Source organism: Acinetobacter calcoaceticus, assembly GCF_900520355.1.
Taxonomy (GTDB): domain Bacteria; phylum Pseudomonadota; class Gammaproteobacteria; order Pseudomonadales; family Moraxellaceae; genus Acinetobacter; species Acinetobacter calcoaceticus_C.
The window spans coordinates 57,672-115,342 of sequence record NZ_LS999521.1; the positions used below are offsets into that span (position 1 = coordinate 57,672).

The 57,671-nt window shown below is 39.3% G+C and carries 53 protein-coding genes and 2 pseudogenes (2 of these 55 cut by a window edge); 28 read left to right on the forward strand and 27 right to left on the reverse strand.

Going from position 1 to position 57,671, the window contains the following annotated elements:
• From mutY to AC2117_RS00275, 4 genes are all read right to left on the reverse strand, one after another.
• On the reverse strand, positions 1–823 hold the 5' portion of the coding sequence (gene mutY, locus AC2117_RS00260; protein WP_133971093.1) for an A/G-specific adenine glycosylase. It extends 212 nt beyond the left edge of the window; 823 of the gene's 1,035 nt are visible here — the first part of the coding sequence; the start codon lies at positions 821–823; its stop codon lies off the left edge, out of view.
• A gap of 130 nt (positions 824–953) precedes the next feature.
• Positions 954–1,316 carry an HIT family protein gene (locus AC2117_RS00265; RefSeq protein ID WP_042895935.1) on the reverse strand — a complete coding sequence of 121 codons (363 nt, stop codon included), beginning with the start codon at positions 1,314–1,316 and terminating at the stop codon, positions 954–956.
• Between the two features lie 183 nt (positions 1,317–1,499).
• Positions 1,500–2,237, reverse strand: a complete 738-nt coding sequence (locus tag AC2117_RS00270) for a dienelactone hydrolase family protein (RefSeq protein ID WP_042895933.1) — start codon at positions 2,235–2,237, stop codon at positions 1,500–1,502.
• 172 nt (positions 2,238–2,409) lie between these two features.
• On the reverse strand, positions 2,410–2,568 hold the full coding sequence (locus tag AC2117_RS00275; RefSeq protein WP_002053759.1) for a DUF1328 domain-containing protein: 159 nt from the start codon (positions 2,566–2,568) through the stop codon (positions 2,410–2,412).
• Positions 2,569–2,761: 193 nt separating this feature from the next.
• Here AC2117_RS00275 and AC2117_RS00280 point away from each other — a divergent pair, with 193 nt between their 5' ends.
• The 3 genes from AC2117_RS00280 (at position 2,762) to AC2117_RS00290 (ending at position 5,874) form a co-directional block, all read left to right on the forward strand.
• On the forward strand, positions 2,762–3,220 hold the full coding sequence (locus tag AC2117_RS00280; protein WP_133971095.1) for a YcgN family cysteine cluster protein: 459 nt from the start codon (positions 2,762–2,764) through the stop codon (positions 3,218–3,220).
• A gap of 110 nt (positions 3,221–3,330) precedes the next feature.
• The gene (locus tag AC2117_RS00285; RefSeq protein ID WP_197730958.1) at positions 3,331–4,503 is read left to right on the forward strand and encodes a PQQ-dependent sugar dehydrogenase; all 1,173 of its coding nucleotides are present in this window, start codon (positions 3,331–3,333) and stop codon (positions 4,501–4,503) included.
• Between the two features lie 105 nt (positions 4,504–4,608).
• Complete coding sequence (locus AC2117_RS00290; RefSeq protein WP_133971097.1) at positions 4,609–5,874, forward strand: replication-associated recombination protein A; 1,266 nt, start codon at positions 4,609–4,611, stop codon at positions 5,872–5,874.
• Between the two features lie 27 nt (positions 5,875–5,901).
• Here the strand turns inward: AC2117_RS00290 and AC2117_RS00295 are convergent, their stop codons facing one another.
• The 4 genes from AC2117_RS00295 to dapA form a co-directional block, all read right to left on the reverse strand.
• Positions 5,902–6,753: a formate/nitrite transporter family protein gene (locus AC2117_RS00295; protein WP_133971099.1), complete on the reverse strand. Its 852-nt coding sequence runs from the start codon at positions 6,751–6,753 to the stop codon at positions 5,902–5,904.
• A 316-nt stretch (positions 6,754–7,069) separates the two neighbouring features.
• Positions 7,070–7,789: a phosphoribosylaminoimidazolesuccinocarboxamide synthase gene (gene purC / locus AC2117_RS00300; RefSeq protein ID WP_133971101.1), complete on the reverse strand. Its 720-nt coding sequence runs from the start codon at positions 7,787–7,789 to the stop codon at positions 7,070–7,072.
• Between the two features lie 36 nt (positions 7,790–7,825).
• Entirely contained in the window at positions 7,826–8,431 is a 606-nt protein-coding gene (locus AC2117_RS00305) for a lipoprotein-34 precursor (NlpB) (protein ID WP_133976107.1), read from the reverse strand.
• Between the two features lie 15 nt (positions 8,432–8,446).
• Positions 8,447–9,340 carry a 4-hydroxy-tetrahydrodipicolinate synthase gene (gene dapA / locus AC2117_RS00310; RefSeq protein ID WP_133971103.1) on the reverse strand — a complete coding sequence of 298 codons (894 nt, stop codon included), beginning with the start codon at positions 9,338–9,340 and terminating at the stop codon, positions 8,447–8,449.
• Positions 9,341–9,669: 329 nt separating this feature from the next.
• Here dapA and pncA point away from each other — a divergent pair, with 329 nt between their 5' ends.
• Positions 9,670–10,314: a bifunctional nicotinamidase/pyrazinamidase gene (pncA, locus tag AC2117_RS00315; protein ID WP_133971105.1), complete on the forward strand. Its 645-nt coding sequence runs from the start codon at positions 9,670–9,672 to the stop codon at positions 10,312–10,314.
• A gap of 54 nt (positions 10,315–10,368) precedes the next feature.
• The gene (locus AC2117_RS00320; protein WP_133971107.1) at positions 10,369–11,331 is read left to right on the forward strand and encodes a bile acid:sodium symporter family protein; all 963 of its coding nucleotides are present in this window, start codon (positions 10,369–10,371) and stop codon (positions 11,329–11,331) included.
• 6 nt (positions 11,332–11,337) lie between these two features.
• On the opposite strand, the pseudogene AC2117_RS00325 reads toward AC2117_RS00320, so the two are convergent.
• Positions 11,338–11,809, reverse strand: a pseudogene (locus AC2117_RS00325) (DUF523 domain-containing protein).
• 528 nt (positions 11,810–12,337) lie between these two features.
• Here AC2117_RS00325 and hppD point away from each other — a divergent pair.
• Entirely contained in the window at positions 12,338–13,393 is a 1,056-nt protein-coding gene (gene hppD / locus AC2117_RS00330; RefSeq protein WP_042895913.1) for a 4-hydroxyphenylpyruvate dioxygenase, read from the forward strand.
• 66 nt (positions 13,394–13,459) lie between these two features.
• On the opposite strand, the gene AC2117_RS00335 is transcribed toward hppD, so the two are convergent.
• The 4 genes from AC2117_RS00335 to fahA form a co-directional block, all read right to left on the reverse strand.
• Positions 13,460–14,239: an IclR family transcriptional regulator gene (locus tag AC2117_RS00335; RefSeq protein WP_133971111.1), complete on the reverse strand. Its 780-nt coding sequence runs from the start codon at positions 14,237–14,239 to the stop codon at positions 13,460–13,462.
• 294 nt (positions 14,240–14,533) lie between these two features.
• Positions 14,534–15,082 carry a VOC family protein gene (locus AC2117_RS00340; RefSeq protein ID WP_133971113.1) on the reverse strand — a complete coding sequence of 183 codons (549 nt, stop codon included), beginning with the start codon at positions 15,080–15,082 and terminating at the stop codon, positions 14,534–14,536.
• A gap of 17 nt (positions 15,083–15,099) precedes the next feature.
• The gene (gene maiA, locus AC2117_RS00345; RefSeq protein WP_133971115.1) at positions 15,100–15,732 is read right to left on the reverse strand and encodes a maleylacetoacetate isomerase; all 633 of its coding nucleotides are present in this window, start codon (positions 15,730–15,732) and stop codon (positions 15,100–15,102) included.
• The gene (gene fahA, locus AC2117_RS00350; RefSeq protein ID WP_133971117.1) at positions 15,719–17,026 is read right to left on the reverse strand and encodes a fumarylacetoacetase; all 1,308 of its coding nucleotides are present in this window, start codon (positions 17,024–17,026) and stop codon (positions 15,719–15,721) included. The genes maiA and fahA overlap by 14 nt, the downstream gene beginning before the upstream one ends.
• Before the next feature lie 358 nt (positions 17,027–17,384).
• Between fahA and AC2117_RS00355 the strand changes: the two genes are divergently transcribed.
• From AC2117_RS00355 to zigA, 3 genes are all read left to right on the forward strand, one after another.
• Positions 17,385–18,773 (forward strand): amino acid permease, encoded by a 1,389-nt coding sequence (locus tag AC2117_RS00355; RefSeq protein WP_042895903.1) that lies wholly within the window; start codon positions 17,385–17,387, stop codon positions 18,771–18,773.
• A 164-nt stretch (positions 18,774–18,937) separates the two neighbouring features.
• Positions 18,938–19,621 carry a D-Ala-D-Ala carboxypeptidase family metallohydrolase gene (locus tag AC2117_RS00360; RefSeq protein WP_133971119.1) on the forward strand — a complete coding sequence of 228 codons (684 nt, stop codon included), beginning with the start codon at positions 18,938–18,940 and terminating at the stop codon, positions 19,619–19,621.
• Between the two features lie 176 nt (positions 19,622–19,797).
• Positions 19,798–21,027 (forward strand): zinc metallochaperone GTPase ZigA, encoded by a 1,230-nt coding sequence (gene zigA, locus AC2117_RS00365; protein ID WP_133971121.1) that lies wholly within the window; start codon positions 19,798–19,800, stop codon positions 21,025–21,027.
• A 34-nt stretch (positions 21,028–21,061) separates the two neighbouring features.
• Here zigA and AC2117_RS00370 read toward each other — a convergent pair whose 3' ends face one another.
• On the reverse strand, positions 21,062–22,174 hold the full coding sequence (locus AC2117_RS00370; RefSeq protein WP_133971123.1) for an acyltransferase family protein: 1,113 nt from the start codon (positions 22,172–22,174) through the stop codon (positions 21,062–21,064).
• Positions 22,175–22,524: 350 nt separating this feature from the next.
• Here AC2117_RS00370 and hutC point away from each other — a divergent pair, with 350 nt between their 5' ends.
• The 9 genes from hutC to murI all read left to right on the forward strand — a co-directional run bounded on the left by hutC (position 22,525) and on the right by murI (position 34,060).
• On the forward strand, positions 22,525–23,277 hold the full coding sequence (hutC, locus tag AC2117_RS00375) for a histidine utilization repressor (RefSeq protein ID WP_017391094.1): 753 nt from the start codon (positions 22,525–22,527) through the stop codon (positions 23,275–23,277).
• Entirely contained in the window at positions 23,274–23,849 is a 576-nt protein-coding gene (locus AC2117_RS00380; protein ID WP_133971125.1) for a HutD family protein, read from the forward strand. Before hutC ends, AC2117_RS00380 begins: the two co-directional genes overlap by 4 nt.
• 249 nt (positions 23,850–24,098) lie before the next feature.
• Entirely contained in the window at positions 24,099–25,775 is a 1,677-nt protein-coding gene (gene hutU / locus AC2117_RS00385) for a urocanate hydratase (protein WP_133971127.1), read from the forward strand.
• Between the two features lie 87 nt (positions 25,776–25,862).
• A complete protein-coding gene (gene hutH / locus AC2117_RS00390; protein WP_133971128.1) occupies positions 25,863–27,401 on the forward strand; it encodes a histidine ammonia-lyase in 1,539 nt (512 codons plus the stop codon).
• 64 nt (positions 27,402–27,465) lie between these two features.
• Positions 27,466–28,878 (forward strand): amino acid permease, encoded by a 1,413-nt coding sequence (locus AC2117_RS00395; protein ID WP_133971130.1) that lies wholly within the window; start codon positions 27,466–27,468, stop codon positions 28,876–28,878.
• 51 nt (positions 28,879–28,929) lie between these two features.
• On the forward strand, positions 28,930–30,135 hold the full coding sequence (gene hutI / locus AC2117_RS00400) for an imidazolonepropionase (RefSeq protein WP_133971132.1): 1,206 nt from the start codon (positions 28,930–28,932) through the stop codon (positions 30,133–30,135).
• A gap of 10 nt (positions 30,136–30,145) precedes the next feature.
• Positions 30,146–31,066 carry a formimidoylglutamase gene (gene hutG / locus AC2117_RS00405; RefSeq protein ID WP_133971134.1) on the forward strand — a complete coding sequence of 307 codons (921 nt, stop codon included), beginning with the start codon at positions 30,146–30,148 and terminating at the stop codon, positions 31,064–31,066.
• A gap of 252 nt (positions 31,067–31,318) precedes the next feature.
• Entirely contained in the window at positions 31,319–33,145 is a 1,827-nt protein-coding gene (locus tag AC2117_RS00410; RefSeq protein WP_133971136.1) for a DUF885 domain-containing protein, read from the forward strand.
• A gap of 114 nt (positions 33,146–33,259) precedes the next feature.
• Positions 33,260–34,060, forward strand: a complete 801-nt coding sequence (murI, locus tag AC2117_RS00415; RefSeq protein ID WP_133971139.1) for a glutamate racemase — start codon at positions 33,260–33,262, stop codon at positions 34,058–34,060.
• A gap of 61 nt (positions 34,061–34,121) precedes the next feature.
• Here the strand turns inward: murI and AC2117_RS00420 are convergent, their stop codons facing one another.
• A complete protein-coding gene (locus AC2117_RS00420; protein ID WP_133971141.1) occupies positions 34,122–35,336 on the reverse strand; it encodes a hypothetical protein in 1,215 nt (404 codons plus the stop codon).
• A 1,074-nt stretch (positions 35,337–36,410) separates the two neighbouring features.
• Between AC2117_RS00420 and AC2117_RS00425 the strand changes: the two are divergent.
• A pseudogene (locus AC2117_RS00425) lies at positions 36,411–36,705 on the forward strand (hypothetical protein).
• A gap of 236 nt (positions 36,706–36,941) precedes the next feature.
• Here the strand turns inward: AC2117_RS00425 and glmS are convergent.
• The 8 genes from glmS to AC2117_RS00465 all read right to left on the reverse strand — a co-directional run bounded on the left by glmS (position 36,942) and on the right by AC2117_RS00465 (position 45,204).
• Positions 36,942–38,780 carry a glutamine--fructose-6-phosphate transaminase (isomerizing) gene (gene glmS / locus AC2117_RS00430; RefSeq protein ID WP_133971143.1) on the reverse strand — a complete coding sequence of 613 codons (1,839 nt, stop codon included), beginning with the start codon at positions 38,778–38,780 and terminating at the stop codon, positions 36,942–36,944.
• Positions 38,781–38,792: 12 nt separating this feature from the next.
• Positions 38,793–40,157, reverse strand: a complete 1,365-nt coding sequence (glmU, locus tag AC2117_RS00435; protein WP_133971145.1) for a bifunctional UDP-N-acetylglucosamine diphosphorylase/glucosamine-1-phosphate N-acetyltransferase GlmU — start codon at positions 40,155–40,157, stop codon at positions 38,793–38,795.
• Positions 40,158–40,172: 15 nt separating this feature from the next.
• The gene (locus AC2117_RS00440; protein WP_133971147.1) at positions 40,173–40,688 is read right to left on the reverse strand and encodes a phosphatidylglycerophosphatase A; all 516 of its coding nucleotides are present in this window, start codon (positions 40,686–40,688) and stop codon (positions 40,173–40,175) included.
• Positions 40,666–41,583 carry a thiamine-phosphate kinase gene (thiL, locus tag AC2117_RS00445; protein ID WP_133971149.1) on the reverse strand — a complete coding sequence of 306 codons (918 nt, stop codon included), beginning with the start codon at positions 41,581–41,583 and terminating at the stop codon, positions 40,666–40,668. Before thiL ends, AC2117_RS00440 begins: the two co-directional genes overlap by 23 nt.
• Positions 41,584–41,599: 16 nt before the next feature.
• Positions 41,600–42,049 carry a transcription antitermination factor NusB gene (gene nusB, locus AC2117_RS00450; protein WP_042895867.1) on the reverse strand — a complete coding sequence of 150 codons (450 nt, stop codon included), beginning with the start codon at positions 42,047–42,049 and terminating at the stop codon, positions 41,600–41,602.
• Positions 42,050–42,052: 3 nt separating this feature from the next.
• Entirely contained in the window at positions 42,053–42,523 is a 471-nt protein-coding gene (gene ribE, locus AC2117_RS00455; protein ID WP_002119264.1) for a 6,7-dimethyl-8-ribityllumazine synthase, read from the reverse strand.
• A gap of 11 nt (positions 42,524–42,534) precedes the next feature.
• Complete coding sequence (gene ribBA / locus AC2117_RS00460) at positions 42,535–43,656, reverse strand: bifunctional 3,4-dihydroxy-2-butanone-4-phosphate synthase/GTP cyclohydrolase II (RefSeq protein WP_003654193.1); 1,122 nt, start codon at positions 43,654–43,656, stop codon at positions 42,535–42,537.
• A gap of 240 nt (positions 43,657–43,896) precedes the next feature.
• The gene (locus AC2117_RS00465; RefSeq protein ID WP_133971151.1) at positions 43,897–45,204 is read right to left on the reverse strand and encodes a hypothetical protein; all 1,308 of its coding nucleotides are present in this window, start codon (positions 45,202–45,204) and stop codon (positions 43,897–43,899) included.
• A 59-nt stretch (positions 45,205–45,263) separates the two neighbouring features.
• On the opposite strand from AC2117_RS00465, the gene serB reads away from it, so the two are divergent.
• From serB to AC2117_RS00485, 3 genes are all read left to right on the forward strand, one after another.
• Positions 45,264–46,487 carry a phosphoserine phosphatase SerB gene (serB, locus tag AC2117_RS00470; RefSeq protein WP_042895863.1) on the forward strand — a complete coding sequence of 408 codons (1,224 nt, stop codon included), beginning with the start codon at positions 45,264–45,266 and terminating at the stop codon, positions 46,485–46,487.
• A gap of 409 nt (positions 46,488–46,896) precedes the next feature.
• Positions 46,897–47,232, forward strand: a complete 336-nt coding sequence (gene aciT, locus AC2117_RS00480) for a ciprofloxacin tolerance protein AciT (protein ID WP_042896020.1) — start codon at positions 46,897–46,899, stop codon at positions 47,230–47,232.
• Between the two features lie 251 nt (positions 47,233–47,483).
• Positions 47,484–47,963: a hypothetical protein gene (locus AC2117_RS00485; RefSeq protein ID WP_003654185.1), complete on the forward strand. Its 480-nt coding sequence runs from the start codon at positions 47,484–47,486 to the stop codon at positions 47,961–47,963.
• Positions 47,964–48,006: 43 nt separating this feature from the next.
• Here the strand turns inward: AC2117_RS00485 and dtd are convergent, their stop codons facing one another.
• Positions 48,007–48,450 (reverse strand): D-aminoacyl-tRNA deacylase, encoded by a 444-nt coding sequence (gene dtd / locus AC2117_RS00490; protein ID WP_133971155.1) that lies wholly within the window; start codon positions 48,448–48,450, stop codon positions 48,007–48,009.
• A gap of 168 nt (positions 48,451–48,618) precedes the next feature.
• Between dtd and pncB the strand changes: the two genes are divergently transcribed.
• The 5 genes from pncB to AC2117_RS00515 all read left to right on the forward strand — a co-directional run bounded on the left by pncB (position 48,619) and on the right by AC2117_RS00515 (position 53,877).
• Positions 48,619–49,833 carry a nicotinate phosphoribosyltransferase gene (pncB, locus tag AC2117_RS00495; RefSeq protein WP_133971157.1) on the forward strand — a complete coding sequence of 405 codons (1,215 nt, stop codon included), beginning with the start codon at positions 48,619–48,621 and terminating at the stop codon, positions 49,831–49,833.
• A gap of 147 nt (positions 49,834–49,980) precedes the next feature.
• Positions 49,981–50,829: a sulfurtransferase gene (locus tag AC2117_RS00500; RefSeq protein ID WP_133971159.1), complete on the forward strand. Its 849-nt coding sequence runs from the start codon at positions 49,981–49,983 to the stop codon at positions 50,827–50,829.
• On the forward strand, positions 50,826–51,677 hold the full coding sequence (gene asd / locus AC2117_RS00505; RefSeq protein ID WP_133971161.1) for an archaetidylserine decarboxylase: 852 nt from the start codon (positions 50,826–50,828) through the stop codon (positions 51,675–51,677). The genes AC2117_RS00500 and asd overlap by 4 nt, the downstream gene beginning before the upstream one ends.
• 430 nt (positions 51,678–52,107) lie before the next feature.
• Positions 52,108–53,328 carry an acetamidase/formamidase family protein gene (locus AC2117_RS00510; RefSeq protein ID WP_133971163.1) on the forward strand — a complete coding sequence of 407 codons (1,221 nt, stop codon included), beginning with the start codon at positions 52,108–52,110 and terminating at the stop codon, positions 53,326–53,328.
• Positions 53,329–53,457: 129 nt separating this feature from the next.
• Positions 53,458–53,877: a hypothetical protein gene (locus AC2117_RS00515; protein ID WP_133971165.1), complete on the forward strand. Its 420-nt coding sequence runs from the start codon at positions 53,458–53,460 to the stop codon at positions 53,875–53,877.
• 73 nt (positions 53,878–53,950) lie between these two features.
• Here AC2117_RS00515 and AC2117_RS00520 read toward each other — a convergent pair whose 3' ends face one another.
• On the reverse strand, positions 53,951–54,712 hold the full coding sequence (locus AC2117_RS00520; protein WP_133971167.1) for an AcfC family putative adhesin: 762 nt from the start codon (positions 54,710–54,712) through the stop codon (positions 53,951–53,953).
• A gap of 242 nt (positions 54,713–54,954) precedes the next feature.
• On the opposite strand from AC2117_RS00520, the gene AC2117_RS00525 reads away from it, so the two are divergent.
• On the forward strand, positions 54,955–56,151 hold the full coding sequence (locus tag AC2117_RS00525; protein WP_227549216.1) for an alpha/beta fold hydrolase: 1,197 nt from the start codon (positions 54,955–54,957) through the stop codon (positions 56,149–56,151).
• 66 nt (positions 56,152–56,217) lie between these two features.
• Here the strand turns inward: AC2117_RS00525 and phoR are convergent, their stop codons facing one another.
• Both phoR and phoB read right to left on the reverse strand, forming a co-directional pair.
• Positions 56,218–57,576 (reverse strand): phosphate regulon sensor histidine kinase PhoR, encoded by a 1,359-nt coding sequence (phoR, locus tag AC2117_RS00530; RefSeq protein WP_042895849.1) that lies wholly within the window; start codon positions 57,574–57,576, stop codon positions 56,218–56,220.
• 9 nt (positions 57,577–57,585) lie between these two features.
• A protein-coding gene (gene phoB, locus AC2117_RS00535; protein WP_042895848.1) for a phosphate regulon transcriptional regulator PhoB crosses the window boundary here: on the reverse strand, positions 57,586–57,671 show its final stretch. Its footprint extends 625 nt past the window's final position; only the last 86 of its 711 coding nucleotides appear in the window; the start codon falls outside the window, past its right edge — the gene reads right to left on this strand; the stop codon is at positions 57,586–57,588.

Sequence of the window (57,671 nt, forward strand, 5' to 3'; positions counted from 1 at the left end):
ATTGCTGACTTAAGCTAAGACGTTCGTGTTCAATTTCTAAAATCGGTAAACAGAATAGACCACCCCACAAACCATGAGATTGTCGTTGTTGCCAGAACCATTCATCTTCACACTGGATGATAAGAACATCTGCTGTTCTAACAGGCGGTGTTTTTTTCGGTTTCTTAAAAGGTAATTCTTGTTCTAAACCTTGCTGGTAAGCTTGGCAATGAGCTTGCATTGGGCAATATAAACAAAGAGGCTTTTTAGGCGTACAGATGGTTGCACCCAAGTCCATAATGGCTTGAGTGTAGTCATGGTTGCGCTGAGTTGGACAAAGTTGCCCAGCTAATTTCCACATTTCACGTTCATGTTGGGGCTTACTTAAATCATCTTCAATAGCAAAAAAACGGGCTAATACACGTTTTACATTACCATCCATAATGACGCCGTACTGACGTAATCCCAAAGACATCAGCGCGCCTGCGGTAGAGGGGCCAATACCAGGTAGGGCAATCCATTCTTCTAGTGTTTCAGGAAACTTACCTTGCTGAGTGACAAGGCCAGCCGCTTTATGCAAATTGCGTGCACGAGCGTAATAACCTAATCCAGCCCAGTAAGGAGCTACTTCATCCCAAGTTGCATGGCCTAGGGCTTCTACTGTTGGAAAACGCTCCATAAAGCGGTCAAAGTATTGCAGAACTGTTTTTACCTGAGTCTGCTGCAACATGATTTCAGAAACCCAGACTTTATATGGATCATCTACGACTTGCCACGGCAAATCATGACGACCATGTTGATCGAACCAGCTTAAAAGGGCATCAGAAAAAGAAAATTCAGGCATGAACAGCTAAAGAAGAAAAGAGAGGGCTAAATTATAGCTGAAATTTTGATTAAAGCAGACAATGAACAAGAGAGTGTTAAAACAGAGATTACCTGATAATGAGCAATCTCTGTTTCAATAATAAAAAGGATTAATCCTTTTGTATGCCCCAACGTTGGTCAAGTTTCAACGGTTGGTTTTTATAGTATGGAATGACATGAATGTGGAAATGATCTGAATTTTGTCCAAACACTTCACCATCATTGAAGCTAATATGGAAACCGGCTGGTTGATGGCGAAGCTGTGTTTCATGGCGCGCAATTTCAAGAAGTGTAAGCAGGCCTTGATGTTCTTTAGAAGTGATGTCAAAAAAAGAACGAACATGGCGCAGTGGTGTTACCACACAGTGGCCTTTAGATAACGGATTAGAATCAGGTAAAATTACAGCAAATTCATTCTTATCAATGATGTCATATTCATCAAATTCGCAATACGGACATTTCTTGTCAGTCATTGTTGTATCCTCTCATGTTATTCCATTAAACCCCGAGTGCGGGAAATAAGACTAGGCTTTGCTCTAGCTCAACGGGAGTATAGTTATTGAAGTATGGTTTAAAAAATACAGTAAAAATATTGCAAAGTCATAAACATTTAAGGGAGCAAATGCGAAAAAACATTTGCTCCAAATTTGCTTCTTTTATTTTAAAGTACGATCTAACAAAGCGTACATTTTAGCAAGGCCTTGTTTTTCCGCTTCGCTATTGTAGCCAAGATCTACACCGTTCGCTTTAGCTTTTTCATCTGCAAGCGGGTTACTAAAGCCATGTTTAGCACCTTCTAAAACCACTACTTCGTGTTTAACCTCAGCAGCTTGCATCTCTTTTTCAAAATTAGCAACATCTTCTAAGGTGACCATACTGTCTAATTCACCATGTAGTACTAAAACTTCACCTTGAATGTTGCCTTTTTGAGCAGGTGCTTTAGGCGTTAATGTGCCATGGAATGTTGCAACTGCTTTCAGTGGAGCACCTGAGCGAGCGAGGTCTAACACGACTTTACCGCCATAGCAAAAACCAATAGCGGCAAGTTTTTCACTATTTACTTCTGGCTGAGCAGCTAGAGTTTGAAGCGCTGCATTGGCACGATCAGTAACTGTGTCTAAATTTTCAAATGTCTGCATCATCCATTCATAGGCTTGAGCTGCAGTCGTGGTTACTTTTTTATCGCCGTACATATCAATTGCAAGCGCAGCATAACCATGTTCGGCAAGCTCACGTGCACGTTGTTCGGTATATTCGTTACGACCCCACCACTCAGGACCAACAATCACACCCGCAACAGGTGTTTCACTATCTGGAGCCGCAAAGTAGCCAATTAAATGGCTGCCATCTGGTGCAGTATATTGAATTTCACGGGTTTTAATTGCTGTACTCATGACCTTAATCCTGAAATTTAAAGAGATTTAAACACGCTTGATTAAAGCATAAAAAGATAAAAGTGATATAAATAACTATGTAAGAATCTACATCAAAAGAAAAAGAGAAATATTTCAGCGCAATAAAAAAGAAGGAAACCAGTTCCTTCTTTTTATGGGGTGATGCTTAAACTTAAGTCCGGCCTCGGGAAATGAACCCAATTACAGCTAGAATTACAGCCACAACTAATAAAATCACGGCAAAGTCTTTAGATAGTCCTGCAACACCACCAAACCCTAATAGACTGGCAATGAGTGCAATCACTGCAAAAATTATCGCCCAACGGAACATATGTTGTTCTCCTTATTTTTTCATTGTCGTTTTACTATATAGCGTGTTTTTTGCAGCGAATGTGTCGTTTATGTGGTTGAAATGTATATTAAACAATCATTTTGTGATTCTAAAAATTTATCTTGTTTTTAGGCACGGCATACTTCAATGCTATACTTACACATTGTTTCATCTATTCAGCCGTTGAAAACTTATGTCTACCGAGACCTCACTTCGCCCATTATTTTGGAAAAATTACACGCTTGAGCAACTGACTCAGGCTGAGTGGGAAGCTTTATGTGATGGTTGCGGTTTGTGTTGTCTAGTAAAGCTTGAAGATGAAGATACCCATGAGGTGGCTTATACCAAAGTGGCGTGTAAGTTACTTGATTGCAGTACAGGAGGTTGTTCGGACTATTCCAATCGTCAGCAACAAGTACCGGATTGCTTACAGTTAACGGTTGAGTCTTTAAAAACAATTCACTGGTTGCCATCAAGTTGTGCCTATAAGCGTTTGAATGAAGGTAAAAATTTACCTTCTTGGCATTACTTGAATACAGGCTCTAGACAAAGTGTGGTGAAAGCGAAAAAGTCAGTTGCAGGACGTTGTATTTCTGAAGTTAATGTCCATGAGGATGATCTTGAAGATTATGTGGTACGTTGGGTTCGTTAATTGAATCTTCAAAAGACAGGTCTAATTACAGCGTATAATAAAGTAACACTTTTATTGTAAATTTTTTGCTCATCTCCGTTATATAACAATAAAAGCAAAAGGAGATAAAAATGATGAGACGATTAGCAGCCCCTTTATTATGTAGTAGTTTCTTATTGTTGATGGCCTGTGGCTCAAATAATACCAATTCAAAAGATCTAGAACAAAAAACCTCGGCTAAAACAGAACAATCTACTTCAGTCAAACCATCTTATCAGGTTGAAACGGTTGCACATTTTGATGAACCTTGGGCAATAACAAGTTTGCCAGATCAGCGTTTATTGGTCACTGAACGCCAAGGAAAATTAAAACTTTTTAATCCTAAAAATAAACAAATGTTGGATGTCTCTGGTATTCCAGCAGTGAATTATGGCGGACAAGGTGGATTAGGTGATGTGGTTTTACATCCTGACTTTGCCAAAAACCATTGGATTTATCTGAGCTATGCAACAAAAGGGCAAGGAGGATCTGGTGCCGTTATTTCACGCGTGAAACTAGATTTATCTAACCCCAATCAGCCAAAACTTACAGATGTGAAGCAGATTTGGCAGCAAGTACCCAAAGTTTCAGGTCAAGGCCATTATGGGCACCGAATGCTTTTTGGGACGGATGGAAAACTTTGGGTGAGTTCAGGTGAGCGACAAAAGTTTGATCCCGCCCAAAACATGAAAAGCAATTTAGGTAAAATCTTGCGCTTAAATGAGGATGGTACAGCAGCCGTAGGTAACCCTTTTTATAAGCAAGGCGGGGTCACTGCTGAAATATGGTCACTGGGACACCGTAATCCGTTAGGAATGGCCTTTGATGCTCAAGGACAACTATGGGTGGTTGAGATGGGACCTAAAGGTGGTGATGAGCTTAATCTCATCGTAAAAGGTGAAAATTATGGTTATCCAATCGTTTCAAATGGAGACCACTATTCGGGTCAACCTATTCCAGATCATCACACCCATCCAGAGTTTAAAGCGCCTGAAATTGACTGGACTCCTGTAATTTCTCCATCGAGTCTTATTATCTATCGTGGTCAGCAATTTCCTGCTTGGCAAAATAAGGCTTTAATTGGAGGCTTATCTTCCGAAGCAATTATTGTTGTGGATTTACAGCATAAACCTGTGAAAGAAGTGCAAAGACTAGATATGAAGCAACGTATTCGTGGTTTGCATGAAGCACAAGACGGTTCGATTTGGGTCATTGAAGATGGTTCAAAGGCACGCTTACTTAAGCTGAGTAAGAAAGCATCTTAATGTGACAAAACAGCCTGCAAATAAAGGTCGTGTCTCATAGATACAAATTGTAGATTTCTGTGAGACACAATAGACTATAGATAAAAGACGATAAAGCTATTTGAAATGTCAGACACCCATATTCCACTTCCCGAACGCCTACGCCCGAGAGACTTGTCTGAAATTATTGGGCAAGATCATTTATTAGGTGAAAACGCGCCTCTGCGTCAAATGATTGATCAGGGACATTTACCTTCTATTATTTTTTGGGGGCCACCGGGCGTTGGTAAAACAACAATTGCTTTGCTGTTAGCTCAGGCGATAGACCGACCATTTGTGAGCTTATCTGCGCTGAATACGGGTGTGAAAGAATTACGTGAAATCATTGCGGAAAGTGGTGATTTACTGACCCCTGTAGTTTTTATTGATGAAATTCATCGATTTAATAAATCACAGCAAGATGCTTTATTGGGTGCAGTTGAAAAAGGAAAAATTACCTTAGTTGGAGCGACCACCGAAAACCCGTCTTTTGAGGTGAATAGTGCGCTTTTATCACGCTGTCAGGTTTATACCTTAAACAGTTTAGACAGTGAAGCGATCCAGACGCTCATTAATAATGCACTTCAAGCCGATAAATTCTTAAAAGAACGCTATATTCATATTGAAGAATATGATGCACTTATTCAATTCGCTGCAGGTGATGCCCGTAAGGCACTGAATTTACTTGACCTGATTGCCAGTACATTTGAACCAGAGATTGAAAACACGATTACCAATGCTGTGGTAGTGAAAGTAGCGCAGCAAAATATTGCACGTTATGACAAATCTGGGGAGCAGCATTACGATTTAGTTTCTGCATTTATTAAATCGATTCGGGGCAGTGATCCAGATGCAACTCTGTATTGGATGGCACGTATGCTCAAAGGCGGTGAAGATCCAGTTTTTATTGCCAGACGTATGCTCATTTCAGCCTCTGAAGACATTGGAAACTCTAACCCGAATGCGCTATTACTTGCAGGTGAGTGTTTCCGCTCTGTACAAGCTGTGGGTATGCCTGAGGCGCGAATTATTCTAGGCCAAACAGCGGTTTATTTAGCAACGAGTGCAAAAAGTAATAGTACTTATTTAGCGATTAATAAGGCCTTGGAACTTGCTGAAAAAACGGCAAATTTACCTGTGCCTTTGCATTTGAGAAATGCACCAACCAAGCTTATGAAACAACAGGGTTATGGAATTAACTATCTCTATCCTCACGATTACCCTGAACACTTTGTGCTGCAAGACTATTTGCCGCCAGAGTTAAAGGGAACCAAGGTTTATGAGTCTGCGAGAAACAAGCGTGAAGTTGAAGGTGAGCGCTTGCAGCAACGCAGATGGCAGCAGGAACAGTAATAACCTATTCGTTGTATCAAGCTACACCTAACGATGATCATGTTGTTCCAGTTCTTCAGTCACCTGACCATAAATCAGTAGCGTGAACACGCCTGTACCACCAATAATATTGCCAATGGTGGTGGGGACTAGAAAAGTAAACAGATATTCATTAATGGAAGCCTCTCCTTGCCAGACGAGATAGGACATTTCTGTAGAACCAACCACTACATGGGTAAAATCACCCAGTCCTATTAGGTAAGTCATGAAAAAGATGAGCAGGAATTTATTGCTGACTGAGGGCAACATCCAGACTAATGCGGCAATTAACAGCCCTGACATAATACCTTTGAGCATGTTCTGGGTTGCAGAAAAGGAACCTACATGATGGGCGAGTTCATCGAGTGCTTGGTCAATACCGGGAGTAAACAGGTGAGTCGTTAGGAAAAATAAACTCGCCAAACCTGTTCCAATGATATTGCATAGAATCACAATCCCCCATAAGCGACCTACTGCTCGTAATTTATCCAAGGTAAAGGGTTTGAATAAAGGTACAACTGTAGTGATGGTATTCTCGGTAAAGAGCTGCATGTGACCCAAAATAGCGATCAGGAAACCAATGGTATAACCGATATTGGTGATTAAATCGGCCCAGATCGCATCAGCCGGAATATAAGATGCGATAATCGCTTTAAATACAAATGAAAAACTGATGACCAAACCCGCGGCAATTCCTGAAAAGATCAGTGCGGCGGTTGGTCGATCCAATTCCTCGGCACCATCACGGCGAATAATTTCATAGACTAGTCGGGGTGAAAGTTTCTCATGTTCTTCAACCGCTATTTTTTCACGCCAGCTTAAGGTTTGATCGACTTTTTCTTCCTCTATTTTATGATCCATTTGGTTTACTCCCTGAATAAATATTTTATATTTCTCGTTTTTATTTATTGTTAAAGCAGTGTTCAGAATAAATCCAGTCTATTCCTAACAGCTTTCTGTATTTTTTTATAAGTTGAATCATACTGTGACAGAAAAGAAGCAAAATATTGCATGAATAAGAGCAATCAGTCAGATGAAATACCAGTTAGAAGGGAAGATTAAGCAATTCGTGTGCTAATTTATTTTAATAGGCAAATCTATCTACATTATTTATTTTCTAAAACAACTGATGTAAAAAAACCGGGCTAAAGCCCGGTTTTTCATGAAGTTTGAACGATCAGATAGCAGATAAATCTACGCCTAAACGAGCAGCAACTTCTTCATAAGCTTCAACAACACCACCTAAACCTTGACGGAAACGGTCTTTGTCGAGTTTCTTCTTAGAGTCTTTGTCCCATAGACGGCAGCCGTCTGGAGAGAATTCATCACCAAGCACAATACGGTCATGGAAAACACCGAATTCAAGCTTGAAGTCCACCAAAATCATGTTACCTTCAGCAAATAATGCTTTTAATACATCGTTTACTTGGTAAGTTAACACTTTCATTTGCTCTAATTGTTCAGCAGTCGCCCAACCTAAAGCAATCGCTTGAGATTCGTTAACCATTGGGTCGCCTAGACCGTCATCTTTATAGAACAATTCAAATGTAGGAGGAGTTAACTCTTTACCTTCTTCTACACCTAAACGACGGCATAAAGAACCAGCTGCGTAGTTACGAATTACGCATTCAACAGGAATCATTTGAAGTTTTTTAACAAGTACTTCAGTTGGAGAAAGCAATTTTTCAAAATGCGTTTCAATACCCGCAGCAGCAAGTTTTTCCATGATGAAGGCGTTAAAAAGGTTGTTCACCTTGCCTTTACGATCTAGCTGTTCGATTTTTTCGCCGTTGAACGCAGAGGCATCATCACGAAAGACTAAAATCAGATGGTCGGCATTGTCTGTTTCATATACAGATTTTGCTTTACCAGTATAGAGCAAGGTTTGTTTTAACATGAGGGAACCTTTTAAAAAAAAATGCCTAGTAAATGACTAGGCTGGCCAATTTTGGTAAATCTGGTTTAACACTTCAGCCGCCACATCTGGGCTTGCGAAAGTGTTGTCTACATTAAATAGAGCAAGAGTATGACTAGAACCCACACCAGTCAGCTTAAGCACATAAGTATTGTCATTTACTTTAATTGTCGCCTGATTGCTGTCTTGAGCGATGATGTTGTAATTTAAAGTACTTAATGTCGCTTTGGCGTATTGCCAGATCTCGGTTGTATTCCCATCAATTTTTAACAATGGGTTTTTATTACCGTCGGTCACAAGCTGAGGGCGTCCAAGCGCAGTAGTCGTTTGAGCAGATGCATCTGCTGTTGCATTGCTGCCCTGTGTTTGTTCAGGGCGTGGCAATGCAAAACGGTTACCACGCTCGTTTTCAAACTTCGGCGCGTGCTCGATAGCGAGCTGGTCTACAGTTGGGGCAGGATACAAAGGTGTCGCTGGTCGTACAGTTGCATCGGCAGGATACTCAAGCGGGGCAAGTTGCTTGGCATTTTTATAATCTAAAGAGTGATTATTAATTGCGAAGCGACCACAACCAGCTAAACTCAAGGCTGAAACTGCAAGGACTAAACCAAGACGTAATTGCATCATAAATTGCTCTTATTAAATAATTCCCGCATCTTTTAGGGCATTGCGGAGAGGTTCGCGATATTGCTCAGCGAGAGGAGTGAGTGGTAAACGAATACCAGTATCAATCAGTCCCATCTCATGTAGTGCCCATTTCACAGGAATTGGGTTTGATTCGCAAAATAGAATATTGTGTAAATTTGCAATCTTATTGTTAATCGTCTTCGCTTGTTGTTCATCTTTGGCAATCGCAACAGCACATACTTCGCTCATTACTTTAGGCGCAACATTTGCTGTAACAGAGATATTACCGTCTGCACCAAGAAGCATAAGTTCCCATGCAGTCTCATCATCACCTGAATATACAGCCATCTTGCCGTTTAAAGCCTCAATTAAAGCTTTACCACGAGGTACATCACCTGTTGCATCTTTAATGCCGACAATATTAGGGATCTCTGCTAAACGTACAGCTGTATCGTTTGCAAGATCTACACCCGTACGGCCAGGTACGTTATAAAGAATAAGTGGTAATTCTACGGCTTCAGCAATCGCTTTATAGTGTTGGTAGAGGCCTTCTTGAGTTGGCTTATTATAATATGGAGTAACAAGTAAGGCTGCATTTGCGCCTAAATCTTTGGCAGCTTTTGTTAATTCGATTGCTTCGCGGGTTGAGTTTGCACCAGTACCGGCAATAATTGGAATACGTTTATTGGCTACACGAATAATTTCTTTAATAACCTGTGTGTGCTCTTCCATGCTCAATGTTGAGGCTTCGCCGGTAGTACCGACGGCTACAATACTGTTTGTACCTTGTTCTATGTGCCACTCAACCAGCTTCTCAAGACCCTTCCAATCTACACCACCATCTTTCAACATTGGTGTGACGATTGCGACGATTGAGCCTTGAATGGTCTGTGCTTGCTGAGTCATTTTTAAAAATATCCTATTTATCCATCCGAATCTGAGGTAAGAAAAACAAAATGTGGGATGGTTGCAGTATTTTGATTGTCCAGTTCTAACAATAACAGATTGTTGAATGACAATTATGCAAATTATGACTGATCAGACGCATAAGAACAATACGCCTAATGGATAATCGCTAGGTAAACTTGAGGAAAAGATAGGATGTTCTCATTATTGCAGGGGTGAGAAGGGCTAGTAAATATAACAATACAGCTTGATTCAACTGAGCCTTACTTAATATCGGCTTTTTTTATGGCAAGATAGGATGCAATTCCCCGATTGGGATTGAAGATGACATGAAAATGAATAAACAACCACAAAATGCGGCTTTAATCGTAGTTGATGTACAAAATGGTTTCACACCGGGTGGAAATTTAGCAGTTGCCGATGCCGATACAATTATTCCAACGATTAACCAACTTGCTGATTGTTTTGAAAATGTTGTTCTAACGCAAGACTGGCATCCAGATCATCATATTTCTTTTGCAGAAAATCATGAAAATAAGCAACCATTTGAAACCATTGAACTCGACTATGGACTGCAAGTGCTTTGGCCTAAGCATTGTGTACAGGGTACTAAAGATGCCGAGTTTCATCCTGATTTAAATATTCCGAAAGCTCAACTCATTATTCGAAAGGGCTTTCATGCTCATATTGATAGCTACTCGGCTTTTATGGAAGCAGATCAGTCCACAATGACTGGTTTAACCAGTTACTTAAAAGAGCGTGGTATTGATACGGTATATGTGGTCGGAATTGCCACGGACTTTTGTGTGGCGTGGACCGCTTTAGATGCAGTAAAACAAGGTTTTAAAACTTTAGTGGTTGAAGATGCTTGTAAGGGGATAAACCTAAATGGTTCGCTAGAACAAGCGTGGCAAACCATGCAGCAACAAGGTGTTGCCCGTATTCAATCTAGTGATTTGCTGAGTGAGCGCTAAATTTATTGGTCTCGTGTTTTGACTTTGATGTTTTAATTTTTAGGGAACGAAAATATGTCTGCATTCCTGCGCTTTACCCAATTTATTCAAAAAACTTTTGCCCTATGGGTCATTGTTTTTGCCGCATTAGCGCTATGGCAGCCTGATTTTTTTGTCTGGATGAAAGCGTACATTCCATGGATTTTGGGCATTATTATGCTTGGTATGGGAATGACCATGACCATCGATGATTTTAAAGGGGTATTACAAAGCCCTAAAGCGGTGTTGATTGGAGTAGTGGCGCAGTTTGTGGTGATGCCCGGTTTGGCATACGGTTTGTGTAAATTATTTAATTTGCCTCCTGAAATTGCGGTTGGTGTCATTTTAGTGGGATGTTGCCCCGGTGGAACGGCTTCGAATGTGATTACCTATATGGCTAAAGGCAATGTGGCTTTATCGGTGGCCTGTACTTCAGTTTCAACACTTTTAGCACCTATTTTAACGCCCGCTATTTTTTATTTGCTTGCTAGTCAGTGGCTAAAAATTGATGCAGCTTCGATGTTCGTTTCAATTTTGCAGGTGGTATTACTTCCTATCGTGATTGGTCTGATTTTAAGAACATGGCTAAAACGTCAGGTCGAGTCCTATATTCAAGTCATGCCTTTAGTTTCAGTCATTGCAATTGTAGCGATTGTTGCAGCCATTATTGGTGGGAGTAAAGCGGCCATTCTACAGTCGGGTTTGCTCATTTTAGCTGTTGTAATATTGCATAATGGATTGGGATATTTGTTAGGATTTACCGCAGCACGGTTCTTTAAATTACCTTATGCAGATAGTAAGGCAATTGCGGTTGAGGTGGGTATGCAGAACTCGGGCTTAGGTGTTGCTCTCGCAGCAGTACATTTTGCGGCTTCTCCGATTACGGCAGTGCCAAGTGCTATTTTTAGTCTTTGGCATAATATTTCTGGCCCAGCACTTGCGACTTATTGGGCGAGCCGTAAAGATGTAAATGAAGTAGCTAAAATTAAAGCTGAGTAGCTATATTTAAATTGGATTGGTGGCTAACCAATCTTCAATTTCATTTTTCAGAAATAACTTCAAAACCATGGCGCTGTAAAAGTGCTGTGGTGACTCCAGTTCCAACAACTTTTTCGCCTTGAAACGTACCGTTATAAATTTTTTGACTACCACAAGAAGGGCTATTTTCTTTTAAAACCACGCAGGTTGCTTTTATTTGCTGAGCAATTTCTAAAGTACGGTAGGCGCCTTTCAAATAAAGCCGAGTCACATCTAAACCAGATGAATCAGTAATTTTCGCTTTGCCATCGAGCACATCTTGTCCCGTTCCTCCCACAATTTCTGCGGGTAAGCGCGGCGTGGTAAAACCACCTAATAACTCTGGGCAAAGTGTATGGGCTTTTTTATCAAGAAGAAGCTGCTTAAGCTTACCATGCAGACAAGATCGCCCATCGTAACGAACAGGTTCACCAATTAAACATGCGCTGACTAAAAGCATAGTTTTCCAAACCCAAAGCAAGTGAGGTTTTTTGAAGATAAAGAATCATAAACAGAATATGAAATATGACAATTCATTTTAAAAACAGACAAATTAAAAGATTACTAAAATTATGCAATTCATAATTAAGTTATGTATTGCATAATTTAATTGTTTTTAGTAGCATCTAATTCAAGGTAAATGGCCATTGGAGATCCAACAAGGATGTTGGTCTCCATAAATCTATAAATGATTTTTAGGAAAAGACGATTTTTAAGGGTTTAGTGAAAAATCTCAATCGTACTTTTAGATAAGAAAGGACAGTGTGTATGGAAAACAAACACCAAATGGAACGGGAATTAATCATCAAAAGCTTCACGCTCATCATATCTTCGTTTTAGTAATTCGTTTTTTTCTCATAGGATGCGTTGGGTTAAGGCATTTTGACGGTTCAAATACTCCCCAATCAATACGTATTCTATAGAGAAAGGAGCTGAGTTGATCAGCAATAGAGATAAACGGAACAGGTAATCACCAGAGGGAAACTAGATGGATATTTTAGAGAACCCATTAGAATTATGCGGTTTTGCATTTATTGAGTTTGTTTCAAAAGAAAATGAATTAGATCCAGTTTTTGAAACAATCGGCTTTTCAAAAGTAGCCAAACATAGATCGAAAGAAGCGTACTTATGGCGTCAAGGAAATATCAATATTATCCTGAATTATCAGCCAGAATCTTATGCTTCATTCTTCTTTAATGAACATGGCCCATCAGCATGTGCAATGGGTTTTAAAACACGTGATGCAGCAAAAGCTTTCCAAAAAGCAGTAGAGCTTGGTGCTGAACCGATGTATTCAAAAGTTGGGCCAATGGAGCTTAACATTCCGGCAATTAAAGGTATTGGTGGTATGCCAATCTTTTTAGTTGACCGTGATATTTATGAAAACGACTTTGTTTTCTTTGATGACGCGCAAAGACATCCAGTGGGTGCAGGCTTAAACGAAATTGACCATTTAACTCATAATGTCTACAAAGGCCGTATGGAGTATTGGGCAAATTTCTATGAAAAAATCTTTAACTTCCAAGAAATTCGCTACTTTGATATTAAAGGCGAATATACAGGCTTAACGTCTAAAGCATTAACAGCGCCAGACGGCATGATCCGTATTCCATTAAACGAAGATTCGGACAAAGGAAACGGCCAAATTGCAGAGTTCCTGTCTGACTTTAATGGCGAAGGGATTCAGCATATCGCGTTTATTTGTGACGACTTAATTTCGACTTGGGATAAGTTAAAAGGCTTAGGTCTGAAATTTATGACACCGCCACCAAATACGTATTATGAAATGCTACCAGAACGTTTACCTGAGCATGGTGAGCCGACTGACGAGTTAAAACAGCGTGGTATTTTGTTAGACGGCAATACTAAAGATGGTCAGAAGAAACTGTTATTGCAAATTTTCTCTGAAAACATGATTGGTCCAGTCTTCTTCGAATTTATTCAACGTAAAGATGATGATGGTTTTGGTGAAGGTAACTTCAAGGCGTTATTTGAGTCGATTGAACGTGACCAGATTCGCCGTGGTGTTCTAGAAACTAAATAAGCTGAGCTTTGTTTCTGATCTAAAAAAACCAAGAGTTTGATCTCTTGGTTTTTTTATGGCTGTTAATTAGCGACTTTTAATATATTGATTGATGAGCTTCACTTCATTTTTTAATATTTCAATCGTTTTACTTTGTGGGTCAACTGGTAAAAACATTTCGCTATCAAGCGCAACAATACAAAACTCGATGCTCTGATTCGAGTTGAACACAGGCAAACCAACAGCGTTAATGCCTGTCAATAAATCACCTTTTGCTGCCGACATTTCTTGCTGGCGAATGGTTTCTTTGAGCTCGGTAAATGCGTGCCAGTTTTGTGGCGCAATGTGCAGACCAAGTTCTTGATGCTTTTGCCATTCTGCTTCCATTAATGGACGAACAAAATGCTCAGGAAGGTAAGAAGCAAATAGGCGTCCTGCAGCAGAATTGACTAAAGGCATAATCGAGCCGACTTTAGTAACAATCGAAATAGGGTGGTTAGATTCAATAGATTGAACAACCACAGGGCCTTTCGGTGACCATTTACTGATTTGTATGCCGCAACCAATTTTGTTTTGTAGGTCGTAAATTAAATGCTGTACCAGTTGTAGGGTGTCGCTATGCTGAACACAGTTTAGACCTAAGCGCCATGCTTGATCGCCTAAAGCATATTGACCATCATCAAGCTGTTTTGCATATTCCATGCGAATAAGGCTGACCAAATAGCGGTGTACCTTAGCAGGGTGCATTTCTAGCTTACTGGACAGGTCTTTGAGAATAATAGGTTGATTGTGTTCTAAAAGAGCATTTAGTACAGATAAACCGACTTCAAGTGATTGAACCCCCCCAGATACTTTTTCTTCAATCATTTAAATACCCTTAATAAATTTACTTCAACTGTTAAACAGTGATGTTCAAAACATAAATTGAAATTGCTGCGTTTTACATCATGCCTGAGCCTATTGAAAAATAGAAATCACCTTTTTCTATTAGCGAAATTGACATGTTTAATAATCAACAATTTTCGAAAATCAAATTGCTCTCATTTATAGCGCAATTTTCTAGCAATTTAGCAGATTTAAATAATATAAATCGGCATTGATATAGAACAGTTCATGCAAACCATTCTAATCAATGCCGACTTTTTAGATCGATCTTTAAAATTAGGTTCCTAACTCTGCTTCATGTAAGAAATGTGTGTGGTGAGGCGCGCGTTTAGTTTTGCTCCATTCCTCTAACATTTCTGCTTTCATCTCTTCAGTAATTTTTGCAATTTTTTCTTCAGCGCGTACATCGTTATAAGTAAGTTCTAAACGGTGTCCATTTGGGTCAAAGAAGTAAATTGAGTGGAAAATACCATGATTGGTTACACCTAAAACTTTCACACCATTTTCTTCTAAATGTTGCTTCGCAGCCATCAGCGCATTTACATCTTCGACTTCAAAAGCAATATGCTGTACCCATTGAGGGGTATTTTCGTCTCGGCCCATTTCTGGTTGAGTTGGCAATTCAAAAAATGCCAAAACGTTGCCTTGACCTGCATCTAAGAATAAGTGCATATATGGGTCAAAGGCTTTAGTGGAAGGCACATGGTCTTCTGCAAAAGCTAAAATGAAGTCCATGTTGAGCATTTTTTTATACCACTCAACAGTTTCTTTCGCATCCTTACAACGATATGCAACGTGATGTATTTTTTTAATGGCAAATGTCATGTTAAAACTCCTTTTTACTATTCCCAATCTGGTTGTTGTTCTGGCGCCGCGTTATAAAAGGCTGGGATAGACAAACAATGGTGATAAATCGATTCAATTTTTGGAAACGCAGATAAATCAATCTTGAAGCGTTTCGCGTTGTAAATCTGTGGAATCAGGCAGCAATCGGCAATTGTTGCTTCATGTCCAAAGCAAAATTGGCCATTTGAATTTTGTAGTTGCTGTTCCAGATTTTGAAATCCTTCAAGAATCCAGTGCTGATACCAATAATTTTTTTGCTCATCTGAAACATTTAACTCATTTTTTAAATATTTCAGTACGCGCAGGTTATTTAATGGGTGCATATCGCAGGCAATCACTTGTGCAAAAGCACGGACTTTGGCTCTCTCTTGCACATCTCTTGGCAGTAATTTGGTTTCTGGATATTGTTCATCCAGATATTCCAAAATACTTAACGATTGAGACAAGGTTAAATCGCCGTCAATTAAAGTCGGGACTAGAGCACTGCGGTTTAACTTTAAATAGTCTTCACTTCGCTGTTCGTTTTTTACTAGATGTACCGGAACAGTTTCATAAGCTAAACCTTTAATGTTTAGACCAATCCGTACTCTGTAGGCTGCAGAGCTACGAAAGTAACTATACAGCTTCATAGTCAGGCTCCGAAGTTTCTGCAAAATCGAACGTTAATGCAGGAAGAACTGTATTTTTCACTTCACCAAAGCCGATTCGGATCCCATTTTTTTCACAGTGACCTTTCATAATGAGCGTATCGCCGTCTTGTAAGAAACCACGAGTTTCACCGTTGGCAAGTGTCAGTGGTTTAGTCGTGTTCCACGTAAGCTCAAGCAAACTGCCATACGAATCCGGTGTGGAACCTGAAATGGTGCCTGAGCCCATCAAGTCACCAACCTGAACATTACAGCCTGCAATAGTGTGGTGAGTGAGCTGTTGAGACATAGACCAATACATATATTTAAAATTGGTTTTGCAGATCACGTCGCTTTGTGTCGATTTCGGCGTTTGAATTTCAACACTCAAATTAATGTCGTAACTATTAGCGACATTTTCTTGTAAATAGCCCATTGGCTTCGGGTCTTGTTGAGGCCCTTTAACCTTAAATGGCTCAAGAGCTTCAAGTGTCACGACCCAAGGAGAAATCGAACTTGCAAAAGTTTTTGCGTTAAATGGTCCAAGTGGAACATATTCCCATTGCTGGATATCGCGTGCTGACCAATCGTTTAGCAAAACCATTCCAAAAATATGATCCCAAGCATTTTCAATCGCGATTGGCTGACCGAGCTCTGTTGGTTTACCCACAATAAATGCCGTTTCAAGTTCAAAATCGAGTTTACGGGTTGCCGAGAAAACAGGGCGTTCTTCATTTGGAAGCTTAATTTGACCAGATGGGCGAACAATGTTGGTACCACTTACCACAACAGAGCTGGCACGACCATTGTAACCAACTGGTAGTTCGCTCCAGTTTGGAAGTAAGGCATTTTTTGGATCGCGGAACATAGAACCCACATTGGTCGCATGTTCTTTAGAAGAGTAGAAATCGGTATAACCAGGTACTTGAATTGGTAAATGCAAAGTAACGCTGTCTTGCTTAACCAGAACTTCCTGACGTAATGCTTCATTTTGTTGAAGCGCTAAATTATCAGCCGAGAGAAGAGACTGTAGTGTCTTACGCACTTTTGACCAGTTTGCTTTACCAGACTCAATAAATTTATTCAGTGTCGGTTGATTAAAGTAAGTGTCTTGATCTGAAATTTTTAAAAGACCGTGCTTTTCAAGAGCAGCTAGATCAATGACCCAATCACCAATAGCTACACCCACTTGGCGTTCGCTTTCGGCAGTTCTGCTAAAAATACCATAAGGTAAATTATGAATAGTGAAATCAGATTGAGGTGAAACTTCAATAAAAGAATTTAGTTTTTGTTCCATTTTCGCGTCCTTGTCTTCATCTCAGGTCTTATATAAATAAAAGTTCGGTCTAGGACTGAGCTACTCAATAAGTTTTTTAACCTTTATTTAGATCAACTTTTGTCTTATGAGTTTGATATAGACCGAGCACAACCAATTGCTTCATGTCCTTATAATACTGAATTCATAAAATTACGCAATACATAATTTGATTACACATTTCATAATAATTGTCATTTCTTATATTTTCTGTTTTCATTCGCGGTCATGAGAAAAGTCACGCAATTATTTTTTCATGAATCTCTATGAAAGTTTGATTAATTTATGATATACGTAATTTATTGGAAAAAAATTACGTGACAAGGATGAGAATAATCATATGTCAGCACAAGAGCAAGGAAACCTGAAACATGGTTTGAGTAATCGGCACATCCAACTTATTGCATTGGGTGGGGCGATTGGCACAGGGCTTTTTCTTGGTATATCACAATCGATTAAATTAGCAGGTCCATCGGTCATCCTTGGCTATGCGATTGCAGGATTTATTGCTTTTTTAATGATGCGTCAGCTTGGCGAGATGGTGGTTGAAGAGCCAGTAAGTGGGTCTTTTAGTCATTTTGCCTACAAATACTGGGGACCATTTGCTGGGTTCATGTCTGGATGGAATTACTGGGTACTGAATGTCCTTGTCTGTATGGCAGAACTGAGTGCAATTGGTCTTTACATACAATATTGGTGGCCGCAAATCCCAACGTGGGCATCTGCTTTAACTTTCTTTGTCTTAATTAATGGCATTAATTTACTCCATGTTAAGTTTTTTGGCGAAATGGAATTCTGGTTTTCTATTGTCAAAATCTTGGCGATTCTGGGAATGATTGGTTTCGGTTCATATTTACTAGCAACTGGTACAGCTGGCCCACAAGCGAGTATTAGCAACCTTTGGGCACTCGGTGGTTTTTTCCCATTTGGTGTTGAAGGCTTAGTGATGGCAATGGCGGTCATTATTTTTGCTTTTGGTGGTATTGAGCTTTTTGGTATTACTGCTGCTGAAGCACGTGATCCAGACAAAACCTTACCTAAAGCTGTGAATCAAATTATTTACCGTATTTTGATTTTCTATATTGCGACACTTTTTGTTTTATTCTCGCTATTTCCATGGAACCAGATGGCTGAAGGCGGTAGCCCGTTTGTGATGGTCTTTGCTTCTTTAGATAGCCAAGGCATTGCAACGTTGCTGAATTTTGTGATTTTGACTGCTGCGGTTTCAGTTTATAACGGGACAAGTTATTGCAGTAGCCGTATGTTATTGGGTCTTGCACAACAAGGAAATGCACCAAAAGCATTTGGACACATTAATAAACGTGGTATTCCAACCAATGCAGTGATTCTTTCTGCTGCGGTGACTATTTTATGTGTGCTGTTAAATTACATTTTCCCTGAAAAAGCATTTGGTTTGCTCATGATGCTCGTGGTTGCAGCCATTGTGATTAACTGGGTTGTGATTTCATGGACACATTTAAAATTCCGTAAATACATGCAAAGCCAAGGTCAAACGACTAAGTTCCCAAGCTTTATGTATCCATTTAGCAACTATCTTTGCATCGTGTTTATGTTGGGAATTTTAGTTGTAATGTCTTTAACACCAGACATGCGTATTGCAGTCATGATGATTCCTGGCTGGATTTTGTGTTTGATGGTGGCTTATCAATTTAAACGTCGCAAGCTGAAAGCAGAGCAGTCATTAACCGCTGTAGAAGCAGATATTTAATAAGATATTAAGTTGTAGCTATAAAAGGGCGTATTTCATACGTCCTTTTTTATTTTTAAAATTTAATAACAGAAATTAAAAGATTTTATAGTTGTTATAATATAACATTTCTTCAATTTAATGATGAGCATCTTTCCCATGATTGGTGAAGATAGAGCATATTTATGAAGCATTATTTAGGTTTAATTTTATTATCTCTCACAGCTTGTAGCACTCAACCACCCAAGTCAACGACTCCTCCGCACACGCAGACTTTACCTCAACCTACAAAAAAAGTAGTCAGAATAAAACAGCAACCCGAAGATTATTTTGCTTGGTTAGCAACCGCAGATCATGGACAGTCTGTACAAGCTTATAAGCAGTTTCTTAAGCAAAAAGGGCTTGCAGATTTAATTCCAGACCATGAATTATTGCGTTCAGCTCGAGATTGGCAAAAATGTGGAGTTGAACCCTATGCAGTGCCTCCACGCGAGATTTGGTCCAATATCGTTCCGACACTCAGCATTTTAAAAGCATTGGTTGACGATGGGGTAATTAATGATTTTGAGGTGACATCGGCCTATCGAGCTTTATCTTTAAACCGCTGTGCTGGGGGTGCCGATGCATCTCGACATGTCTTTAATGCAGCGCTTGATTTCCGAATTGGGCCAGAACAACCTAGTGATTTAGATCAGTTCAATATCCAACAAACCAAAACCAAACTTTGTCAGTTCTGGGCAACCAAAGGCCAAATACTCAATATGGGCCTTGGTGTTTATGCTTCAGGACAAATTCATATTGATAGTCAAGGATTCCGTGCGTGGGGGCCTGACCATCACTATAAAACGTCAATTTGCCAAGGCTTTTAAATATTAAATCTTCCCTTTTGTTAACTCAAACGAGACAAGGAGGAAGATAAAAAACTTGATTAATAGTTATGTTATAACATAACATTATTGTGGTTTAGAAATGAATACCTCCTGTGAGTAGATCGTTTAAATCATCAGTGATGACCAAGTTTTCAATATTATTAAGAGATTAAGCCATGCCAACTGCAAAAGCCAAGTCATCTGCCAAGCTTCCTGTTACCGTTTTATCTGGCTTTTTGGGGGCAGGAAAGACCACGTTACTTAACCATATTTTAAATAATCGCGAAGGTCGCCGTATTGCCGTGATTGTGAATGATATGTCTGAAGTCAATATTGATGCGGCATTAGTACGCGAAGGTGGGGCGGAGCTTTCAAGAACAGATGAAAAGCTGGTTGAAATGAGTAATGGCTGTATCTGCTGTACGCTACGAGAAGATTTATTGGTTGAGGTGAGACGTTTAGCCGATGAAGGGCGATTTGACCAATTGGTGATTGAGTCAACAGGTATTTCAGAACCGTTGCCTGTTGCAGAAACCTTTACTTTTGAAGACGAAAATGGAAATTCTTTAAATGAGTTTGCTCGACTAGACACCATGGTAACCGTGGTCGATGCTTTTAACTTCCTTAAAGATTACAGCTCTCTGGACTCACTACAGCAACGCGGAGAGTCGCTAGGCGAACAAGATGAACGAACTGTGGTGGATCTTCTTATCGATCAGATTGAGTTTTGTGATGTGATTGTGCTGAATAAAATTGATTTGATTGACCAAGCTCAGCAAGAGCAGCTCACCGCAATTCTAAAGACATTAAACCCACGTGCCCGAATTGAAATTGCTCAATTTGGAAAGATTGGTTTAGATAAAATTTTAAATACACAGTTATTCGATTTTGATGAAGCAGCACAAGCGCCGGGATGGTTAAAAGAATTGCGTGGTGAGCATAGGCCAGAGACCGAAGAGTATGGAATCAGTAGCTTTGTTTATCGTGCGCGTCGACCTTTTCATCCAGAGCGTTTTTACGAGTTGATACAGGCTGAATGGCCGGGAGTCGTCCGTTCCAAAGGCTTTTTCTGGCTGGCTGCTGAACCCACATTGGCTTATTCATGGTCACAAGCGGGTGCGATGGCTCGACACGGCTTAGCAGGTTATTGGTGGGCCGCTGTTGCAGAAGAAGACTGGCCGAGTGACTTAGATAGCATCGAACAAATTAAAAAGGTTTGGGATGCAAAAACAGGTGATGCACGTCAGGAACTGGTTTTAATTGGTATGCAAATGGATGAGCAAGCTTTAATAGAAAAATTAGACTATTGTTTATTAAATGATGAAGAAATGGCTTTAGGTCCACAAGTTTGGCAGAGCTGGTCGAATCCTTTTAAACAAGAAGATGAAACCATGTTGATCGCTTAACAAAGAAAAGCCCCTATTTAAAAGGGGCTTATTTTTATGATTTATCTTTGATAAATATCTTACGAATGTAGCTGTTAAGTGGGGTGGAATAATATTTTTCAATTGCTGCACTAATGATGAAAGTCACAATGAGATAGGCAATTAAAAGCATAATTTTGATGCTAGAGTCGGTTTGAGCTGGAATAAAAGCAACCTTCATGAGACCAAGCACCACCAGATGAAACAAATAAGTTTCATAACTTCTTTGCCCCAACCAGACCATCACTTTTGTAAACAGACTATGTGTTTGCGTTCCCGCAGGATGCTGAAAACATAAAATGAGTAAAGCTGAGGCGAAAGCAAATAAGCTAATACCCCATGTACTGACTTCTTTAATGGGAGCATATAAATAAAGGGCTGTCATACTCAAAATAATGAACCAAGAAAGAGGTTTTTTATAGGTCCAATTTGGTCGATATGTATGAGAAAATATCGCTGTTAAACAACCAATAGCTATGCCGTCAAAACTCGAAAAATAATGATATAAATAGGCACCGCTTTCTTCTCCAAAATGTAGAGATCTAAAATAAGGTCCGTATAAAATTACTCCAACGAGCACGGCAATGAATACTTTGTTATTGCGAGTAAAAAGACATAATAATGGAAAGATTAAATAAAAAATTTCTTCGACAGATAAAGACCATAAAACCCCTAAAGCATAATTCACCCAGCCGAATTTAATAATCAGAATATTCATCCAGAAGGTTAAAGCCGCAAAAATGGTCAGTGGATATGAGACTTCAATGCCATTGGGGGCTTGGTTTACAAAGGGTTTTAAGTCAAATGACCCAAGTAAACTTACGCCTAAAATGAGTAAAACCAGACACGGTAAAATGCGGGCTGCTCGTCGGATATAAAAATATTTGAGGTTAATTTTTGAAAATTGTTTGTCTCTTTTTAAAGTGTGATGGGTAATTAAAAAACCCGAAATCACAAAAAACATGGTAACGCCATAATTTCCGTTTCTTGCGATTAAGGTACTAAATGCTTCACCTAAAAAATTAAAACCTAACCATGTATCTTTAAGTTTATAGGGAATATTAAAATGGTGTAAAAGAACTAAAAGGATAGAGATTCCTCGAAGAATATCTATTTTATAATTACGCATTCGATGTGCTTCCAGTTTATTAATATACTGTGTGGCAGAAGAATACTATCGATCAGTTATTTTAAATAAAATTTTTAAGTATCATTGAGTAATTAAAATAATACGAATAGAAAACAGTTGAATTGGGCAAAGCTTAAGGCGACTAACTGCTTAAATGAAAATATTGATAAGATATTAATATAATTGAATTTCTCTACATAAAACTTTAAATTAGCTTATATTGTATTTGGCTTGTTTTTTAGCCAGATTAAATCTTTTATTTTTATTCATTCACATGTTGTATTTGGTTGTATATACATAACATGTCAACTAAAATATAACTTTGCCTGCTGCCTTTTTGAGACTTTGCTATGCCCAGAACATCAAAACAAGAACATGCTGAGCTTTCGATTGAAGCTGATAGTCCAGTTCCTTTATATCAACGCGTCAAACAGCTGATTTCACAAAAGATTTATGAAGGCTCTTGGGCTGTAAATAAAAAAATTCCTTCTGAAAGTGAGTTGGTCAATCAACTTGGTTGCAGTCGCATGACAGTCAATCGTGCGCTACGCGAATTAACGACTGAGGGTTTATTGGTACGTATACAGGGTGTTGGTTCTTTTGTTGCTGAAGGGCAAGGCCGAACCGCGCTTTTTCAAATTAATAATATTGCCGAAGAGATTGTTGCACGAAACCATAAGCACCATGCGGAAGTTTTAATTTTAGAACAAATTTATGCAAATGCAGAACAAAGTGTATTAATGCAGACTCGCGAAGGGCAAAAGCTATTTCATTCAATTATTGTGCATTATGAAAATGATGTGCCAGTTCAGGTCGAAGATCGTTTGGTTGATGCAGCACTCATCCCAGATTATTTAGAACAAGATTTTAAAACCATTACTCCAAATGCATACTTAATGGCTAAAGCACCTGTGACAGAAGGCGAGCATATTGTTGAAGCCGTTTTAGCATCTCCGCAAGAGTGTAAGTGGTTAAAAATTACTAAAACTGAACCATGTTTACTGATCCGTCGCCGTACGTGGTCAAACAAACAACTCATTTCTAGTGCCCGTCTGACTTATCCCGGCAGTCGTTATTATCTCGAAGGCAAATTTACGCAATGATTGAAGTACTCAAGGCAGACCAATATACAAAAATGCTTTGGAAAAATGGTGCAGGCTATACTTTAGAAATTGCGCGAAGCCTAGGTGATCTTGATTTCGACTGGCGAATTTCGATGGCAGATGTGACAACTTCTGGACCATTTTCCTTGTTCCCAAATAAGCAGCGAATCATTACTGTACTTGATGGGAAAGGTATTGAATTACATGTCGATGATCTGCCTGCTAGGTCGTTAAAGCTGGGCGATATTTTTGCTTTTCATGGTGAAAGTCAGGTGCATAGTGAACTGGTTGATGGTGCAATTCGAGATCTAAATTTAATTTATGATCCTGTAAAATTTCATGCCCGCTTTCAGAGAGTAGATGGTACAGAAGCACAGACTTTTTTAAGCTCGGCAGACCTGATTTTTATTTTTAATAGTGGTTCAGAAACAGAAGTAGTGATTGAGGATAAAACCTTTGTACTCCCTGCTCACGAGACTTTAAAAATTGAGAAAATCACTGCAATGACCTCAGTTCATTTTCCTCAAAATTGGGCAAAAAATTGTTATGTTATTGAGTTAACTCAACGTTAAAATTTAAAAAATAGCTTTTTAAAAGCACATGTCTAGTGAAAGGATGTGTGCTTTTTTTATGCAACTTATAAAAATAAATTATTTTAATTCATTGGCTTATTAAGTTTTTTTAAAAAATATTTGAAACCCTCTTCACGTTTTAAAATATTTGTGTAGTATATGGATGTATATACAAGTTAATACATTACTATACAAATGCAGAAACAAGTGATGTTCTGCTGATGTAAGCTCAAAGGAAGGAGTCCGCCTGTGACAACAACGACAACAAAATTTCGTGATGTAGAAATTCGTGCGCCACGCGGCACTGAATTGACAGCTAAAAGTTGGTTAACTGAAGCGCCATTACGCATGTTGATGAATAACCTTGATCCGGACGTTGCAGAAAACCCGAAAGAGTTGGTTGTATACGGTGGTATTGGCCGTGCAGCACGAAACTGGGAATGTTTCGACAAAATTGTAGATACTTTAAAAAATCTAGAAATTGATGAAACTCTATTGGTTCAATCAGGCAAACCAGTCGGTGTATTTAAAACTCATAAAGATGCGCCACGTGTTTTAATTGCAAACTCAAACCTTGTACCGCACTGGGCAAACTGGGAACACTTTAACGAGTTAGATGCAAAAGCTTTAGCAATGTACGGTCAAATGACAGCAGGTTCATGGATCTACATTGGTAGCCAAGGTATTGTGCAAGGAACTTACGAAACTTTCGTTGAAGCAGGCCGTCAACACTACAACGGCGATTTAAACGGTCGTTGGGTTCTTACTGCCGGTTTAGGTGGCATGGGTGGCGCTCAACCTTTAGCTGCAACACTTGCAGGGGCTTGTTCTTTAAACATTGAATGCCAACAAGCAAGCATCGATTTCCGTTTACGCACACGTTATGTAGATGAACAAGCAACTGATTTAGATGACGCTTTAGCGCGTATTGATCGTTACACGAAAGAAGGCAAAGTAATTTCAATTGCACTTCATGGCAACGCTGCAGAGATTTTACCTGAGCTTGTTCGCCGTGGTGTGCGTCCAGACATGGTAACCGACCAAACGAGTGCACATGATCCACTCAATGGCTACCTACCAGTAGGCTGGACTTGGGATGAATACCGTGAACGTGCGAAAACAGAACCAGAAACTGTTGTAAAAGCTGCAAAACAGTCGATGGCGAAACACGTACAAGCGATGCTCGATTTCCAAAAAATGGGTGTTCCAACATTTGACTATGGTAATAACATCCGTCAAATGGCGAAAGAAGAAGGCGTAGCAAACGCATTTGATTTCCCTGGTTTTGTTCCTGCATATATCCGTCCATTGTTCTGCCGTGGTATTGGTCCATTCCGTTGGGCAGCGCTTTCTGGTGACCCAGAAGACATTTATAAAACAGATGCCAAAGTTAAAGAGTTAATTCCTGATGATGAACATTTACATCACTGGTTAGACATGGCACGTGAACGTATTAGCTTCCAAGGCTTACCAGCTCGTATTTGCTGGGTTGGTTTAGGTTTACGTGCAAAACTTGGCTTAGCTTTTAACGAAATGGTTCGTAGTGGTGAATTATCAGCACCAGTCGTAATTGGTCGTGACCACTTAGACTCAGGTTCAGTTGCGAGTCCAAACCGTGAAACTGAAGCAATGCAAGACGGCTCAGATGCAGTATCTGACTGGCCTTTATTAAATGCATTGTTAAATACAGCAGGCGGGGCAACTTGGGTGTCTTTACATCACGGTGGTGGTGTAGGTATGGGCTTCTCTCAACACTCAGGCGTTGTGATTGTGTGTGATGGTACAGATGACGCTGCTGCACGTATTGCTCGCGTACTGACCAATGACCCTGCAACAGGTGTTATGCGTCATGCTGATGCAGGTTATGAAATTGCGATTAACTGTGCGAAAGAGCAAGGCTTAAACTTGCCAATGATCACTCAATAAAAACACATGGAAGAACTGGCGGTGCTTTTTGCAATTGTGAAAAGCACCGTCTCAGCAGAATATAGTGCCAAAAATTAGGAAGCCAACATGGAATTATTGATCCAACCGGGAAAACTGACCTTAGCTGATTTACGTCAAGCTTACCTCAACCCGATTAAAGTTAAATTAGATGAAAGTGCTTCAGCTGCAATTAACGCAAGCGTGGCTTGTGTAGAACAGATTGTAAATGAAGGACGTACAGCTTACGGAATTAACACCGGTTTTGGTTTACTCGCTTCAACCAAGATTGCTCCTGAAGATTTAGAACAATTACAGCGTTCATTGGTTCTTTCGCATGCAGCAGGTGTAGGTGAACCACTTGATGATGCGATGGTTCGCTTAATTATTCTATTGAAAGCAAACAGCTTGGCACGTGGTTTCTCAGGTATTCGCCGTAAAGTCATTGATGCTTTGTTGGCATTAATTAATGCTGAAGTTTATCCGCATATTCCTCTTAAAGGTTCTGTAGGTGCTTCTGGTGATTTAGCACCACTTGCGCATATGTCTTTAGTTCTATTGGGTGAAAGTAAAGCACGTTATAAGGGTGAATGGATACCAGCAGTTGAAGCTTTAAAAATTGCAGGTTTAGAACCTATTTCTTTAGCGGCAAAAGAAGGCTTGGCACTTTTAAATGGTACTCAGGTTTCTACAGCGTATGCTTTACGCGGTTTATTTGAAGCTGAAGATTTGTTTGCTGCTGCAACTGTTTGTGGTGGTTTAAGCGTTGAAGCGATGTTAGGTTCACGTGCGCCATTCGATGCTCGTATTCATGAAGTACGTGGTCAGCGTGGTCAAATTGATGTGGCTGCGGCTTATCGTGACCTCTTAACAGAATCAAGTGAAATTGCACATTCACATGAAGACTGTAGCAAAGTTCAAGATCCGTATTCTTTACGTTGCCAACCACAGGTGATGGGTGCATGTTTAACTCAAATCCGTCAGGCTGCCGAAGTATTAGCAATTGAAGCAAACGCAGTGTCTGATAACCCACTGGTTTTTGCAGCAGAAGGTGATGTGATTTCAGGTGGTAACTTCCACGCTGAACCTGTTGCGATGGCAGCAGATAATCTCGCATTGGCGATTGCAGAAATTGGTTCACTCTCAGAACGTCGTATTTCGATGATGATGGACCGCCACATGTCACAGCTTCCACCGTTCTTGGTCGCAAATGGTGGCGTGAACTCGGGTTTCATGATTGCTCAAGTTACGGCGGCTGCGCTTGCGAGTGACAACAAAGCGCTTGCACATCCAGCGAGTGTAGATAGTTTACCAACCTCAGCGAATCAGGAAGACCATGTTTCAATGGCACCTAACGCAGGTAAACGTCTTTGGCCAATGGCTGACAACGTCCGCGGCATTCTAGCTGTTGAATGGTTAGGCGCTTGTCAGGGTTTAGACTTCCGTGAAGGCCTAAAAAGCTCGCCTAAACTTGAACAAGCCCGTAAAATCTTGCGCGCTCAAGTGCCTTACTACAGTGAAGACCGTTTCTTTGCTCCTGATATTGAACAGGCAAGTGAATTACTTTCGAGTGGTTGTCTAAACGAGTTAATTATTCCAAACCTACTCCCTAGTCTATCTGAAGTGTGATTAATAAAACGGTCACATGGAGTGGCCGAATCTAACTAAATATCCTCAAGGATTGGAGATTATAATGTCACAAAACTCCACACTACAGCGGGGGTTGAACACCCGTCACATTCGTTTCTTGGCATTGGGCTCAGCAATTGGAACTGGGCTTTTCTATGGTTCGGCAACTGCCATTAAAATGGCGGGGCCTTCAGTATTACTAGCGTATATTGTTGCAGGGATTGCAATTTATATTGTTATGCGTGCACTGGGTGAAATGGCTGTCCATAACCCTGTATCTGGTTCATTTAGCCATTATGCATCACAGTACATTAGTCCACTGGCAGGTTTTACCACAGGTTGGACTTATGTTTTTGAAATGGTGATTGTTGCACTTGCCGATGTCACTGCTTTTGGTATTTATATGGGGTTCTGGTACCCCGATGTGCCGAGGTGGATCTGGATTTTATCGTTAATTATGTTCTTGGGTGCCATTAATTTAATTCACGTTAAAGTCTTTGGTGAACTCGAATTCTGGTTATCCATTATCAAAGTTACCGCCATTGTTGCCATGATTTTAGGTGGTTTGGGCCTTATGTTCTATGGTTTTCAGGCTGACCATAGCAATATCGTACCGGGCATTTCAAATCTATGGATTTATGACGGTTTTATGCCGCATGGTATTGCCGGTCTGGTGGCATGTTTATCTGTAGTTGTATTTGCTTTTGGTGGTATTGAGATTATTGGCATTACAGCGGGTGAGTCGCAAGATCCGAAAACGACTTTGCCAAAAGCAATTAATGCTGTTCCAGTTCGTATTTTACTTTTTTATGTACTCACGATTTTTGTTCTGATGTCGATTTTCCCATGGAACCAGATTGGTAGCCAAGGTAGTCCATTTGTCCAGATTTTTGAAAATTTAGGTATTAAGTCAGCAGCAAATATTTTGAATATTGTCGTGATTACAGCAGCTGTTTCAGCGATTAACAGTGATGTATTCGGCGCAGGCCGTATGCTTTATGGTATGGCAAACCGTGGTCAAGCACCTCGAGTTTTCCAAAAACTATCACGTAATGGTGTGCCATGGATGACTGTTGTGGTGATGGCTGGTGTGCTATTGACGGGTGTGGTACTGAACTACCTTATTCCTGAAAATGTATTCATGATCATTGCATCAATTGCAACTTTTGCAACCGTCTGGGTCTGGCTCATGATTTTGCTTTCGCAAGTTGCGATGCGCCGCAAATTATCTACTGCTGAAATTAAAGCACTTGATTTCCCTGTATGGGGTTGGCCATATGCACCTGCGTTCGCGATTGGTTTTATGGTGTTTATTTTAGTGATGATGGGTTATTTCCCTGATTCACGTCCTGCAATTTATGTAGGCATAACATGGCTTGTTCTATTAACTATTGCTTATCGCATATGGGTAAAACCAGACCAGAACTTGGGCAAGGAAAGTAATCCTATCCATCAAAATGTTGAGATAGAAAGCTAACAAATGAACTGCCCAATGGTTTAACTATTGGGCAGTTTTGAGGAAAGGCTAATGAAAAAACTTTGGCAAAATTGCCACATTGCGACCATGCAAAATGGGCAATATTCTTACATTGAAGATGCTGCAATTGTCACAGAAGGGCATCTCATTCAGTGGATTGGAAAACAACAACAACTTCCTACCGACACATATTCCGAAACAGTTGACTTAAAAGGCGCTTGGGTAACCCCAGGGTTTATTGACTGTCATACGCATAGTGTATTTGGTGGCAACCGTAGTGTTGAGTTTGAAAAACGCTTGCAAGGTGTGAGCTATGCTGAAATTGCAGCAAGCGGTGGTGGCATTGCAAGTACAGTGCGTGCAACGCGTGAAGCAAGCGAAGAACAATTATTAAATTCGGCACTTAAACGCATTCGTTGTATGCAGCAAGATGGTGTAACCACCATCGAGATTAAGTCTGGTTACGGACTTAATTACGAAAATGAGCGCAAAATGCTGCGTGTGATCCGTCAAATTAGTGAAGTCTTGCCAATGACGGTAAAAAGTACTTGTTTAGCCGCGCATGCTTTACCGCCAGAGTACAAAGATCAAAGCGATGCTTATATCGACCATATCTGTACAGAACTGCTGCCTAAATTGCATGCTGAAGGTTTAGTCGATGCTGTTGATGCTTTTTGTGAGCATCTGGCATTTTCACCAGCTCAGGTCGAACGTGTTTTTAAAACAGCCCAATCACTGAATCTACCCGTTAAGCTTCATGCCGAGCAGCTCTCATCGCTAGGTGGCTCAAGCTTGGCGGCACGTTATCATGCATTGTCGGCTGACCATTTAGAATACATGACCGAAGATGATGTTAAAGCCATGGCAGAGTCGGGCACGGTTGCTGTGCTATTGCCGGGCGCCTTTTATCTATTACGGGAAACACAATATCCACCAGTTGAAAGTCTCATTAAGCATGGCGTGCGTATTGCACTGTCGAGCGATTTAAACCCGGGCACATCTCCAGCACTTTCTTTACGTTTAATGCTGAATATGGGCAGCACGCTATTCCGTCTTACACCTGAGCAAGCATTGGCAGGTGTGACTATTCATGCTGCACAAGCACTCGGTTTAGAGCAAACACATGGCAGTTTGGAACAAGGTAAAGTCGCGGATTTTGTGGCTTGGGATATTGAGCATCCATCTGAAATTGTTTACTGGCTTGGCGGAGATTTACCTAAGCGAGTAATTCAGCATGGACAAGAAGTTATTTTTTAAACGGTGTCACATGAATCACACATTTAAATGGCAAGGTCGCCATGATGGCGAAGGTGAAGCACACCAACGCATTCATCATATTATCAACAAAACCCAACACGCAGACTTTGCGCTGATTGGTTTTAGCTCTGATGAAGGCGTGAAACGTAACAAAGGCCGAGTTGGTGCTGCCGATGCGCCAGATGCAATCCGTAACCAGCTTGCCAATTTACCTATTCATCGTCCCGCGAGTATTGTCGATTTGGGTACGGTCACTTGTGAATATGGCAATTTGGAGCAAGCTCAAACTGAGTTGGCTGAGCAAGTCGCAACCAGCCTACAAAATGGTTTAAAACCAATTGTTCTTGGTGGTGGACATGAGGTTGCATTTGGTAGCTTTAGTGGTCTGTTCCAATATGTACAAGCACATGCGCCTGAACAAAAAATAGGAATTATTAACTTCGATGCCCATTTCGATTTGCGTGAAGCAGAACAGGCGACATCTGGAACACCTTTTTTACAGGCAGCTCGACTTTCTGAGCAACATCAAAAACAGTTTAATTATTTATGTATTGGGGTAGCCAACCATGCCAATACTAAAATTTTGTTTGATACGGCCGATGCTCTAAATTGTTCATATTTACGCGATCATGAGGTTAATATTTTTAACCTAAACAACGTGCTCGCGGCAGTTGATGCTTTTATTGAAAAAATAGACTGTTTGTACGTTACGATTGATTTAGATGTATTTGCTGCTGCGGTTGCCCCTGGAGTAAGTGCGCCAGCTGTTAAAGGAATTGATTTAGCCACTTTTGAAGCAATTTTTAAGCATATTCAAGAGACTGGAAAAATTAAACTTTTAGATATTGCTGAGTGCAATCCAAAATTTGATTTAGACAATAGAACAGCAAAATTGGCAGCCTATATTGTTTATCAATATTTGTTTTCTTGAGAAACAATTTTTAATGTAGAAATTCAAAAGTGCACTGAGATCGCTCATGTGCACTTTTTTAAGTGTCTGATACATTAAAGTCAGATACGGAATATAGATAGCAACTATAAATAATTTAATTAAAAAGAAAATTAATTTATAAAATCATTGAGTTAAAAAAATACTCGATTTTTACACCATTTTATATGCTGCTTGGCACGTAATTTGTTTTGTCTTTATTTTAACCTTTGTTAAATATTTCTGGATAATTAAATGAAAAACAGAACCTTACATTTTGCTTGTATCAGTGTTTTATTTTGGATGTCTCATTCTTCTGGTGCTGCAACCCCCGAAATTAATACGAATACCATCGAAAAATCACAATCTAAACCAAATAGTAATGTCTCTGTTCGGGTGAAAGCTTTAAACCAGCTTTTACAAGAACAGTGGGAATATACTTTAAAAAATAATCCTGAAACTGCAACTATTTTAGGAGATTTACGCTACAACAATCGATGGACTGAGCTTTCAAAAAATCAGATCGAGAAAGATAAAAAAAGTACTCAAAATTTCTTAAAACGTTTTGAAGCGATTAATAGCACAGGGTTTTCAGCAACTGATCAATTAAATAAAGATTTAATAATTTATCAGTTGAAAGAGTCACTTAAAAATTATGATTTGAAACTCTATGAGATGCCTTTCAATCAAATGTGGGGACTGCATTTGCAATTTCCGGGGTTTATTAGTTCGATTCCCTTTGATAATGCGAAGCAATATGAAGACTATATTGCTCGTTTAAAGCAAATCCCTCTTATTCTTGATCAAGGTATTCAGTTAGCGAAACAAGGACAAAAAGATGGCTTAATGCCACCGAAATATTTAATTGAAAAGGTGGCAAAGCAGATTAATAGCATCGCAATTCCTTCAGGGAAGGACAGTGTGTTTGCTTCTCCATTAAAGCAATTTCCAAATAATATTCCGAAAGCAGAACAAGAGCGTTTAAGCCGTGAAATACTACAGGCCATAGATCAGAATGTTCGGCCTGCCTATCAAAAACTCGGTACGTTTATTCAGAAAGATTACTTACCCTATGGACGACAACACGAGGGTATATGGAGCTTACCAAAAGGAGATGAGCTCTATCGCTTTTATGTAGAAAATAATACGACAACGTTAGAAAGCCCTGAAAATATTCATCAGCTCGGATTAAAAGAAGTTGCTCGTATTGAAGCTGAAATGCTTAAAATTGCCAAAGCACAAGGTTTCAGCGACTTAAAAAGTTTCCAACAATCCTTAAAAACAAATCCTGCGGTTTTCCCAAAGTCTCGTGAAGAAATTTTAGAGATTTATCGAGGGTATATTGCCCAAATGCAACCAGAGTTGCCGAAGCTATTTGGTTTATTACCCAAAAATAAAGTCGAAGTTTTACCTGTAGAGCAATATCGAGAAAAAGAAGCGGCAGGTGCGGAGTATCATCAAGGAACACCTGATGGTTCACGTGCTGGGCAAGTGTATGTGAATACAGGCGACTTCTCTGAACGTTCAAAAATATCAATGGAAGCTACGGCTTATCATGAGGCTATTCCGGGGCATCATATGCAGATTGATATAGCTCAAAACTTGCCAAATTTGCCAATGTTCCGCAAGCAGCCGAATCATACTGCCTATATTGAAGGATGGGCACTTTACGCAGAGCAACTGGGTAAAGACGTTGGTTTCTATAAAGACCCACTTTCAGACTATGGAAGACTATCGAGTGAGTTATTTCGTGCTTGTCGGTTAGTGGTTGACACTGGAGTACATTATAAAAAATGGACTCGTCAGCAAATGATTGATTTTATGCGAGAACATTCTGCTTTAGATGAACCTGATATTCAGGCAGAGACAGATCGATATATTGCTATTCCTGCCCAAGCATTGGCATACAAGATGGGGCAACTTAAAATTTTAGAGTTACGAGAGTTAGCTAAGCATGAGCTTGGAGATCGTTTTGATATAAAAGTATTCCATGACATGATCTTAAATGCAGGAACATTGCCTTTAAATATATTGGATGCCCGTATTAAAAATTGGATTAAGGAACAAAAAGCGGCAGCTTAAAATAAAATTCGAAATTTAGGTCAGGTCTTCAGAGGCCTGATTTAAAAACAGATAGAAAACAGAATATAATAATGAAAAATATAGTTTCTTTTAGAATTTAAAATTGGAAAAATAATGAACCAGAAGAATAACCCGATTGGAATGATTGATTCTGGTTTAGGTGGGCTGTCTCTCTTTAAGCACATTCGGCAGGCACTTCCGAATGAAGATATTATCTATTTTGCTGACTCGAAATATGTCCCGTATGGAGACAAAGAAAGCGACTGGATTGTTTCAAGGACTACGCATTTAATTTCAAACCTAGTTGCACAGGGTAAATGCAAAGCGATTGTGATTGCTTGTAACACCATGACGGCTGTAGCGATTGAAACGATTAGAGCACAAATTAATGTGCCACTTATTGCAATAGAACCCGCCGTAAAACCCGCAGTAGCAATCACTCAAAGTAAGCATATTGCTGTCTTGGCAACTGCCACCACAGTGAAGGGCAAAAACTTAAAAAGTTTAATTGAAACGTATGCGCAAGATATTAAAGTGTCTTTGGTGCCTTGTATTGGCTTAGCCGAAAAAATCGAAACGGGCAAAGCACATACCGCGGAAGTTAAGGATTATTTAGAAAATATTTTGGCGCCGTTGGTCGAACAAAAAGTGGATACAATTATTTTAGGATGCACACACTATCCGTTTGTCTCAGATACGATTCAGAACCTTGTTGGCTCTGATATTCAAATTATTGAGCCTTCGGAGGCTGTAACAGCGCAATTAATTCGGCAGCTCAATCAATATAAGTTAAGTTCTGAAAGTCCAAATGATGGAAATCATATTATTTGGACCAGTTCAGACCCGTTGGAAGTTGCGGATGTTACTTTTTCTTTATTAGGTACGCATTTGCCTGTAAAAGATATCGCTATATAAATTTTATAAGGATGGTAAGAGAGCTTTCTCTTACCATCTTATGTTCTAACTCAAATTAAACTTATTTAAATTCCCAGCGCTGTTTTGGGTCATCAGATCGTTGACTAATACCTACAGATGAACCCCAGAGATGTGTTAGTACAGCATCTGGTTGGCCTTCTACAAAGATATAACCATCTTCAAATGCCCATTTAGTTTGGTACTGGCGACCCGCGCCTTGCAAGAAAACATCGCCACTGTGCCAATTAACTGGTTTTAATTCTTTACCATTGGTACTGTTTAACGCTGTTTGCAGTTGTTCAAAAGACTCATTTGATTTTAAGCTTACCTTTAAAATCTTTTTGACCGTATCCATATTTTTTTCATTCGTATGTAAATCTAGCGTTTTTCTAAGCTCTAGAAGGACTTTTACGGCTTCTTTTTTAAGGTCTTGAGTATTTTCATATTCTTTATATACTTTTACATGAAGCTCCATCATGCTCTCTTTCTTCATATTTTTTAGAAGAGCATCGATATTGTCATGGCGTAAATGCAATCGGAACTCTGACCTTGTAGTCCAATCTTTTTGATCCAAGACATCTAATTGCACAGCGGCAAGAATAATTTTATAGAGTTGTTCGTTATGCTGAGCGAAAGGATTTTCAGACAAACCTTTAAGTTCAGGAATATTTAAAAAGAGCCAAGGAGAGGAAGCATATTCATGGAACTTTTGCTCAATACGACGAATTGACTCATGAGCGAGTACGGCATTTAAATATTCGTTCAGCTTAGTCTCATCAAGTTTACCAACAAGTTCGGATTTAATATTTTCTTCGCCGTTACTATGAATAAATGTCTCTAATAAACCAACAATATCAAGACAATCACTGGTTTTTAAGTGGGCGAGTGTTTCTTCATCTTGCTTTAGTAAAAGATTAAGGAAGTTTTCTAAATCTTTATCTAATAATTTATATGCAATCGCATCTGTTTCAACACGAGCACCGAGAGCCCAACTAGAGCGAATATCAGTCACTTTGTTATAAAGCATATTCACTCTACGACCCCAGCCGTCTGCGTGACTGTCAAAATACCAAAGCTCTTCTTCTATGTTTTTAACCTTGTTATGTACCGTAAATTCACGGTCATTTGTATGAGAGTACGATAACTGACCCGTTTCACCACGTGCAGTTACGGCATCTTGCATACCATGTGTCTGACCACCATACAGACTTGAAATACATGCACCTGTTTCTTTGTTAATGATTCTAAAGTTTCCTTCTGGGAATCCATTAGCCATGATAAGTCACTCCTTATAATTAGAAAGTTTTGTAATAGTCGAAATTTATAGTTATCAAGAAAATTTCGAAGCGTGATTTATACCATAATTTCATATGTATAAATCCGAGTGTTTTTGTTGGTTTTTGTGTATAAATTATTGATTTAGATGTATTTATTAGAATATCTTAATAAAAGCCAGAAACTATGCTTTAGAGCTTTATGAGCACAATAAAAAGCTCAATATACTTTTAAATCTGTACAACGTATTGACGGTCTTTTGCTTTCTTAGATAAACATTTACCTGTAAAAGCTGTAGGAAAATAAGCTCTCGAACAGATGGTAAGAGATGGGGGATAGCATCTTTGGAGTAGGGGCTTTCTATAAGTTGTTTCTATGTCTCGCTTTTTCTCATCGTATATATTTATATAAACTGTTAAATTAGAATTAACGATTAATTTGTTTTATTAACTAAATATATATAACCAAAGTTTATATTTTAAATTTAATTAAAAGTTACAAATGCAATAAGGAGGATAATATTATTTAAATATTAATAAAATTATTATATTTAAAATTTTTCATTAAAATAAATTGACGTTCTTTATTATACCGATTAATATTTCGTTGCTGGCCTACATTGCCAGTCGGTTTTAGCAGACCGTATCCTAGCGAATGGGTTATACTTTCTGAGTATTTCCCATGTGGAACCTTTGTGCCCCCTTTTTCTCTATGGTAGGGCGGAAGGGGGACGCGTTCGCGCGTGCTGGTCGCTAGGTCAGTCTGCTAACCCTCTTTCGTTCTACCACCATAAATTAATTCGCGGTGATCTGGTGGTAGGACTCCATTTTTAAGGAGTTGGCTATGCCACTATTCAAACTCATTTTCTCTCTTATTTAACTATTTTATTTATTTAAAATTTGGGTTTTCTATATCCTGATTTTTTAAATTCATAAATTATTTTTATTTTAAAATCTTAATTATTTTATTTTCCTATTTTTGTGGGAGGATTAATTGTTATTTAAAAAATTATTCTAATATTTAATCGAATAATATTTTTATTTTATTTAAAGATATAAATAATCATGAGAATAATATGAAACTTCATAAATTTATATTGTTTTTAAACCTTGTGGTAGGTGTTTACGGTATTACAAATGATGATGCCAATGCTCAGCAGGAATTTAAAAGAATTTGTTTGTCAGGTGAACACATGCAAGCAAGTTGCGATTGTATTTGCCAACAGCTTGCACAGGTGTATTCACCTCAAACCGTACAGCGTTTAAAACACACCAGTTTGCAAAGTCCTGTTCTCCCACAGGACTTTGCCCCTAACATGTTTAGCATCATTCAACGCTGCGACAAAACTGAAATGGGCTAAGTTCGCTTAGCTCCTTTATCTCTGTGTCGCAATGATCTCTCAAACTTTAAATCAGCGCAAAAGTAAAAAGTCCGTTGTGACACAGGGTCCTAGGGGACTTCTCTATTATTAAACTCGATTTTCTTTCACGGGAAAGGGGCTATGCCGTATGAATGCAATAAAAAAGCCCGATATGCACTTACACATATCAGGCTTAATCAATCAGTTATTAAAGCAGGTGATGCCTTAATAATGAGCTTTTTTAAATTACTCTACAGTTACTGACTTAGCCAAGTTACGTGGCTGGTCAACGTCTGTACCACGTAATACAGCAACGTGATAAGACAATAGCTGAACTGGTACGCTATAAACAATTGGAGCTAGCCATTCATTTACTGCTGGAATATGCACAACGTGCTGACGGTCTTTTTCATTGATTCCGCTATTTTCATCAGCGAAAACGAATAATTCACCACCACGTGCCTGAACTTCTTCCATATTTGATTTGAGCTTATCAAGCATTTCATCATGTGGAGCAAGAATCACGATTGGCATTTCATTATCAACGAGTGCTAATGGACCGTGTTTTAACTCACCAGCCGCATAACCTTCTGCATGAATATATGAAATTTCTTTGAGCTTTAATGCGCCTTCCAATGCGATTGGATAATTCGTACCACGGCCTAAGAATAAGCAGTGATTTTTTTCAACGAATAATTCAGACAAACGCAAAATTTCTGGGTCATTTTTGAGGGTATCAAGAATAACTTTCGGGCTGTGCCATAGCTCACGCGTAATTTCTTCAGTAAGCGCAGGACTAATACGTTGTTTAACTTGACCAATTTTCAAGATTAACAACATAAGCGCAGCGAGCTGAGTCGTAAACGCTTTAGTTGATGCAACACCAATTTCAGGACCAGCAAGCGTCAATAAGTGATGATTAGTTTCACGAACCATTGAAGACGTTGCAACGTTACAGATCGTTAAAGTCTGAATGTCGATATTGTTTGCTTTCGCACGTTTTTGAGTTTCACGTAGCGCAGCTAATGTATCGGCTGTTTCACCTGACTGTGAAATACAAATATAAAGTGTATTTTCAACAATTACAGGGGTGCGATAACGGAATTCACTCGCGATTTCAACTTGGCAAGGCACGCCAATGAGTTGTTCAAACCAATATTTCGCAATCATTCCTGAGTGGTAACTTGTACCACAAGCGATGATTTGTACGCTTTGAATTTTATTGAAATCTGCTTCAGCATTTTTCAAGAAATCATCACGTAAGCTGTTGCCGTCAAGCGCTTGAGAAATTGTTTGCTTGATTGCTTCTGGCTGCTCATAAATTTCTTTGAGCATGTAGTGCTTGTATTCACCTTTTGATGCGCTGCTTACAGTTGCATCAAGCTCTCGCACTGGACGTTCAACGCGTTCGCCATTTGCAAATACTTCAATTGAAGTACGTGTAAGACGGGCAATATCACCTTCTTCTAGGTACATAAAGCGGTTCGTCACTGGTAAAAGTGCAAGTTGGTCTGAACTAATAAAGTTTTCACCAATACCTACGCCAATCACTAAAGGTGAACCTTCACGTACAGTAATGAGTTCATCTGGATAATCGCTATGGATAATACCTAACGCGTAAGCACCTTTAAGCTGCGGTACAACTGTTTCAATAGCTTCTAAAAGGCTATCTGTGCTTTTTAGAGCTTCAGCAACTAAGTGTGCTACAACTTCTGTATCTGTTTGAGAAGTGAAGATATAACCTAAAGCTTGTAGGTCATCTTTTAGCTCTTGATAGTTCTCAATGATACCGTTATGTACGACAGCAACCTTACCAGACATATGCGGGTGAGCATTGTTTTCAGTTGGCTTACCATGGGTCGCCCAACGTGTATGCGCAATGCCGATAGCCCCTGTAAGTTGGTGTTCAGCAACTGCATCTGCAAGATTGATGACTTTACCTACACGACGCTCACGTAAAATTTGTTGATTATTTAGTAAAGCAACACCCGCAGAATCATAACCGCGGTATTCAAGACGTTTTAAACCTTCAATTAAAATCTCGGTTACACAACGTTCTGCAACGCCTCCGACGATACCACACATACTTCAATCCTCTTATTTTTTAAGCTTTTGGGGACGTTGATAATTTGCTTTTGAAATTTGTTGCGCACGTTCAAAGGAGAGACTTTGTTCGGCTACATCTTTCGTAATCACAGAACCCGCACCAACTGTTGCGCCATTCCCAATGGTCACCGGAGCAACCAGCGAGCTATTAGAACCGATAAAAACTGCATCGCCAATAGTGGTTTTGTGTTTATTTGCACCGTCATAATTGCAAGTAATTGTACCTGCCCCAATATTTGATTCAGCACCGATTTCGGCATCACCTAAATAGGTGAAATGATTAGCTTTACTACCTAATCCGATCGATGTGTTTTTAACTTCAACAAAGTTGCCAATATGCACTTCATTTGCCAATTTCGCCCCTGGGCGTAAGCGTGCAAATGGTCCAATCTGAGCATTTTCACCTACAACTGCACCATCAAAAACGCTATAGGCTTGAACTTTAGTACCTGCTGCAATTTTAGTGTTCTTTAAAATACAACCAGCACCGATTTCTACAAAATCACCAAGCTCACATTCACCTTCAATAATAACATTGATGTCAATACGAACGTCTTGTCCAACTTTTACAGAGCCACGTAAATCAAAACGTGCAGGATCGAAGAACATTACACCTTGCTGCATGAGCTTTTTGACTTGTTCTTGCTGGAACTGGCGTTCTAAAGCTGCAAGTTGTAAGCGGTCATTAACCCCTTCAACTTCAAAAGCAAGCTCTGGTTCAACAGAGGCAACTTTTAAGCCATCTGCAATTGCCATTGCAACGATGTCAGTTAGGTAATATTCACCCTGTGCATTTTCATTTGAAAGTTTAGGCAACCACTCATGAAGTTTTGCGTTGCTAACACAGTAAATGCCTGTATTGAATTCTTTAATTTGGCGTTGTGCTTCATTTGCATCTTTATGTTCAACAATGGCTTGAATTTTGCCATCTTGGCGCACAATACGGCCATAACCTGTTGCATCATCTACAGTAAGCGTAACTAAGCCAATTCCTGTCTGAGTCGATGCATCTAATAATTTTTGCAACGTATTTGCATTAATGCATGGTACATCGCCTGATAAAATCAGTGAAACACCTTCTTTTGGGAGTACGGGTAAAGTCATTTGTACTGCATGGCCTGTACCCAGTTGTTCAGCTTGCTCAACCCATTGAACATTTTCTTGGGCAAATGTTTGTTGTACGCGGTCACCACCATGACCATAAATTGTAATAATATTTTTAGCTTGTAATTGTTTTGCTGTTTGAATGACATGCCCTAATAATGGGCGACCCGCTAAAGGTTGTAGTACTTTAGGAAGCTGAGAACGCATACGCGTTCCTTTGCCAGCAGCAAGAATAATGACGGTAGTTGACATGTATAACTCTAATGATTAAGTCAAATGGATAATAATTAGTGTACAAAGAGCAGCCCATACACCGGCAATAATATCGTCAAGCATAATACCAAAACCACCATGCACTTGACGATCAATAACACGTATAGGCCAAGGTTTCCAAACATCGAAAATTCGAAATAATATGAAGCCGACGATTACCCACATCCAGCTCATTTGTTGTAAATAAATGAGAGGAAGAAAGGTAATAGATTGCCCTGCAAATTCATCCCACACAATTCGACCATCATCGTGTACATCTATGACTTTTGCAGTTTGCCCACAGATATAAATCCCGACCAATGACATGATAATCATCGCGATTAAGCTTAAGTTAAATCCAAGCGATAACCAGATCGGAACGAAGAGTAGGGCAAAGGCAGAGCCAAAAGTACCAGGTGCTTTAGGTGCGAGACCAGATCCAAAACCAACTCCACAGAAAACAATACAGCGGTTAAACCAAGACATATCTTTAAAATGAATGGGAGGCTTATGCAAAGTGTTGGTATCCATGAATTTGCAATGGGTAATCTGCACCCAAATGCTTAAAAGTTAGTTTTGTTTGCTCAATGATCTGTCCAATCATTGTAATCTTAACGTCTAGTTGTTTTTGCAAAAGTTTTTCATAATTTTGCGGTGTTATTGTAAAACATAATTCGTAGTCATCACCACCAGCTAGAGCATATTGCCAACGCTGTTGCTCTTCGAGTTGCTGTAGTGTTGAATCAATCGGTAACTTTTCTAAAAATAATCGAGCACCGACGTGTGAGGCTTTTAAAATATGGCCTAAATCTTGGGCTAATCCATCAGAAATATCAATCATGCTAGAAGCAAGACCTTTTAGCTGTTGTCCAAGCTGGCAACGTGGTGTTGGGTAGTCTAGTCTTTGTTGTAAGGGGTGTCCTAGGTGTTGTAAACCATAGGCTGCATCTCCAACTTGGCCGCTCACACAAACATAGTCACCGACTTTTGCGCCTGAACGTAACACAGCTTGTCCGGTTTCAATCCAGCCCATGGCCGTGACGGTAATGGTGAGATGTGGACCTTGAGTCGTATCTCCACCAATGAGAGCAACACCAAATTGATTACAGCAGTCATGAATTCCCTGACTGAATCCTTCAAGCCATTCATGGTCAATAGTAGGTAAGCTTAACGCAAGTAAAATACTATGAGGTTTAGCACCCATGGCAGCAATATCTGAAAGATTGACAGCTACACTTTTCCAGCCAATTGCATGGGGAGAGGTATCAAGAGGGAAGTGACGACCAGCAACTAGTGTATCTGCACAGATCACCAATTGTTGATTTGTTGGAGGGGTGACTAAGGCTGAGTCATCTCCAATACCTAAGGTGACATCTGTATAAGATTGTCTGTTAAAGTATTGGTCAATAATAGAAAACTCAGCCATATCAACTTCAAACCTATTAGTTTGCTTGTTGTTTTTCAGCACTACGTAGTGTTGAACTTAAACGATCTAAAACGCCATTAATGTATTTATGGCTATCTGCTCCACCAAAGTGTTTGGCGAGTTCAATGGCTTCATCAAGAACTACACGATAAGGTACTTCTAAATGATCACGTAATTCATAAGCCCCTAAACGTAAGGTTGCGAGCTCTACACCATCAAGTGCATCAAGTTCGCGGTCAAGTACCGGAATCAACAATGCATCAAGATCTTCGCGCTGTGCAATCACTTGCGTTAACAGTTCGTGATAGTAGTTTAAGTCGACCTTGTGCATGGCATTTTCAGCACGTGTACGTGCTTCAATTTCGTGTACAGGGTTGTGACTCATTTGCCACTCATAAATACCTTGTACAGCAAAACGACGTGCTTTGCGTTTTGCTGCATAAACGGCTTGCAGTGTTTGAGACATGCTTTAAATTGCCTTTAATAAATTAACCATTTCAATTGCAGTTAAAGCAGCTTCGCTACCTTTATTACCTGCTTTTGTGCCTGAGCGTTCGATGGCTTGCTCAATGCTATCAGTAGTTAATACACCATTGATGACAGGCAAGCTGCTTTCTAACGCAACTACACCTAAACCTTTTGCACATTCACCAGCAACGAAGTCAAAGTGTGGTGTGCTACCACGAATAACTGCGCCAAGTGCGATGATGGCATCAAACTGGTTTGATGTAGCTAATTTTTTAGCAACAATCGGGAGTTCCCATGCGCCAGGAGCATGAATAACAGTAATGTTATCTTCATTTACGCCATGACGTTTTAATGTGTCGATTGCACCATCCAATAAGTGTTCAACAACAAAACTGTTGAAACGACCCACTAAAATCGCATAACGACCTTCGCTTGCGAGATGTAATAAACCTTCAATACGGCGAATTGCCATAGCAACCTCGATTATTTCGTTGTGATTTGATCAGCAGTGACATATTCCACTACTTCTAAATTAAAGCCAGATAAGGCATTGAAACGTAATGGTGAGCTAAGAAGCTTCATTTTTTCAACACCTAAGTCACGCAAAATTTGAGCGCCTACACCAATGGTTTGATATTGATGTGAAAGTGCTGCATTGGATTTCACCGGTTTTGGCTTATTTAAATCATCCAACGCTGGTCCCAAGTCTTGCAAATGATCTTGCCCGATCCAGACTAAAACACCGCGATCACTCGCTGCAATTGTCTGTAGTGCACGGTCTAAATTCCACGCAGGTTCACCATCAGCCTTATTTAGCTTAAGCAAATCACGAATTGGACTGAAACCATGTACACGTACTGTTGTAACACCTTCTTTTGGCTCGCCTTTGACTAAAGCCAAATGGATGTCCGGGTTACCAATCTCACGATAACGATAGAGTTCAAATGAACCATATTCTGTTTGAATGGTTTTTTGATCCAGGCGTTCAACCGTTTGCTCATTGGTCATGCGGTAGTGAATCAAGTCCGCAATTGTACCAATTTTTAAGCCATGCTTCTCGGCAAAAATTTCTAAATCTGCACGGCGTGCCATTGTGCCATCTTCATTGATGATTTCACAAATAACAGAAGCTGGTTCAAGACCCGCTAAGCGTGTTAAATCACAGCCCGCTTCGGTATGACCTGCACGATGTAGTACACCGCCTGGTTGTGCCATTAATGGGAAAATATGGCCTGGTTGTACAATATCACTTGGCTTTGCATGCGCTGCGACAGCAGCTTGAATTGTATGTGCACGCTCTGCTGCTGAAATACCAGTCGTAATACCTTCAGCGGCTTCGATTGATAAAGTAAAATTTGTACTATGCTGAGCACCATTTTGGTCAACCATCAATGGAAGGTTTAACTGCTTACAGCGCTCACGGCTTAACGTTAGGCAAACTAGACCACGTGCATGGGTAATCATGAAGTTAATATCTTCAGGACGAACATGCGTTGCTGCAATGACAAGATCACCTTCATTTTCGCGATCTTCGTCATCCATCAAGATAACCATTTTGCCTGCACGAATATCGGCGACAAGATCTTCAACACGACTCAGCGGCATTCGCTTTCACCTTTTTTTGTCGTAAGACAATTTCTATTTAATAAATTTTGCATAGTTTACGCTGTTTAGAGAATTTTGCCTATGATTCTGATTTATCCAAATTTGCTACTCTAAAGAATAGATCCAGCTTTATTTATACAAATAAATCATAAGAAAATGGAATAATTTAAAATAAAAACGATGAATTTAAATAAAAAAAACCTAGCCAAAAGGCTAGGTTCTGATGTGCACACTTACTTTTTATGAAGCTGCACTGCTTGGGCTATCATTTTGTGGGATTGATTTTTTTCCCATCAAAATCTCCGTCCGGATATTTTGAGCAAGTTCAGCACACTCTGCATTCATGCCATTAATCATAAAGGCATGACGAGTCATGACATTACTTGGGTTTGGCATTGCAACAAGTTGATAGCTGTCTTGAATTGCCTTGAGTTGATCATTCTCAAGATATAAAGCAGATTCTTTTGCATGGAGATGTTGTGCTAAACGTTGAGCAGCCTCTTGCGCATCAATTTGCATAGCTTCTACAGCATTACAAGTTGCACTACGAGTTTGCAAAGCAAAGCGTTTATCTTCGCGGTAACGTTTATATAAAACGTCAGAAAGCAACTGGAATACGGTTCCAACCATAAGCAGACACTCTACAGCGTGAGTATGCGAAGTTGAAATCGCAAGTGTAGCGCCTTCAGCATTAAATTCATTTACGACTTCAATGTCCGATAACTTTAATTGGTAATGCTTCACGCACAACTCGATACTCTTGTTTAAAAAAAGCTGACAGAGTTTAAAGTACGGGACCGATACCGATTGGTTAACACTGCTTAATAACTGTTTAGGATCATAAAACTGAATGTTAAGTGCCAACACATGTTGGTTATTAGAATCTGAAGTTTTCTCTGGTTGTGGGCGAACCGATGGTTTACCTTTCGCTTGCTGCTGAGCTTGGGCAACTAAAGTCACCGTATTTTGTTTTTCGATTGCAAGCGCCTGAGTTAACTGCTGAATTTCATGTTTTAAACGATTTTCTTCATTAATACGTGCCAAATATTCAGTACGGGTTGGACGAGCAATCGCGCGATAGGCAAGCCATAATAAAACATGCAAAAACAGAGAAGCTAAGATTGCCAGCCATTGAGTACGCAGAATTTCCCCAATACTTGGCTGAATAAGCGTAATTTCAATAGAGCCCACTTTCTTTTCATTTTGCAGCGCATCGCGAGCAAAAATCTCACCTTGGCGAGTTTTTGAAATTCCGCTTGTTGCCAGCACTTGTTTATTGGCATCAAGAATGCGAATAGACGCAACGCTTGGATTGGTCGCATAGCGATTGGCAATCAGAGCTAAAGATACCGTATTTGCCGGTTCTAGCTCGGATAAGCTGTCTGCAACGAGCTGACTGGTCATGAGCTGACCTTGACTCGCACGGTTTTCATTTAGCTGGTGTGTCGTTGCAATCACCAATAAAAAGGTATGCAATGCAAAACTAACGATCAGTAGGCTAGCAAATAGCCCTTGTCTAGGCGCAATCAAGTTAAACTTCCAAGGCAATTATATTGAAATTCGATTATGATTCTTACAATAGTTGTCACTCAGACTAGAGTCAATTCATGCGAGAAATCATTCTTATATCCTTTTTAGGACCAGACCAACCAAACCAGTTTACCCGATTAATGCAAGTACTATCCGTACATTCATTGCAAATACTGGATGTAGGTCAGGCTGTTATTCATAATCAACTTACATTGGGCATTGTGGTCGCGTCTGATAATGAAACTGCGACCGCATTGGCAATGAAAGAAATTCTGATTTTAGCACATGATATTGGCTTAACAGTGCGCTTTAAACCAATCACAGGCGCAGAATACGATCAATGGGTAAGTGAAGGCGGCCGTACTCGTTATATCGTCACGGCTTTAGCACCTGAACTTACTGCTGCACACTTACAAGCAGTTACACAAATTGTGTCTAGCCAAGGCTTTAACATTGAAACGGTAACCCGTTTATCAGGCCGTGTCGACTTTGAAAAGGATAGCGCATTCCCACGTCGTGCATGTGTACAGTTTGGTTTAAGTAGTGGTCCAACTTTAGACGCACAAGCCATGCGTGCAGCATGTTTACTTCTTTCAAGCGAATTAAACATTGATGTTGCTGTTCAAGAAGACAACGCTTATCGACGTAACCGTCGTTTAGTTTGTTTTGATATGGACTCAACATTAATTGAACAAGAAGTTATTGATGAGCTGGCGATTGAAGCAGGGGTGGGTGCACAAGTTGCTGAAATTACTGAAAGAGCGATGCAAGGTGAACTTGATTTTCAGCAAAGCTTCCGTGCTCGTGTTGCATTATTAAAAGGACTGGATGCTGCTGTTTTACCTAAAATTGCAGAGCGTTTAACTATTACAGAAGGTGCTGAACGTCTTATCTCGACCTTGAAAGCACTAGGTTATAAAACGGCAATTTTATCGGGTGGATTCCAATATTTTGCTGAATATCTACAAGGTAAACTTGGTATCGATGAAGTTCATGCCAACATTTTAGATGTACAAGATGGCTTTGTAACGGGTGAAGTTAAAGGTGCGATTGTTGATGGCGCCCGTAAAGCTGAGCTATTACGTGAACTTGCAAATAAAATGGATATTTCTTTAGAACAAGCCATGGCGGTAGGCGATGGTGCGAATGATTTGCCAATGCTTGCGATTGCAGGGCTTGGTGTGGCTTATCGTGCTAAACCTTTAGTTCGTCAAAATGCAAATCAGGCTATTTCAAGTGTCGGCTTGGATGGAGTGCTGTATTTACTTGGTATGCATGACAAAGATTTAAACCGTGCTTAATCTATAGGGCTAAGCTTTAAGCGCTACTTCAGAGTAGCGCTTTTTTTATGCAGAATAGTTATAAAATCAAGGATGTTATGCTCAAATCGTGCACAGAAAAAAGGCAATAAAAAAATCTGAAAAAAACTTATTTTGGGCCTTAAAAACAACATATTTTTTTGTAATGACACGCCAGAATTGATGCCATATAGGGAATCGAACTTTTTGAAATTTACAAAAATGTAATGACAAAAGAATGTTGCGACAAAGTATGTCGCATTAAGAAAAGACGGGTCTTTTTTTCTAAAAAAAAACATCCATAATGCATCCTAAGCTTCAATACAAATTATGAATTAAAGTTGTTTTTAGAATGAGGTCGGGTTTTTAAGACCGAATGTTTTTAGACGTTTTCATTAAGACGGAGGTTTCTATGGTAACAGCGAATTTTGCCGCTATCGCCGGATTCAGCTTGATCGCTGTCGCGCTTGTTGCTGTTTTCTTTTCTCCTTACCGTCGTTGGCTTGGTTTTATGCTTGCAGGGATGTTCTTTTGGGGGCTATTGGAAGTGGTCCGTTTTGGAGTTCAAGTCACTTTTGAAATGCCAGTCACATATAGTTATTTAACTGCACTAAGTCTAGCGATGGTAATAGTTACATTTATTTTGTTACGTGAGGATAAACAGGCACAAAAGGCTTTGGCAAATCGCCAATATATAGAACATACGCCAGTATATGAAGATGATCAGCAGCAATGTTCTAGCCGATAATTAAATTGTTATCTAACGGTAAAGAGGTATGCATAGCATGCCTCTTTTATTTACGAAACGTGATTTTTATTATACAAAGCATTTATTAAAAAATAGCCAGTTATGCTAGGATAGATGGGTCTGTTGACGTTTCATCTAGATTGCGTTGCCAGCTAAAAATTATCAGTTGATGCACAAAACACACGCAATGGTATGTCCTTGCTAAGTTTTGCTCTACAGTTTTCATAAAAATACAATAGGCGTGAATGTTCATGAAACTTTCTTCTATACCTGTAGTCAAATTACCTCTCGTTGATGTCAGTACAGACCCGTTAGATTTATTGGTAGCAGGTTTAGTGCTGCGTATGAAGCAATTGGCACGTACTAGCCCTAAGTTTATTGAATTGATTCATGACCGCGCATTTCGTATTCAGATCGGTACGGATTTAGGTGTTGCACGTCAGATCATTATTAATAATGGACAGATTGACACTGTTGCAGGCGCACCTGAAAAAGCTGATTTTATCTTGCAGTTTGCAGATAGCGAACAGGGCGTAAAAACTTTGATTAAAGGTGACCCAACAGCATTTATGACGGGTATGCAAAACGGCAGTATTAAAATGGAAGGCGACTTCAGCCTACTTGTTTGGTTTAACCAAGTGGCTAGACTCATTCCACCTAAGTTGCCAAAACCAGTTAAAGATAAAGTACGTCAGGCACGTGCTTTTATTAAAGAGAAAACTGGTCGTTAATCGCCAGATATAAAAAAACTCCCGTTCGGGAGTTTTTTTATATCTAAGCTTCGACTTCCAAATTAAACGTAACTGGACCATCGTTAATTAAATGTACTTTCATATCAGCTGCAAAAATACCGGTTTGAACTTTTTCAAATTGTGAATGTGTATATTCAACCAGCTGTTCATATAACGCTTTGGCATCCGCTGGTGACATGGCTGGACCAAAATCTGGACGTAAACCTTTTTGAGTTTGGGCCATCAGAGTAAATTGTGAAACAAGCAGGATTCCACCATTTGCTTGAGAGACATTCCAGCCCATTTTGCCCTGTTCGTCATCAAAGATACGATATTTCAAAATCTTATCAATAAGCTTTTGGCCAATTGCTAAAGTGTCATCTCGGCCGATACCTAAAAAAACCAGTAGTCCATGTTGGATTTCACCAGTCGTCTCACCGTCAACCACCACTTTGGCTTCAAGAACTCGTTGTATTAAAGCACGCATAGTTAAAGCAAATTTCTGCAATTAATTGAATTGGTTTAGTTTAGCAGAATTTAAATTAAATGATTTTTAAAAGGAAATTTCATGGAATTGCAACAATGGTCTAAAAGCCCGCAATTCATTTATAAAAATATGCTTTAATGCTAAGAAGCAAGCGAATAATCATTGACTATGTCTCCAATTATCCATTCTTTACTAGATACAGACTTGTACAAATTTACGATGTTACAAGTGGTTTTGCATAAATTTCCGCAAACCCATAGTGTCTATCATTTCCGCTGTAGAAATTTAGAAGATACTGTCTATCCACTAGTAGATATTTTGGATGACTTAAACGAGCAACTCGACCATTTATGTAATCTCAAATATAAAGAAGACGAGCTTCAATATTTGCGTAAATTACGCTTTATTAAAAGTGACTTTGTTGATTATTTAGAATTATTCCAACTGAAACGACGCTTTATTAAAGCCAGTATTGATGCCAAAGGCCGATTAGATATTCATATTGAAGGTCCAATGGTCCAAGCCATGATGTTTGAAATTTTTGTATTGGCAATTGTAAATGAACTTTATTTTAGCCGTATTAAAACCGACGATGTATGGGCTGAGGGGGAACGCCGTTTACAAGCAAAGCTTGAATTGATTCAGCAATATGAAAAAACTCAAAAACCGAATGACCCGCCATTTTTAGTCTCTGATTTTGGTACACGTCGCCGTTATAGCTTCGTTTGGCAAAAGCATGTTGTGGCAGCCTTTCATAAAACGGTGCCAAATGTATTCCGTGGTACAAGTAATGTCCTGCTTGCTAAAGAGCTAAACATTACGCCAATTGGAACCATGGCCCATGAGTTTTTACAGGCTTTTCAGGCGCTTGATGTCCGTCTGCGTGATTTCCAGAAAGCTGCTTTAGAAACGTGGGTACAAGAGTACCGTGGCGATTTAGGAATTGCCCTAACCGATGTTGTGGGCATGGATGCTTTTCTAAGAGATTTTGATCTGTATTTCGCCAAACTATTTGACGGCTTACGTCATGACAGTGGTGATCCCTATGAATGGGGCGATAAGGCCTATGCGCATTATCGTAAATTAAAAATTGACACCAAAACTAAAATGCTAACTTTTAGCGACGGTCTTAATTTGCCAAAAGCATGGGAATTGCACCAATATTTCAAAGATCGTTTTCAGGTAAGTTTCGGTATTGGGACTAATTTGACCAATGACATGGGACAAAAACCACTCAATATTGTGTTGAAACTGGTTGAGTGCAATGGACAGTCTGTTGCGAAAATTTCAGATAGTCCCGGTAAAACCATGACTGATAACGATACTTTCTTGGCTTATTTACGTCAGGTTTTTGAAATTGAAGAACTTGAAGAAGTCGTTTAAGTAAAAAGTGGGCTCGCTACTTTATATTTTTAAAAGTAAGAATGCTGATATCTGATTTTCTGCTAAAGAGTTGCAGAAAATCAGAGTTTGATAGATATATGCTTATGCTAATATGAAATTAAGCTGGTATAAAAAGAAACCATGACAATGACACTCCCTGATTTTAAACTCGATTTATTAATAGAAGCAGAAGAATTGGTACCTTATTTAGGCAATGAATATATTCGCATTGTAGATTTGAGCCGTGCTTCTGTTTATGAGCAACTCCATATCCCGCACGCAATTCACTTAAAGCCTAAATGGTTAGTGGCTCAACAAGAAGAAGCCACTGGCATTTTGCCAGATGAAGCTGGTTTACAAGCGCTTATTGAAAAATTGAATATTTCGCCAAATCATCATGTGGTGGTCTATGATGACGAAGGTGGAGCATGGGCTGGACGTTTAATCTGGAATTTGCATTGCTTAGGATTTACCCGCACCAGTTTAATTAATGGCGGTATTCATGCGTGGTTAGGGGCTGGACTGCCAACTACAACCGAAATTGAAAAACTTCCGAGAGTTGATGATTTAATCCAAATTGATTTATCGCATGCTGCTCAGTTTCGAGTGAACTACGAAGAACTACGAAAACAAGTCGAACAAGAAAATGTTCAATTGTGGGATTGCCGGACAAGTGATGAATATAGTGGTGTCCGTTTAGCAGCGCGACGCGGCGGTCACATTCCAAATGCCCTCCATTTTGAATGGAGTACTGCACTTAATCGTCAAAATCATCTAAAATTGCATCCGCTTGAACGCACGCGGCAGCGCCTTGAACAACTGGGGTTTGATTTAAAACAGCCTGTAGTTGTGTACTGCCAGTCACATCACCGTTCCGGTTTAGCCTATATTTTGGCTAGGCTCTTGGGCTGGGAAGCAAAAGCCTATGATGGTGCGTGGAGTGAATGGGGCAATCGCCTCGATAGTCCTATTATTACTGGAGAATCACCGTCGTGAGTTTCACATCTCGATTAAAAAAAGAATTATTTATTAAGGCGCAAAACCTTGTACCACAGCATCAATTGAGCCGTGTGGTAGGTAAAGTTGCTGCGAGCGAAAATCCAGTTGTGAAAACTGCTGTTATTCATGCATTTAAAACCAAATATGGGATTGATTTGTCGATTGCTGAACAAGGCAATGCACTGAAATATAAATCTTTTAATGAATTTTTTACTCGTGCTTTGAAAGAAGGTGTACGTCTGGTTGACGAAAATACAGACAGTATTGTATCACCTGCCGATGGTGCAATTTCTCAGATTGGTAAAATTACTGCGGGTGAAGTATTTCAAGCAAAAGGTCAAAGCTTCTCTGTAGAGAAATTAATTGGTGACCCACAACTTGCTCAACCGTTTCAAGACGGTGAGTTCGCGACAGTCTATTTATCTCCACGTGATTACCACCGTGTTCACATGCCATTTGCAGGTACATTAACTGAAACGTTATATGTACCGGGTGAGCTATTTTCAGTAAATCAGGTGACTGCTGAAAATGTACCGGGACTATTTGCTCGTAATGAACGCATGGTGTGTTTATTTGATACGGAACTTGGCCGTATGGCTGTTGTTTTAGTAGGTGCAATGATTGTTGCTGGTATTGAAACTGTAGCGACAGGTAAAGTGAAACCTTCAGGTCGTATCGAATTACAGCATCATCATTTGAAGCTGGAAAAAGGTGCCGAGCTTGGACGTTTTTATTTAGGTTCTACTGCCGTTATTTTATTTGAAAAAGATAAGATCGAGTGGGAACAACGTTTTAAAGCTGAGTCTGTTGTTGTGATGGGCGAGCGTATGGGGCATACAGTTTAGTAAGTTATATAAGCCTTATAAAACAAGTAAACCCTGAGTTTAATTATTCAGGGTTTATTTTTTTGATTTAAACTATATAAAAACACAATATACTATGTTGTTTGGAATTATATTATATAGAAATATAATTATTATTAAGTGATCTAAATTAGTACATTATATGAAGTAGGCCATTCATATGTGGTTAAAGTGAGTAAAAATATTAATATAATTAAAATTTTATAAATAAAAAGAGAAATAAATATTCAAGTTAGACTTAAGTCTTAATTTTTAATTTATTTAAAGATAAGTTATTAAATATAAAAAATTATTTAACTTTTAGAACAGCGAATAACTTTTTTTACATACTACACAAATACAGCTTTGGCACACTGCTTGCTAACTATTCAGGACCTTACTGTAATTTTCATATTTTTTAGGTTCTAAAATCATGTTAAAAGTTAAACGCCTGACAGCTTCGGTTTTATCTGTACTTTGTATTTCACTCAGCCATGCCAATGATTTTAAAGTTTTAAATCAAATTTCAAAACAGCCTACTCAACTTCAAACTGGCGAATATAAAGGCAATTATTACGTTCCATCTACTTTAAATACCATTACATGGGGCTATTTACCGAATCGGGATGCCAAACCCGTACTTACTGTTCCATCAGGTAGTGTTGTGACATTTGATACGGTTTCTCATGAAGGTTTGCTTGAAGACCAAGGACGTAATGCTGAAAAGTTCTTTAAATCGAAGGGCGTAAATTCTAATGAAATATTGGAAGATGCAAAAACAATTACACAGTCAAATTTAAAGCATGATTTTCATAAAGATGGACCACATATTGTGACTGGCCCTGTTGCAATTGAAGGTGCACAGCCCGGTGATATTTTGAAGGTTGAAGTACTTAAAGTTGAGCCACGTGTTCCTTATGGTGTTATTTCAAATCGGCATGGTAAGGGTGCTTTAGTCGGAGAATTTCCTAAAAAAGAAAAGCAAGAAAATGCATCAGCTGAGCATCCTGAACGTTATGGAAATGTATCGATTTTCACACCAATTGAAAAAAATGCTAAAGGTGAATACGAAGGTGTATTAAAAACAGAATCGGGTAAATCAATACGTTTTCCACTGTATCCTTTTATGGGAATTATGGGCGTAGCAGCAAATACTTCTGAACCTGTTCATTCTGTACCACCTGCAATGTATGGCGGAAATATTGATATTAATGAACTAGGTGCAGGTTCAACAGCCTATTATCCTGTTCAGGTCAAAGGCGCGTTATTTTATACGGGTGATAGTCATTTCGCGCAAGGGGATGGTGAAGTAGCATTAACTGCATTAGAAGCTTCAGCACGTGCGACGCTAAAATTTACCTTGCTCAAGGCGGGTAAAGATAAAATACCGGGTAAAGAGTTAACACAACCTTTAGCTGAAAATGCTGAGTTTTGGATTACGCCGGGACTTGATGAAGATCTGGATGAAGCAATGAAAAAATCTACACGAGAAGCTATTCGTTTCTTAAACCAAGAATACGGCATTGATGAAGCAATAGCGTATGCGTATTTAAGTGCCGCAACTGATTTTGAAGTTTCACAAGTTGTAGATAAAACAAAAGGTATTCATGCAAAAATCCGAAAAGCTGATTTTAAAGAGTTTGAGAGTAAATAATTAAGTGAACTAAGCTTGGTATTTAAAATATTAAATACCAAGTTAAATTCATTTCAACTATTAATAAGTTTTAAATATTTTATAATTGAGTATAATAAATATCGCACATATTTATTAGTATAAAATCTAATGCACTCACTTCCGAACGGTCTACTTTATATTGCTGCATTATTAACATTCTGTGCAGCATTACTTCATTTTGTTTGTGTGTTCTGGGGGGCAAATGGTTTTCGGTTTTTAGGAGCTGGAAAAAGTATTGTCCAAATGGTCGAAAGAGGGCATTGGTATCCTAATTTTACAGCTATAGCTGTCGGTTTAATCCTGACTGTATGTTCTATTTATGCCTTCCTTGCAGCAAAGGGAATACAGATATTACCTTTTACCAAACTTATTTTGTCGCTTGTCGCAGTTATATTTCTGATCCGTGGTTTTGCTTTTCCATTGTTAAAGTCAAAATTTGTCGGAAATAGTGATTTATTTTGGTATGTCAGTTCAGCCTTTTGTTTAATACTGGGTACTTTATATGCCGCAGGCGTATATTTAATTTGAAATGAATATATTTTAAGTTAAGTAGAATTAATCATTTTAAAAAATAAAAAGGGAGCTAGGCTCCCTTTTTTAACTATTTAGTCCAACCATATTTTTTGAAAATAGTATTGCCTTGCCGAGATGATAAAAACTCTACAAAACGTTTAGCTTCAGCATCTTTTAGACTATGTTTTGTTAATGCTACACCTGTATCGCGATAGACAACCAGCTCTGGTTCGATAGGTATAATTTGCCCAATGTTAGGGTTACTCACTCCCCAAATATTAAAGACTACCCAAGCATCGTAGCTACTATTTTCTTCCCAGTTTTTCTTAGCAATACCTGTATTTGCTGCATACATTGCAATATTTTTTCGAAAGGATTTGGTTAATTGAATATTTCCCGTTCTACCAGCAATATCCTCCCACATACCGACTTGACCTGCACCATGCGTAACTAAAACTTTAATGTTGGGTTTAGCTAGGTCTTTAAATCCTTTAATCTTTTTAGGGTTTCCTTTGCGCACTAAAATGGCTGAGGGACGTAAATATAAAGGTTCGACCGAGTCTTTTATAATTTGTTCAGAAAAAGCATTTTCGAAATCAGACATCATGGCCTCGGAACCACTATATATAACATCGGCATCTAATTTAGCTTGGTCAGACCATTGAGAAGTAGGACCAGATGTCACGTTGACTGCTATTCCAGTTTTACTGGTGAATTGCTTAGCTGCTTCTTTCATTGCAGGTGCTGGCCCACCAGGACCATATACTTGTATGTCTGCAAAACTATAGATTGGTAGAGAACTGAGAGTAAGGTAAAGCAGGTACTGTATAAATTTATATTGTTTTGACATTTTAATCGCTATAGTAATTAAGAAAATATCAGCATATATTTTTTATTATTTAAATGGGTTTAATTTTTGCAAAGATATTTGTAATGTATTTTTTAAAATATATTTTAATTAAATTTTAAATAGTTATATGTAAATGTAATTTATTTTGAGTTGAATATGAATGTGGTTTATTTTATGGTAGTTTATATTTTATAAATTGATTATTTAAAAATATATAGTGTAAATAATAGAGGAGTAATCCCTTGATTAGAAAAAGTAATTTTCTTTTTAAAATTTTATTTAGCAGTGCTTGTTTGGTGTCTGGATCTGCTATGGCTGCTCCAATTACAGATTTGAATAAGCAAATTGTGAGCGAAAAACCGGGTTCAATATTGTCTCTAGAACAGCAAGATGTGACGGATTTATTTCCTCATGCAGATCAGCGCTTGTTGGTAAATTATCGTAGTCGAGGTATTCAGGGCGAACCTATTGTTGCATCGGCTTTTATTTTATTACCGAAAGGAACACCACCAAAAAAAGGCTGGCCGATACTTGCTTGGGCACATGGCACGACTGGAGTTGCTGATACCTGCGCGCCTTCTGGTGATTATGTTGATGGGCCAGTTCATTCATATCAAGAAGTTGCTTCCAAAGCTTTAGATGGTTGGCTTGCACGTGGCTACGCAGTTGTTGCACCTGATTATCAAGGTTTAGGTACATTAGGCGCGCATCCCTATATGAATGCAAAGAGCCAACTGCATACGATGGTTGATGCAGTGCGTGCATTACATTTGCTTAAGCCCAAAAGTTTTAATAAACAGTGGTTAGTAATGGGACACAGTCAAGGCGGGGCTGCGGCAATTGCAGTATCTGCCTATGGTCAAAAAGATGCGCCCGAACTCGATTTGAAAGGCGCGATAGCCCTTGCACCAGGTGGCTATCAATATGAAGGTATTGCAGAATATGTGCAGAGTCATCCAAACCCAGAACCTAGCGTGGCTGCTTTCTTCCCGATTGTGCTATTAGGAGCACAAGCAGCAGAGCCAAGTATTGTTCCTGAAAATTTAGTCAGTCCAGAAATGAACGCGGTGCTCACTCAAGCGCGCAGCCGCTGTTTATCTGAACTTCAATCTGATTTAAAGAAATCTCCTTCTAGCATATTTCGACCTAACGCTGATTTAAAACCTCTCTTGGCTTATCTAAAACAACAGTCCATTGAAAATATGGTGCCTACCGTACCATTAATGATTGTTCAGGGTTCTAAAGATCATTTAGTTGATCCTAGAGGGACATCTGCCTATTACCAGCAGTTATGTAAATTAAAAAAACCAGCCATCTATCAAACGATTGATGGCGGAGATCATCGTGATGCATTGCGTCAGAGTAATACTTTTGCCACTAACTTTTTAAATGTAATAGAGAAAAATCAAAGTAATTCGTATTGCTCGACTTCTAGGTAAATGGTTTTAAATGCTACAAAAAAGCCGACTTTTCATGAGTCGGCTTTTATATTTGAAGGGGGGATTTTAGGTCATGTTATAGAGTCTTTCTTTAGGGAAAACTGCTGTAAAAGTGGAACCTTCATTTTCTTTAGATTGCACATCTAAATAAGCGCCATGCTGCATCAATACGTGTTTTACAATCGCTAAACCTAAACCTGTACCACCTGTTTGGCGACTACGGTCACTGTCTACGCGATAGAAGCGTTCAGTCAGGCGTGGTAAATGTTTTGGATTAATTCCAATGCCTGTGTCTTGTACACTAAAGTAAGCATGTTCACCGTCGTCATGCCAGCCAATCGTAATGGTTCCGCCTTTTGGGGTGTATTTGATGGCGTTAGTAATTAAGTTACTAAACGCACTGGCGATTTCCATGTCAGAACCAATCAGGTCACAATGGCTATCAATATGTAAATTCAGCGTATGGCCATAATCGGCATTGTAGGCCTGAGCATCATCAAAGAGTTGATTCATTAAACTCGGCATTTCAATAATCTGATTTTTTGCAATTTTCTTATTATTTTCTAAATTCGATAACAGCAGTAAATCATTCACTAAAGCATTCATGCGCTTGGTTTGTGACTGCATCTGGTCAAATGCACGTTTCCAGCGTGGACTAATATCTTCCTGATCGGTAAAAGTCTCGATATAACCGCTGAGTACGGTTAATGGCGTACGAAGTTCATGCGAAATATTATCTACAAAGTCTTTACGCATCTGTTCAAGGTTGTGCATACGCGTAACGTCATAAGCCACCAGTAAACGACTTTCTCCACCAAATCGTGTGAGCTTAACCTGTACATATCGGTCATCATCAAAGTTGGAATGGAGTTTGATACCGTCGGGGGCCTGGTCAATATTGTTAAAATATTCAATAAAACTAGGCTGGCGTAAAATCGTTAATAAATTTCGGCCACGATCAAGAGGACTAATGCCTAATAAGCGTTCAGCAGCAGGGTTCCACCATTCAATTTGATGTTGGTCATCAATCAGAACAACCGCTTCAGCAAGTGCAACTAACGAGGATTGAGCTCGGTCAATTAAACCGACCATTTCGGCCTGAACAATTCGTTCCTGACGCTGAGCACGGTAAACATTAAACAATAATGCCCCCCAAATCCCATTAAGATTTGGAGGTACGTCATAAGGCTTATTTGCAATCCAGTCATTGACCAGATATAAAGAACGCAACTGGAGTGTAAAAAAACCCACAAAAGCGATAAAAATACAGCTCCAGAAATACCCAAGGCCTAAACCGACTAAACCGGCAATAATTAGAAAAAATAATAAAAGCCGTAAATCTTGTTTGGCAAACGTCCATAAACTACTGTAACGGGAAAGCTTTTGTTCACGTACCTGTTCAGGGACGGGGTAGGGTTCATACATAAATCTTGGTTAACCTGCGGCTAAATCTGCACGTGTTGAGAAGCGGTAGCCAGTTCCGCGCACTGTCTGAACAAATCGGTCAACACCAAAAGGTT

What these genes read in the sequence shown, in the direction of transcription:
- AC2117_RS00265 (WP_042895935.1), bottom strand. Translation starts at nt 1,316, where the DNA reads ATGACTGACAAGAAATGTCCGTATTGCGAATTTGATGAATATGACATC.
- AC2117_RS00270 (WP_042895933.1), bottom strand. Translation starts at nt 2,237, where the DNA reads ATGAGTACAGCAATTAAAACCCGTGAAATTCAATATACTGCACCAGAT.
- AC2117_RS00275 (WP_002053759.1), bottom strand. Translation starts at nt 2,568, where the DNA reads ATGTTCCGTTGGGCGATAATTTTTGCAGTGATTGCACTCATTGCCAGT.
- AC2117_RS00280 (WP_133971095.1), top strand. Translation starts at nt 2,762, where the DNA reads ATGTCTACCGAGACCTCACTTCGCCCATTATTTTGGAAAAATTACACG.
- AC2117_RS00285 (WP_197730958.1), top strand. Translation starts at nt 3,331, where the DNA reads ATGATGAGACGATTAGCAGCCCCTTTATTATGTAGTAGTTTCTTATTG.
- AC2117_RS00290 (WP_133971097.1), top strand. Translation starts at nt 4,609, where the DNA reads ATGTCAGACACCCATATTCCACTTCCCGAACGCCTACGCCCGAGAGAC.
- AC2117_RS00295 (WP_133971099.1), bottom strand. Translation starts at nt 6,753, where the DNA reads ATGGATCATAAAATAGAGGAAGAAAAAGTCGATCAAACCTTAAGCTGG.
- purC (WP_133971101.1), bottom strand. Translation starts at nt 7,789, where the DNA reads ATGTTAAAACAAACCTTGCTCTATACTGGTAAAGCAAAATCTGTATAT.
- AC2117_RS00305 (WP_133976107.1), bottom strand. Translation starts at nt 8,431, where the DNA reads ATGCAATTACGTCTTGGTTTAGTCCTTGCAGTTTCAGCCTTGAGTTTA.
- dapA (WP_133971103.1), bottom strand. Translation starts at nt 9,340, where the DNA reads ATGACTCAGCAAGCACAGACCATTCAAGGCTCAATCGTCGCAATCGTC.
- pncA (WP_133971105.1), top strand. Translation starts at nt 9,670, where the DNA reads ATGAAAATGAATAAACAACCACAAAATGCGGCTTTAATCGTAGTTGAT.
- AC2117_RS00320 (WP_133971107.1), top strand. Translation starts at nt 10,369, where the DNA reads ATGTCTGCATTCCTGCGCTTTACCCAATTTATTCAAAAAACTTTTGCC.
- hppD (WP_042895913.1), top strand. Translation starts at nt 12,338, where the DNA reads ATGGATATTTTAGAGAACCCATTAGAATTATGCGGTTTTGCATTTATT.
- AC2117_RS00335 (WP_133971111.1), bottom strand. Translation starts at nt 14,239, where the DNA reads ATGATTGAAGAAAAAGTATCTGGGGGGGTTCAATCACTTGAAGTCGGT.
- AC2117_RS00340 (WP_133971113.1), bottom strand. Translation starts at nt 15,082, where the DNA reads ATGACATTTGCCATTAAAAAAATACATCACGTTGCATATCGTTGTAAG.
- maiA (WP_133971115.1), bottom strand. Translation starts at nt 15,732, where the DNA reads ATGAAGCTGTATAGTTACTTTCGTAGCTCTGCAGCCTACAGAGTACGG.
- fahA (WP_133971117.1), bottom strand. Translation starts at nt 17,026, where the DNA reads ATGGAACAAAAACTAAATTCTTTTATTGAAGTTTCACCTCAATCTGAT.
- AC2117_RS00355 (WP_042895903.1), top strand. Translation starts at nt 17,385, where the DNA reads ATGTCAGCACAAGAGCAAGGAAACCTGAAACATGGTTTGAGTAATCGG.
- AC2117_RS00360 (WP_133971119.1), top strand. Translation starts at nt 18,938, where the DNA reads ATGAAGCATTATTTAGGTTTAATTTTATTATCTCTCACAGCTTGTAGC.
- zigA (WP_133971121.1), top strand. Translation starts at nt 19,798, where the DNA reads ATGCCAACTGCAAAAGCCAAGTCATCTGCCAAGCTTCCTGTTACCGTT.
- AC2117_RS00370 (WP_133971123.1), bottom strand. Translation starts at nt 22,174, where the DNA reads ATGCGTAATTATAAAATAGATATTCTTCGAGGAATCTCTATCCTTTTA.
- hutC (WP_017391094.1), top strand. Translation starts at nt 22,525, where the DNA reads ATGCCCAGAACATCAAAACAAGAACATGCTGAGCTTTCGATTGAAGCT.
- AC2117_RS00380 (WP_133971125.1), top strand. Translation starts at nt 23,274, where the DNA reads ATGATTGAAGTACTCAAGGCAGACCAATATACAAAAATGCTTTGGAAA.
- hutH (WP_133971128.1), top strand. Translation starts at nt 25,863, where the DNA reads ATGGAATTATTGATCCAACCGGGAAAACTGACCTTAGCTGATTTACGT.
- AC2117_RS00395 (WP_133971130.1), top strand. Translation starts at nt 27,466, where the DNA reads ATGTCACAAAACTCCACACTACAGCGGGGGTTGAACACCCGTCACATT.
- hutI (WP_133971132.1), top strand. Translation starts at nt 28,930, where the DNA reads ATGAAAAAACTTTGGCAAAATTGCCACATTGCGACCATGCAAAATGGG.
- hutG (WP_133971134.1), top strand. Translation starts at nt 30,146, where the DNA reads ATGAATCACACATTTAAATGGCAAGGTCGCCATGATGGCGAAGGTGAA.
- AC2117_RS00410 (WP_133971136.1), top strand. Translation starts at nt 31,319, where the DNA reads ATGAAAAACAGAACCTTACATTTTGCTTGTATCAGTGTTTTATTTTGG.
- murI (WP_133971139.1), top strand. Translation starts at nt 33,260, where the DNA reads ATGAACCAGAAGAATAACCCGATTGGAATGATTGATTCTGGTTTAGGT.
- AC2117_RS00420 (WP_133971141.1), bottom strand. Translation starts at nt 35,336, where the DNA reads ATGGCTAATGGATTCCCAGAAGGAAACTTTAGAATCATTAACAAAGAA.
- glmS (WP_133971143.1), bottom strand. Translation starts at nt 38,780, where the DNA reads ATGTGTGGTATCGTCGGAGGCGTTGCAGAACGTTGTGTAACCGAGATT.
- glmU (WP_133971145.1), bottom strand. Translation starts at nt 40,157, where the DNA reads ATGTCAACTACCGTCATTATTCTTGCTGCTGGCAAAGGAACGCGTATG.
- AC2117_RS00440 (WP_133971147.1), bottom strand. Translation starts at nt 40,688, where the DNA reads ATGGATACCAACACTTTGCATAAGCCTCCCATTCATTTTAAAGATATG.
- thiL (WP_133971149.1), bottom strand. Translation starts at nt 41,583, where the DNA reads ATGGCTGAGTTTTCTATTATTGACCAATACTTTAACAGACAATCTTAT.
- nusB (WP_042895867.1), bottom strand. Translation starts at nt 42,049, where the DNA reads ATGTCTCAAACACTGCAAGCCGTTTATGCAGCAAAACGCAAAGCACGT.
- ribE (WP_002119264.1), bottom strand. Translation starts at nt 42,523, where the DNA reads ATGGCAATTCGCCGTATTGAAGGTTTATTACATCTCGCAAGCGAAGGT.
- ribBA (WP_003654193.1), bottom strand. Translation starts at nt 43,656, where the DNA reads ATGCCGCTGAGTCGTGTTGAAGATCTTGTCGCCGATATTCGTGCAGGC.
- serB (WP_042895863.1), top strand. Translation starts at nt 45,264, where the DNA reads ATGCGAGAAATCATTCTTATATCCTTTTTAGGACCAGACCAACCAAAC.
- aciT (WP_042896020.1), top strand. Translation starts at nt 46,897, where the DNA reads ATGGTAACAGCGAATTTTGCCGCTATCGCCGGATTCAGCTTGATCGCT.
- AC2117_RS00485 (WP_003654185.1), top strand. Translation starts at nt 47,484, where the DNA reads ATGAAACTTTCTTCTATACCTGTAGTCAAATTACCTCTCGTTGATGTC.
- dtd (WP_133971155.1), bottom strand. Translation starts at nt 48,450, where the DNA reads ATGCGTGCTTTAATACAACGAGTTCTTGAAGCCAAAGTGGTGGTTGAC.
- pncB (WP_133971157.1), top strand. Translation starts at nt 48,619, where the DNA reads ATGTCTCCAATTATCCATTCTTTACTAGATACAGACTTGTACAAATTT.
- AC2117_RS00500 (WP_133971159.1), top strand. Translation starts at nt 49,981, where the DNA reads ATGACACTCCCTGATTTTAAACTCGATTTATTAATAGAAGCAGAAGAA.
- AC2117_RS00510 (WP_133971163.1), top strand. Translation starts at nt 52,108, where the DNA reads ATGTTAAAAGTTAAACGCCTGACAGCTTCGGTTTTATCTGTACTTTGT.
- AC2117_RS00515 (WP_133971165.1), top strand. Translation starts at nt 53,458, where the DNA reads ATGCACTCACTTCCGAACGGTCTACTTTATATTGCTGCATTATTAACA.
- AC2117_RS00520 (WP_133971167.1), bottom strand. Translation starts at nt 54,712, where the DNA reads ATGTCAAAACAATATAAATTTATACAGTACCTGCTTTACCTTACTCTC.
- phoR (WP_042895849.1), bottom strand. Translation starts at nt 57,576, where the DNA reads ATGTATGAACCCTACCCCGTCCCTGAACAGGTACGTGAACAAAAGCTT.